54 protein-coding genes and 1 tRNA gene (2 of these 55 only partly in view) are annotated in these 56,192 nt (G+C 70.3%); 33 read left to right on the top strand and 22 right to left on the bottom strand.

Going from position 1 to position 56,192, the window contains the following annotated elements:
• From J2W45_RS12230 to J2W45_RS12210, 5 genes are all read left to right on the top strand, one after another.
• Positions 1 to 106 carry the 3' portion of an alpha/beta fold hydrolase gene (locus J2W45_RS12230; protein ID WP_310132236.1) on the top strand. Its footprint begins 728 nt before the window's first position, so only the last 106 of its 834 coding nucleotides appear in the window; the start codon falls outside the window, past its left edge; its stop codon occupies positions 104 to 106.
• Positions 103 to 888, top strand: coding sequence for a PGAP1-like alpha/beta domain-containing protein (locus tag J2W45_RS12225; protein ID WP_310132234.1), 786 nt, complete (start codon positions 103 to 105; stop codon positions 886 to 888). The genes J2W45_RS12230 and J2W45_RS12225 overlap by 4 nt, the downstream gene beginning before the upstream one ends.
• A 68-nt stretch (positions 889 to 956) precedes the next feature.
• Positions 957 to 1,340, top strand: a complete 384-nt coding sequence (locus J2W45_RS12220; RefSeq protein WP_310132232.1) for an META domain-containing protein — start codon at positions 957 to 959, stop codon at positions 1,338 to 1,340.
• A 141-nt stretch (positions 1,341 to 1,481) separates the two neighbouring features.
• Positions 1,482 to 2,915 (top strand): glutamate decarboxylase, encoded by a 1,434-nt coding sequence (locus J2W45_RS12215; RefSeq protein WP_310132230.1) that lies wholly within the window; start codon positions 1,482 to 1,484, stop codon positions 2,913 to 2,915.
• 53 nt (positions 2,916 to 2,968) lie between these two features.
• On the top strand, positions 2,969 to 4,621 hold the full coding sequence (locus tag J2W45_RS12210) for an amino acid permease (protein WP_310132229.1): 1,653 nt from the start codon (positions 2,969 to 2,971) through the stop codon (positions 4,619 to 4,621).
• A gap of 294 nt (positions 4,622 to 4,915) precedes the next feature.
• Here J2W45_RS12210 and J2W45_RS12205 read toward each other — a convergent pair whose 3' ends face one another.
• A complete protein-coding gene (locus J2W45_RS12205; RefSeq protein ID WP_310132227.1) occupies positions 4,916 to 5,182 on the bottom strand; it encodes a Rossmann-fold NAD(P)-binding domain-containing protein in 267 nt (88 codons plus the stop codon).
• 26 nt (positions 5,183 to 5,208) lie between these two features.
• On the opposite strand from J2W45_RS12205, the gene J2W45_RS12200 reads away from it, so the two are divergent.
• The 3 genes from J2W45_RS12200 to J2W45_RS12190 all read left to right on the top strand — a co-directional run bounded on the left by J2W45_RS12200 (position 5,209) and on the right by J2W45_RS12190 (position 7,719).
• Complete coding sequence (locus J2W45_RS12200; protein WP_310132225.1) at positions 5,209 to 5,613, top strand: acyl-CoA-like ligand-binding transcription factor; 405 nt, start codon at positions 5,209 to 5,211, stop codon at positions 5,611 to 5,613.
• Positions 5,614 to 5,930: 317 nt separating this feature from the next.
• Positions 5,931 to 6,557 (top strand): archaeosortase/exosortase family protein, encoded by a 627-nt coding sequence (locus tag J2W45_RS12195; RefSeq protein ID WP_310132223.1) that lies wholly within the window; start codon positions 5,931 to 5,933, stop codon positions 6,555 to 6,557.
• Positions 6,558 to 6,774: 217 nt separating this feature from the next.
• Positions 6,775 to 7,719, top strand: coding sequence for a PrsW family intramembrane metalloprotease (locus tag J2W45_RS12190; protein WP_310132221.1), 945 nt, complete (start codon positions 6,775 to 6,777; stop codon positions 7,717 to 7,719).
• Here J2W45_RS12190 and rimK read toward each other — a convergent pair.
• On the bottom strand, positions 7,706 to 8,905 hold the full coding sequence (gene rimK, locus J2W45_RS12185) for a 30S ribosomal protein S6--L-glutamate ligase (protein WP_310132219.1): 1,200 nt from the start codon (positions 8,903 to 8,905) through the stop codon (positions 7,706 to 7,708). The genes J2W45_RS12190 and rimK overlap by 14 nt on opposite strands.
• Positions 8,906 to 8,931: 26 nt before the next feature.
• Here rimK and J2W45_RS12180 point away from each other — a divergent pair, with 26 nt between their 5' ends.
• Positions 8,932 to 9,408, top strand: a complete 477-nt coding sequence (locus J2W45_RS12180) for an ATP-dependent zinc protease family protein (protein ID WP_310132217.1) — start codon at positions 8,932 to 8,934, stop codon at positions 9,406 to 9,408.
• A gap of 15 nt (positions 9,409 to 9,423) precedes the next feature.
• On the opposite strand, the gene J2W45_RS12175 is transcribed toward J2W45_RS12180, so the two are convergent.
• Complete coding sequence (locus tag J2W45_RS12175) at positions 9,424 to 10,311, bottom strand: hypothetical protein (protein WP_310132216.1); 888 nt, start codon at positions 10,309 to 10,311, stop codon at positions 9,424 to 9,426.
• A gap of 31 nt (positions 10,312 to 10,342) precedes the next feature.
• Here J2W45_RS12175 and J2W45_RS12170 point away from each other — a divergent pair, with 31 nt between their 5' ends.
• Positions 10,343 to 11,230, top strand: a complete 888-nt coding sequence (locus J2W45_RS12170) for a DNA-methyltransferase (RefSeq protein ID WP_310132214.1) — start codon at positions 10,343 to 10,345, stop codon at positions 11,228 to 11,230.
• Positions 11,231 to 11,330: 100 nt separating this feature from the next.
• A complete protein-coding gene (locus J2W45_RS12165; RefSeq protein ID WP_310132212.1) occupies positions 11,331 to 12,155 on the top strand; it encodes a phosphatase PAP2 family protein in 825 nt (274 codons plus the stop codon).
• Between the two features lie 19 nt (positions 12,156 to 12,174).
• Here the strand turns inward: J2W45_RS12165 and J2W45_RS12160 are convergent, their stop codons facing one another.
• The 3 genes from J2W45_RS12160 to J2W45_RS12150 all read right to left on the bottom strand — a co-directional run bounded on the left by J2W45_RS12160 (position 12,175) and on the right by J2W45_RS12150 (position 15,048).
• Positions 12,175 to 13,038, bottom strand: a complete 864-nt coding sequence (locus J2W45_RS12160) for an alpha/beta fold hydrolase (RefSeq protein WP_310132210.1) — start codon at positions 13,036 to 13,038, stop codon at positions 12,175 to 12,177.
• A gap of 8 nt (positions 13,039 to 13,046) precedes the next feature.
• Complete coding sequence (locus J2W45_RS12155) at positions 13,047 to 13,439, bottom strand: SRPBCC family protein (protein WP_310132208.1); 393 nt, start codon at positions 13,437 to 13,439, stop codon at positions 13,047 to 13,049.
• A 196-nt stretch (positions 13,440 to 13,635) separates the two neighbouring features.
• Positions 13,636 to 15,048, bottom strand: coding sequence for a hypothetical protein (locus J2W45_RS12150; RefSeq protein ID WP_310132206.1), 1,413 nt, complete (start codon positions 15,046 to 15,048; stop codon positions 13,636 to 13,638).
• Positions 15,049 to 15,093: 45 nt separating this feature from the next.
• On the opposite strand from J2W45_RS12150, the gene J2W45_RS12145 reads away from it, so the two are divergent.
• Positions 15,094 to 15,642, top strand: coding sequence for a CGNR zinc finger domain-containing protein (locus tag J2W45_RS12145; RefSeq protein WP_310132204.1), 549 nt, complete (start codon positions 15,094 to 15,096; stop codon positions 15,640 to 15,642).
• A gap of 288 nt (positions 15,643 to 15,930) precedes the next feature.
• Positions 15,931 to 17,145: an Ig-like domain-containing protein gene (locus J2W45_RS12140; protein ID WP_310132202.1), complete on the top strand. Its 1,215-nt coding sequence runs from the start codon at positions 15,931 to 15,933 to the stop codon at positions 17,143 to 17,145.
• A 154-nt stretch (positions 17,146 to 17,299) separates the two neighbouring features.
• On the opposite strand, the gene J2W45_RS12135 is transcribed toward J2W45_RS12140, so the two are convergent.
• The 5 genes from J2W45_RS12135 to J2W45_RS12115 form a co-directional block, all read right to left on the bottom strand.
• Positions 17,300 to 18,322, bottom strand: coding sequence for a LacI family DNA-binding transcriptional regulator (locus J2W45_RS12135; RefSeq protein ID WP_310132201.1), 1,023 nt, complete (start codon positions 18,320 to 18,322; stop codon positions 17,300 to 17,302).
• A gap of 35 nt (positions 18,323 to 18,357) precedes the next feature.
• Positions 18,358 to 19,830: a GH1 family beta-glucosidase gene (locus tag J2W45_RS12130; protein ID WP_310132199.1), complete on the bottom strand. Its 1,473-nt coding sequence runs from the start codon at positions 19,828 to 19,830 to the stop codon at positions 18,358 to 18,360.
• Positions 19,831 to 19,832: 2 nt separating this feature from the next.
• A complete protein-coding gene (locus J2W45_RS12125) occupies positions 19,833 to 20,699 on the bottom strand; it encodes a carbohydrate ABC transporter permease (protein WP_310132197.1) in 867 nt (288 codons plus the stop codon).
• A complete protein-coding gene (locus J2W45_RS12120) occupies positions 20,696 to 21,769 on the bottom strand; it encodes a carbohydrate ABC transporter permease (RefSeq protein ID WP_310132195.1) in 1,074 nt (357 codons plus the stop codon). The genes J2W45_RS12125 and J2W45_RS12120 overlap by 4 nt, the downstream gene beginning before the upstream one ends.
• A 64-nt stretch (positions 21,770 to 21,833) precedes the next feature.
• Entirely contained in the window at positions 21,834 to 23,159 is a 1,326-nt protein-coding gene (locus tag J2W45_RS12115; protein ID WP_310132192.1) for an ABC transporter substrate-binding protein, read from the bottom strand.
• A 307-nt stretch (positions 23,160 to 23,466) separates the two neighbouring features.
• Here J2W45_RS12115 and J2W45_RS12110 point away from each other — a divergent pair, with 307 nt between their 5' ends.
• From J2W45_RS12110 to J2W45_RS12100, 3 genes are read left to right on the top strand one after another with little or no spacing between them, the layout of a single operon-like run.
• Entirely contained in the window at positions 23,467 to 24,312 is an 846-nt protein-coding gene (locus tag J2W45_RS12110; protein WP_310132190.1) for a polyprenol monophosphomannose synthase, read from the top strand.
• Positions 24,309 to 26,000 (top strand): glycan biosynthesis hexose transferase WsfD, encoded by a 1,692-nt coding sequence (gene wsfD / locus J2W45_RS12105; RefSeq protein WP_310132188.1) that lies wholly within the window; start codon positions 24,309 to 24,311, stop codon positions 25,998 to 26,000. The genes J2W45_RS12110 and wsfD overlap by 4 nt, the downstream gene beginning before the upstream one ends.
• 24 nt (positions 26,001 to 26,024) lie before the next feature.
• Positions 26,025 to 26,513, top strand: a complete 489-nt coding sequence (locus tag J2W45_RS12100) for a GtrA family protein (protein WP_310135015.1) — start codon at positions 26,025 to 26,027, stop codon at positions 26,511 to 26,513.
• Between the two features lie 18 nt (positions 26,514 to 26,531).
• On the opposite strand, the gene J2W45_RS12095 is transcribed toward J2W45_RS12100, so the two are convergent.
• Positions 26,532 to 28,586 carry an MDR family MFS transporter gene (locus J2W45_RS12095; RefSeq protein WP_310132186.1) on the bottom strand — a complete coding sequence of 685 codons (2,055 nt, stop codon included), beginning with the start codon at positions 28,584 to 28,586 and terminating at the stop codon, positions 26,532 to 26,534.
• 319 nt (positions 28,587 to 28,905) lie between these two features.
• Between J2W45_RS12095 and J2W45_RS12090 the strand changes: the two genes are divergently transcribed.
• Both J2W45_RS12090 and J2W45_RS12085 read left to right on the top strand, forming a co-directional pair.
• Positions 28,906 to 29,802, top strand: a complete 897-nt coding sequence (locus tag J2W45_RS12090; protein WP_310132184.1) for a DUF1287 domain-containing protein — start codon at positions 28,906 to 28,908, stop codon at positions 29,800 to 29,802.
• A 49-nt stretch (positions 29,803 to 29,851) separates the two neighbouring features.
• A complete protein-coding gene (locus J2W45_RS12085; protein ID WP_310132182.1) occupies positions 29,852 to 30,706 on the top strand; it encodes a M15 family metallopeptidase in 855 nt (284 codons plus the stop codon).
• 167 nt (positions 30,707 to 30,873) lie between these two features.
• Here J2W45_RS12085 and pgm read toward each other — a convergent pair whose 3' ends face one another.
• Positions 30,874 to 32,493 (bottom strand): phosphoglucomutase (alpha-D-glucose-1,6-bisphosphate-dependent), encoded by a 1,620-nt coding sequence (gene pgm / locus J2W45_RS12080; protein ID WP_310132179.1) that lies wholly within the window; start codon positions 32,491 to 32,493, stop codon positions 30,874 to 30,876.
• 56 nt (positions 32,494 to 32,549) lie between these two features.
• On the opposite strand from pgm, the gene pheA reads away from it, so the two are divergent.
• The 8 genes from pheA (at position 32,550) to J2W45_RS12040 (ending at position 39,620) form a co-directional block, all read left to right on the top strand.
• On the top strand, positions 32,550 to 33,617 hold the full coding sequence (gene pheA, locus J2W45_RS12075; protein ID WP_310132177.1) for a prephenate dehydratase: 1,068 nt from the start codon (positions 32,550 to 32,552) through the stop codon (positions 33,615 to 33,617).
• 30 nt (positions 33,618 to 33,647) lie between these two features.
• A complete protein-coding gene (locus J2W45_RS12070; RefSeq protein ID WP_310132174.1) occupies positions 33,648 to 34,277 on the top strand; it encodes a hypothetical protein in 630 nt (209 codons plus the stop codon).
• Between the two features lie 157 nt (positions 34,278 to 34,434).
• On the top strand, positions 34,435 to 35,550 hold the full coding sequence (locus tag J2W45_RS12065; protein WP_310132172.1) for an SGNH/GDSL hydrolase family protein: 1,116 nt from the start codon (positions 34,435 to 34,437) through the stop codon (positions 35,548 to 35,550).
• 6 nt (positions 35,551 to 35,556) lie between these two features.
• Positions 35,557 to 35,913, top strand: coding sequence for a hypothetical protein (locus J2W45_RS12060; RefSeq protein WP_310132170.1), 357 nt, complete (start codon positions 35,557 to 35,559; stop codon positions 35,911 to 35,913).
• Between the two features lie 96 nt (positions 35,914 to 36,009).
• Entirely contained in the window at positions 36,010 to 37,275 is a 1,266-nt protein-coding gene (serS, locus tag J2W45_RS12055) for a serine--tRNA ligase (protein ID WP_310132167.1), read from the top strand.
• The gene (locus tag J2W45_RS12050) at positions 37,272 to 38,075 is read left to right on the top strand and encodes an HAD family hydrolase (RefSeq protein WP_310132164.1); all 804 of its coding nucleotides are present in this window, start codon (positions 37,272 to 37,274) and stop codon (positions 38,073 to 38,075) included. Before serS ends, J2W45_RS12050 begins: the two co-directional genes overlap by 4 nt.
• A gap of 112 nt (positions 38,076 to 38,187) precedes the next feature.
• Positions 38,188 to 39,498 (top strand): LCP family protein, encoded by a 1,311-nt coding sequence (locus J2W45_RS12045; RefSeq protein WP_310132160.1) that lies wholly within the window; start codon positions 38,188 to 38,190, stop codon positions 39,496 to 39,498.
• A gap of 37 nt (positions 39,499 to 39,535) precedes the next feature.
• Positions 39,536 to 39,620 (top strand) — tRNA-Ser (locus J2W45_RS12040).
• 62 nt (positions 39,621 to 39,682) lie between these two features.
• Here J2W45_RS12040 and J2W45_RS12035 read toward each other — a convergent pair.
• The 3 genes from J2W45_RS12035 to J2W45_RS12025 are packed head-to-tail and all read right to left on the bottom strand — an operon-like array spanning position 39,683 to position 41,747.
• The gene (locus J2W45_RS12035; protein ID WP_310132158.1) at positions 39,683 to 39,943 is read right to left on the bottom strand and encodes a DUF6457 domain-containing protein; all 261 of its coding nucleotides are present in this window, start codon (positions 39,941 to 39,943) and stop codon (positions 39,683 to 39,685) included.
• Positions 39,940 to 40,533: a molybdenum cofactor guanylyltransferase gene (mobA, locus tag J2W45_RS12030; protein ID WP_310132156.1), complete on the bottom strand. Its 594-nt coding sequence runs from the start codon at positions 40,531 to 40,533 to the stop codon at positions 39,940 to 39,942. Before mobA ends, J2W45_RS12035 begins: the two co-directional genes overlap by 4 nt.
• On the bottom strand, positions 40,530 to 41,747 hold the full coding sequence (locus tag J2W45_RS12025; protein ID WP_310132152.1) for a molybdopterin molybdotransferase MoeA: 1,218 nt from the start codon (positions 41,745 to 41,747) through the stop codon (positions 40,530 to 40,532). The genes mobA and J2W45_RS12025 overlap by 4 nt, the downstream gene beginning before the upstream one ends.
• 236 nt (positions 41,748 to 41,983) lie before the next feature.
• Here J2W45_RS12025 and J2W45_RS12020 point away from each other — a divergent pair, with 236 nt between their 5' ends.
• Genes J2W45_RS12020 through J2W45_RS12010 form a run of 3 tightly spaced genes read left to right on the top strand, consistent with a single transcriptional unit; the run spans position 41,984 to position 47,106 of the window.
• On the top strand, positions 41,984 to 43,408 hold the full coding sequence (locus tag J2W45_RS12020) for an MFS transporter (RefSeq protein WP_310132147.1): 1,425 nt from the start codon (positions 41,984 to 41,986) through the stop codon (positions 43,406 to 43,408).
• A 12-nt stretch (positions 43,409 to 43,420) separates the two neighbouring features.
• Entirely contained in the window at positions 43,421 to 45,532 is a 2,112-nt protein-coding gene (locus J2W45_RS12015; RefSeq protein ID WP_310132145.1) for a molybdopterin oxidoreductase family protein, read from the top strand.
• Positions 45,529 to 47,106: an FAD-dependent oxidoreductase gene (locus J2W45_RS12010; RefSeq protein WP_310132142.1), complete on the top strand. Its 1,578-nt coding sequence runs from the start codon at positions 45,529 to 45,531 to the stop codon at positions 47,104 to 47,106. Before J2W45_RS12015 ends, J2W45_RS12010 begins: the two co-directional genes overlap by 4 nt.
• Before the next feature lie 33 nt (positions 47,107 to 47,139).
• On the opposite strand, the gene J2W45_RS12005 is transcribed toward J2W45_RS12010, so the two are convergent.
• The 3 genes from J2W45_RS12005 to nirB are packed head-to-tail and all read right to left on the bottom strand — an operon-like array spanning position 47,140 to position 51,660.
• Positions 47,140 to 48,270, bottom strand: coding sequence for a uroporphyrinogen-III synthase (locus J2W45_RS12005; protein ID WP_310132140.1), 1,131 nt, complete (start codon positions 48,268 to 48,270; stop codon positions 47,140 to 47,142).
• 1 nt (position 48,271) lies between these two features.
• The gene (cobA, locus tag J2W45_RS12000) at positions 48,272 to 49,051 is read right to left on the bottom strand and encodes a uroporphyrinogen-III C-methyltransferase (protein WP_310132138.1); all 780 of its coding nucleotides are present in this window, start codon (positions 49,049 to 49,051) and stop codon (positions 48,272 to 48,274) included.
• Positions 49,048 to 51,660 (bottom strand): nitrite reductase large subunit NirB, encoded by a 2,613-nt coding sequence (gene nirB / locus J2W45_RS11995; protein WP_310132137.1) that lies wholly within the window; start codon positions 51,658 to 51,660, stop codon positions 49,048 to 49,050. The genes cobA and nirB overlap by 4 nt, the downstream gene beginning before the upstream one ends.
• Positions 51,661 to 51,879: 219 nt before the next feature.
• Here nirB and nirD point away from each other — a divergent pair, with 219 nt between their 5' ends.
• Positions 51,880 to 52,251 carry a nitrite reductase small subunit NirD gene (gene nirD, locus J2W45_RS11990; protein WP_310132133.1) on the top strand — a complete coding sequence of 124 codons (372 nt, stop codon included), beginning with the start codon at positions 51,880 to 51,882 and terminating at the stop codon, positions 52,249 to 52,251.
• On the top strand, positions 52,248 to 52,982 hold the full coding sequence (locus J2W45_RS11985) for a sirohydrochlorin chelatase (protein ID WP_310132131.1): 735 nt from the start codon (positions 52,248 to 52,250) through the stop codon (positions 52,980 to 52,982). Before nirD ends, J2W45_RS11985 begins: the two co-directional genes overlap by 4 nt.
• Here the strand turns inward: J2W45_RS11985 and J2W45_RS11980 are convergent.
• Positions 52,948 to 53,280: a hypothetical protein gene (locus J2W45_RS11980; RefSeq protein ID WP_310132129.1), complete on the bottom strand. Its 333-nt coding sequence runs from the start codon at positions 53,278 to 53,280 to the stop codon at positions 52,948 to 52,950. The genes J2W45_RS11985 and J2W45_RS11980 overlap by 35 nt on opposite strands.
• A gap of 35 nt (positions 53,281 to 53,315) precedes the next feature.
• Between J2W45_RS11980 and J2W45_RS11975 the strand changes: the two genes are divergently transcribed.
• Both J2W45_RS11975 and J2W45_RS11970 read left to right on the top strand, forming a co-directional pair.
• Positions 53,316 to 54,278: an NAD-dependent epimerase/dehydratase family protein gene (locus tag J2W45_RS11975; protein WP_310132127.1), complete on the top strand. Its 963-nt coding sequence runs from the start codon at positions 53,316 to 53,318 to the stop codon at positions 54,276 to 54,278.
• 34 nt (positions 54,279 to 54,312) lie between these two features.
• Positions 54,313 to 55,188 (top strand): serine hydrolase domain-containing protein, encoded by an 876-nt coding sequence (locus tag J2W45_RS11970; protein ID WP_310132126.1) that lies wholly within the window; start codon positions 54,313 to 54,315, stop codon positions 55,186 to 55,188.
• Positions 55,189 to 55,193: 5 nt separating this feature from the next.
• Here J2W45_RS11970 and J2W45_RS11965 read toward each other — a convergent pair whose 3' ends face one another.
• The gene (locus tag J2W45_RS11965) at positions 55,194 to 56,096 is read right to left on the bottom strand and encodes an NAD(P)-dependent oxidoreductase (protein WP_310132125.1); all 903 of its coding nucleotides are present in this window, start codon (positions 56,094 to 56,096) and stop codon (positions 55,194 to 55,196) included.
• A 62-nt stretch (positions 56,097 to 56,158) separates the two neighbouring features.
• Positions 56,159 to 56,192, bottom strand: the end of a protein-coding gene (locus J2W45_RS11960) for an alpha/beta fold hydrolase (protein ID WP_310132124.1). It continues 746 nt past the right edge of the window; the window shows 34 of its 780 coding nt (coding positions 747-780); its start codon lies off the right edge, out of view; the stop codon is at positions 56,159 to 56,161.

Genomic DNA, 56,192 nt, shown 5'->3' with positions numbered 1-56,192 from the left:
AGAGCTCATCGCGAGCCTGGTCGCGGCGCCCGGAAGCGACGCCTCGCAGCAAGCGGACGCGGCGCCGGGACGAGACGCGATGCCGGAACCGGACGCGACCCGATGAAACGCACCCTGCTGCGGCGCGCCGGCGTGGTGGTGCTCGACTACCTCTACGCCGGCCGCTACCAGCTGCGTGCCCTGCTCGACCGCAGCACGCCCGACGCGCTCGTCGCGGGCGCGGGGCACAAGGCCCCGGTGGTCCTGCTGCCCGGGATCTTCGAGACCTGGCGTTTCCTGCGCCCACTGACCCAGCACATCCACGCCGCCGGGCACCCGGTGCACGTCGTCACCGCGCTCGAGGACAACCGCATGTCCGTGCCCGAGGCGGCGGCACTCGTGAACCGTCACCTCGAACAGCACGACCTGAGCGACGTCGTCATCGTCGCCCACAGCAAGGGCGGGCTCGTCGCCAAGTACCTGATGGGGATGCCCGACTCCGGGCCGCGCATCCTCACCGCTGTCACCGTGGCCACCCCGTACGCCGGCTCGTCGCTCGCCCGTTTCATCCCGCTGCCCAGCGTGCGGGCCCTCATGCCCGACACCGCCGGCATCGTCCGCCTCGCGCTCAGCCGCGCCGTCAACGCGCAGATCGTGTCCGTCTGGGGCTGGTTCGACCCCCACGTCCCCGGCGGAAGCCGGCTGGACGGCGCCCGCAACATCGAACTGGACGTGGGCGGCCACTTCCGCATCCTCGCCCGGCCGGAGCTCCTCGCCATCGTGGACGAGGTGCTCGGCGACCGGCCGCCCTCCGACCGGCCGCCCGCGGACAGGCCGCCCGCGGACCAGCCGCCCGCGGACCTTCACGCCGAGGACCTCCCGGCCGAGGACCTCCCGCCCGCGGAGTGACGTCTGTCGCTCCGCCCGCGCCCGGCGCTACCCTTCGCGCAAAGACAGGGGATCAGCCGGGAGGCACCATGCTCCAGCACCACCGCATCACCACAGCCCGCACCGCGGCCGTCCTCGCCGCCACAGTCCTTCTACTCGCCGGATGCGCGGGCACCCCGAGCGGCGCCGCGGTCGTCGGCCGCTGGGGCTCGACGTCGTCCGGTCAGCCCAACCTCGACATCCAGAACGACGGCACGTTCGCCGGGAGCGACGGATGCAACCAGCTGAGCGGACAGGGTCAGATCGACGGCGACGAGATCACCTTCGGCGCGATCGCCTCCACGATGAAGCACTGCGAGGGCGTCGACACCTGGCTGAGCAAGGCCGCGACCGGCAACGTGAAGGGCGACACCATGACCGTCCTCGACACCGGCGGCAGCACCATCGGCACCCTCAAGCGCTCCGGATCCTGACACCGGGAACTGTCTTTCGCGGCCCCAACGGGCGTGATTAGCGTGTGCCGTGCCACGCCGGGCCAGGGCACGGCCGACGCGGTGGCGGACCGGGGGAACCTCGCGCGAGCCGGGAACGTGCCGCGAGGAGTGAACGAACCCATGACCATCGCAGAGCCTGGAGAGAAGTCCGCCGCAGCGTCGTCGCCCAGCACCGCCTTCACGGGCATCAACGACCGCACCCAGCTGAACCCGATCTTCGCCCGACCCGGTGAGGACACCGACCTGCCCGTCGACCGCATCCCGGACAGCGAGTCGCTGCCCGAGACGGCCTACCAGATCGTGCACGACGAGTCGATGCTCGACGGCAACGCACGCCTCAACCTGGCGACGTTCGTGGGCACCTGGATGGACGACCATGCCGCCCGGCTGTACGCCGAGTCCGCCGACAAGAACATGATCGACAAGGACGAGTACCCCCAGACGGCCGCGATCGAGACGCGATGCTGGAAGATCATCGCCGGCCTGTGGAACGCTCCCGACCCCGAGAAGGCGATCGGAACCTCCACCATCGGCTCGTCGGAGGCGTGCATGCTCGGCGGTCTCGCCCTGAAGCGCCGGTGGCAGCAGGCCCGGCGCGCCGCGGGCAAGCCGACCGACAAGCCGAACCTCATCATGTCGAGCGCCGTGCAGGTGTGCTGGGAGAAGTTCTGCAACTACTGGGACGTCGAGGCCCGCTACGTGCCGATCAGCGACGAGCACAAGGTGCTCGACGGGCACGACCTCGAGAAGTACGTCGACGAGAACACCATCGGCGTCGTCGCGATCATGGGCGTCACCTACACCGGGATGTACGAGCCGGTCGCGGAGATCTCGAAGGCGCTCGACCGCATCCAGGCCGACACGGGACTCGACATCAAGATCCACGTCGACGGCGCCTCCGGCGGGATGATCGCGCCGTTCCTGCAGAAGGACCTCGAGTGGGACTTCCGGGTCGACCGGGTCGTGTCGATCAGCACCTCCGCCCACAAGTACGGCCTGGTGTACCCCGGGCTCGGCTGGGTGGTCTGGCGCACGGTCGACGACCTGCCCTCCGACCTGGTGTTCGACGTGACGTACCTCGGCGGCCACATGCCGACCTTCGCGCTGAACTTCTCGCGCCCGGGCGCACAGGTGCTACTGCAGTACTACCTGTTCCTCCGGCTCGGGTGGGACGGCTACTACCGCGTCCAGAAGGCGTCGCAGGATGTCGCCCTCTACCTCTCCAGCGAGATCGCCAAGATGCCGGCGTTCGAGCTGTGGAACGACGGCTCCGACATCCCCGTCTTCGCCTGGCAGCTGAAGAAGGGCCACACCGACAAGTGGAACCTCTACCACCTGTCCGAGCGGCTCCGCCTGAAGGGATGGCTCATCCCGGCCTACCCGATGCCGGACGACATCGCCGACCTGACGGTGCAGCGCATCGTCGTCCGCAACGGGCTCAGCCGCAACCTGGCCGAGTCGCTGGTGGTCGACATCCGCGAGGCCGCCGACTACCTGGACCGCCTCGAGGCTCCGATGCCGGTCGAGGGCCAGGTCCAGTCCTTCACGCACTGAGTCATCCACTGAGCCACATCCACGGACCTTCATCGACGAGCGGGGAGCGAATCATGACGGCAACGAGCGAGCCCGGCAAGGCCGCGGCTCGGCAGACACGGGCCGACGGAACGTCGGCGCCTTCCCCCGACCACGTGAAGCCGCATCCCTTCGACGCGGTTCCGCACAAGCCGGCCATCGGTGCCCCGGGCACCACCGCGACCAAGTTCATGAGCCTGACGCAGCTGGCGATGCTGACGGTGGTGGCCGTCGCCTCGCTGCGCAGCCTCCCCGCCATGGCCGGCTTCGGCCTCGGCTCGGTGACGCTGTTCATCATCCCGGCGATCTTCTTCCTGATCCCGGTGGCGCTGGTGGCCGCGGAACTGGCGACCGGCTGGAAGGGCGGCGTCTTCACCTGGGTGCGGATGGCGTTCGGCGAGAAGTGGGGATTCCAGGCGATCTGGCTTCAGTGGGTGCAGAACGTGGTCTGGTATCCCACGCAGATCGCCTTCATCGCGGCGTCGCTGGCGTTCGTGTTCCTCGACCCGAACCTGGCGAACTCCGGCTTCTACACGGCGGTCGTCATCCTGGTCATCTACTGGTTCTCGACCTACATCACCCTCCGCGGCGGCAACCTGTTCGCGAAGGTCGGGTCGTGGTCGGGGCTGGCGGGAACGATCTTCCCGGGCGTGCTGCTCATCCTGTTCGGGATCATCTGGCTCGGGACCGGCCACCCGAGCGAGACGCCGCTGACCGCCTCCGCGATCATCCCGCCCTTCACCGGCATCGCCTCGATCGTGCTCATCGTCTCCAATGTGCTCGCCTACGCGGGCATGGAGGTGAACGCCGTGCACGCGAACGACCTGAAGAACCCGGGCAGCGGGTACCCGAAGACGGTGCTGATCTCGTCGATCCTCATCCTGGGCATCTTCATCTTCCCGACCATCGCGATCTCGGTCGCGGTGCCGTCGTCGGAGCTCGGGCTGACCACCGGCATCAACCTCGCGTTCAAGACGTACTTCGACGCCTGGGGGATGGGCTGGGCCGTCCCGCTGATCTCGCTGCTGATCGCCCTCGGCGCCTTCGCGTCCGTCGTGACGTGGATCGCCGGACCGTCCCGCGGCCTCCTCGCCGCGGCCCGCTCCGGCTACCTGCCGGTGTTCCTGCAGCGCCGGAACAAGGCGGGCGTGCAGGTCGGCATCCTGAACGTGCAGGGCATCGTGGTGACGCTGCTCGCGGCGCTGTTCATCTTCGTGCCGAACATCAACACCGCGTTCATCCTGCTGGTGGACATGGCCGCGGCGCTCTACCTGATCATGTACATGCTCATGTTCGCGGCGGCCATGCGGCTGCGGCGGACGCATCCGCAGGTCGTCCGCACGTACCGCACCCCGGCGATGGGCCTGATCGCGACGATCGGGTTCCTCGCCTGCTTCGCCGCATTCGCGCTCGGCTTCGTGCCGCCCGCGGGCTTCGCGGCCGGGGCTCCAGGATGGGCGTATCCGCTGCTGGTGGCGGTCGTCGTCATCATCCTGGGCGTGCCGCCGCTGATCTTCTACGCGATCCGGCACCCCTCCTGGGATCAGCGGACCCCCGAGGAGAAGGCGACCTTCGACGACGTGCTGGTGAACCCCGGCCAGACCGCCGCCCCGCCCGGCGCGTCGGCCGCGCCGCCGGCTACGCCGCCGGCGCCGCCGCGCACCGGCCCGGCCGCCGGCCCGGTCTGAGCGCCTCGGCGCCGAGTGGTGACTACATGTCGCCACTCGGCGCCGATTCGCGCATCCACTCACGACTCGCCGGCGCGTGTCGCGCGGGGCGCGCCGCGTCGGTCCCGCGATTCGTGCCGAATGTCGCTTCTGTCGCATCCCACGCCGCCATTCGTGACGAATGTCCCGCTCCCTGTGACGTGAGCCCGCGCTTCCCCAGAGATTTGTGCCAAATCGCGGTTATGGCGCTTCCAATACCGCGATTTGTGCCAAATCTCGCCCGCCGGTGCCAGGCGGCCGGCCGCGCGCCGGCGCTCAGCGCGCCGCTGCGGCCGCCCGCGCGAAGTAGGAGGGCGTCGCGAGGTCCTCGAGGAGGGTCGGGCCGACGGGCTCCCAGCCCAGCCGCTGCCGCGTGAGCGCGCTCGATGCGGGGATGTCGAGCCCGAAGAAGGCGCCGATCCAGCCGAAGTGCGACTCGACCTCCGCCGGGTGGATGGACGCGACGGGTACGTCGGCACCATGTCCGATCGCCTCGGCGATGGCGCGCGACGGGACGCCCTCCTCCGCCACCGCGTGCACCACCCCGCTACTTCGCCGACAAGCGCGAGGTGCTGTTCGCCGGGTCCGACCTCTTCAAGGAGGCCGTGCTGACCGCGATCGCCGTCGCTCCGCCCGGTGCTTCCGCGCTGGATGCGGCCGCCGCCGGCTTCGAGGCGGCCGCCGGCTTCATCCAGAACCAGCCTGACCCCGACTTCCCCCGTCGCCGCGCCGCCGTGATCGCGGCCAACCCCAGCCTCCAGGAGCGCGAGCTGCTGAAGCTGTCGACGGTCGGGTCCGCCGCAGCCCGGGCCCTGCAGGACCGCGGCGTCGACCCGGTGGAGGCGTCGATCGCCGCGCAGGCCGCGCTGGCCGCCTTCCACCTGGCCTTCGAGCGCTGGGTGTCGTCCGACGAGCCACTCGACCTGCCCGCCCTCGTGCGCGACGGCATCGCCCGCATCCGCGCGCTGCGCTGACCGCTCGTCGGGGCACCTCCTCCCGACCACGATTTGCGCCAAATCTCGCTTTCGAGCCTCCCTAAACCGCGATTTGGCACAAATCTGAGTTGTGACGCTCCCAAACCGCGTTTTGGCACAAATCTTGGTTCCGACGATCCCAAAACCACGATTTGGCACAAATCTCCGACGCCCACGCGCGCGACCCCCGGCCCGTACCTGTCAGTTGCCTGGCCCCGCTTTCCCCGCCGTCATGGCGTCCCCGCCCCTCTCGTCTCTGTAGTTGATCCGGTTGCGCGCCGTGCCGGACGAACACGCACACGTGGAGGTCGCCGCCCATGGCTTCAGCAGTTCTCGCTCGCACCCGTTCCCCCGAAACGCCCGAAGGCGTGAAGCCGCTGTCCCCCGGCCGACGAATCGTCCGTGCCGCCGCCGGCGCAGCGCTGATTGCGCTGAGCGTCCTGCTCGTCATCGGACAGCAGGCGTTCCGCATCGGCGAGGCGACGGTGATGACAGCTCTGGTCAAGCCGTTCCTCGGAGACGGGGTGTTCGCGTTCCGCGACCAGGTCGTGATCCGTCAGACCCCCAGCCACTACCTCGGGCTCCAGATCACCGCCGAGTGCACCGCACTGATGGTGCTGATCCCGGTCCTCGTCCTGAGCGCGACCCTGATCACCGTTCTCGCGCGCCTCCAGTGGAGCCGCTGGCTGATCGGCGTGGCCGTCGCCGCCGGGATGATCCTGGTCATCAACTTCGCTCGCATCGGGATGATCACCGCGGCGACCATCACCTGGGGCCAGGCCGGGTTCGACTGGACACACGCCGTCTTCGGGACCGTCTTCATGCTCTCGGGCAGCGTGGCGACACTGTTCGTGATGTTCCGCATCATGATCGGCCCGTTCAAGCGGAAGGCGCGCACGGCGGTCGCGGAGGAGACGCCCGGGGCGCTCACCGACGAAGACTGATCGAACGAGACGAGCCCGCCGATGCGTCATCGGCGGGCTCCGTCACGCTCCCGCTCATGGCGGACCGTGACCCGAGAGGCGATCCCAGAAGCCGACCCAGCACCCCTCACCGATGAAGACGGGTCGTCCCGGCGACGATGACGCGATTCTCTCGTGAACCATGCCACACGGTGGGAGGATGTCCGACACACCTCCGCCACCGACCGAGGGGATCACGATGGCTGCTGACATCACCGTGGACACGCCCGCCGTGGCGCCGCACCCGCACCACCACCATGGCTGGTGGTGGAAGACCCTGCTGACCGGCTTCGCGCTCTGGGTGCTGACGATCGTCGTCACCGCGACCACCGGCAACACCAACCTGGTGCCCACGCTCATCCTGATCGGCAGCTTCCTGGTCCCGTTCTGCGTGGTCCTGTTCGCGATCGAGCGGGTGACCGGCAGCATCAGCGCGCTCCAGCTCGTGCTCGCGTTCTTCGTCGGCGGCATCTTCGGCGTGCTCGGCGCATCCCTGCTGGAGGTGAACCTGCACCAGTCGTGGGGCATGTACCTGCTCGTCGGGCTGATCGAGGAGTTCGTGAAGGCGGTGCTCCTGATCATCATCGGGTGGCGCGTCGTGCCGAAGACGGCGACCCAGGGCGCCCTGCTCGGCGCGACCGTCGGCGCCGGTTTCGCGGCGTTCGAGTCGGCAGGCTACGCGTTCAACGCGGCGATCACCGCGCAGGGCATCGATCTCGTCTCGCTGCTGCAGACCGAGGTGCTGCGCGCCATCCTCGCGCCGGTGGGGCACGTGCTGTGGACCGCGGTGCTCGGCGCCGTGCTGTTCGGTGCTGCGCGCGGACGCGACCGGTTCCGGTTCTCGATCTGGATCGTGGTGACCTACGTCGGTGTGGCAGTGCTGCACGGGCTGTGGGACTCGGCGAGCGACCTGGCAGCCGTGATCGCGCTGATCGCCAACGGCCGCGCCCTGGCGGAGCTGACCACCGCGGGCGGCCTCACCACGCAGACGGCGTCCGCCGTGACGGCGCTCGCGGGCATCCTGTACATCGTGGTGCTGGCCGTGGCGGCCGCCGGCGGCATCCTGACGCTGTGGCTGATCCTCCGCCACTACCACCGCGCCGACCGACTGCGCGCCGAGCGGCCGGGGCTCACTCCTCAGTGAGCGCCTCCTGAGCCTCCTTCGGCAACTTGCGCACCTTGGCTCGCCGCTTGCGGCGGTCCGGGATCATCGACCGCATCTCCTCCAGGCGGCCGAAGCACAGCAGCCGGTCGCCCGACTCCAGCACCACGCCGCTGCGCGGGTTCGGGATGACGGACGTGCCGCGGTGCAGGGTGAGCACCGAGATGTCGCGGTCGCCGAGGCCGGAGTCGCGGAGCGACTTGCCGACGAGGTCCGCGTTGGAGTGCACGAGCAGCTCGGCCACCCCGTAGCCGGTCGAGACGCTGAGCCGCTGACGCACGTCGATCTCGGGGAAGGCGACCTGATTGTCGATGAAGTCGATGATCGCGCCCGCCACATCCAGCCCGGTCGCCCGCTCGATGCCTTCGAGGCCCGGTGAGGAGTTGACCTCCATCACCAGCGGGCCGTCCTTGCCCTCCAGCATGTCGACGCCCGCGACGCGGAGGCCCATGATCTGCGCCGAGCGGACCGCGGCCTCCTCGAACTCGGGCGTCAGCGCGACCTTCTCGACCGTGCCCCCGCGGTGCACGTTGGAGCGGAACTCGTCCCCGCTCGCCACGCGACGCATCGCGGCGACGACCCGGTCGCCGACGACCAGCGCCCGGATGTCACGGCCGCGGCTCTCCGCGATGAAGCTCTGGATGAGGACGTTCTGCTTGGTCGAGTGCAGCGTCTCGATGATCGACTCGGCGATCTTCGCCTCCGGCGCGAGAATCACGCCGATGCCCTGGGTGCCCTCGAGCAGCTTGATCACGACCGGCGCCCCGCCGACCCGCTCGATCGCCATGCGCACATCCGCGCGGCTGTTCACGAACGCCGTGCGCGGCATCCCGATGTTGTGGCGGGACAGGATCTGCGTCGCCCGCAGCTTGTCCCGCGAGTTCGTGATGCCGTTGGCCGTGTTCGGCGTGTACACATCCATCTGCTCGAACTGCCGCACCACGGCCGTGCCGTAGTACGTGATCGAGTTGCCGATGCGCGGCAGGATGGCGTCGTAGTCGGAGAGCAGCCGCCCCCGGTACTGCAGGTCGGGCTCGTCGCCGGAGAGGTCGATCGCGAACCGCAGCGTGTTGAGCACCTTCACCGCGTGGCCGCGGCTCTCGGCCGCCGAACGCAGCCGCTGCGTCGAGTACGCGTGCGGGGCGCGCGAGAGGATGGCGAGTTTCACGGGTGGGCTCCTGCGAAGATGGGGGAATGGCCGACCTCCATCCAACCACCGACACGGTCGGCTGGCGTGAGTGGGTGAGCCTGCCCGGCATCGGGGTGTCGTGGATCAAGGTGAAGGTCGACACCGGGGCACGCAGTTCGTCCCTCCACGCCTTCGACATCGAGGAGCTGCCGGGCGACCGAGTGCGGTTCCGGGTGCAGCCGTGGCAGGACTCCGACCGGGATGCGGTGACCGCCGAGTGCGCGGTGCACGACCGGCGCGTGGTGCGCAGCTCGTCCGGCCACACCGAGGAGCGGATCGTCGTGCTGCTCGACCTCGTGATCGCGGGACGCTCGGTGCGCGCCGAGACGACCCTCACCAACCGCGACCAGATGGGCTTCCGGATGCTGGTGGGCCGCGAGGCGCTGCGCCAGGGCTTCGTAGTGGACCCGGCGCGCTCCTTCCTCGGCGGACGCGCTCCGCGCGAGGTGCGCCGCCGCAACCGCGGTCGCGAGCTGGGCTGAGGCGAGGGCCGGGCGTCAGACCGCCGCGTCGAGCCCCAGCTCGCGCCGCCAGTGCGCCAGGAACTCCGCTCCCGCGTCGTCGTGCACCGCGTCGCCGATGGTGATGACCTCGTACGGCCGGTCGAGCACGCCGTCGGCGGGCCGCACATCCACGTGGGCGACCTCGTAGCCGGCGTCGTGCACGAAGTCGGCCATCTTGTAGTCGCTGCGGGAGTCGCCGATCGACCGCCAGCGCCGCGGCAGCGGACCCCGTGCGGCGAAGTAGTCGAACGCCCGCTGCGCACCGCGATCCTTGTCGAGGAGCACCGACTCGATGTCCGTGGAGATGATGGTCGGGTCGATGCGGAACGGCACGGCGCCGTCCGCGTCGGGCGAGACCCGCGAACCGTAGCGCAGGCCGATCCCGAGCCCGGTCAGCAGGCCGAATGCCGCGTCCTCGAAGCGCCCTTGCGCCTCGCGGTAGGTGTCCGCGTCCACGTCGGTCCGCTGCTCGACCGAGATCATCGCGCGCTTCGTCTCGTCGAAGAACATCGTGTCGGCGAAACGGTCGCGCACCAGCCGGCGCACGCCGTCCACCGCCTCGTCCGGGAATGCGACGCTCTCGTCCACCGTGACCTCGCCCATCCCCTCGCCCGTGATCGGGGCCCAGGCGCCGCCCTTCTCGAAGACGCCGAACATGCGCGCGCCGTGCTGGTCGAGGGCGTCGCCGAGCCCCGCGTCGCAGAGCGGCGCGACCACCTGGTGACGGATGAAGTCGCCCGACCGCCCGGTGATGAAGGCGATCGGCACACCGGCAGCCGCCATCGCGACCAGGTCGGTGACGATGCTGCGGATGGCGATGGTACGGGTGACGGGGCTCGCGAGGGGGCCGTCGACGTCGAAGAGCAGACCGAGATTGTGCACAGTCCATTCTCTCCGCTGCGAGAATGGACGCATGTCGCAGCCCGTCCCGTCAGCTAGGCCGCTGTGGCATCCGGATGCGCCGAGCACCGTCGCCCACGCCGACAACCTCGACGTTCTGGCCGGCCTGCCCGACGCGTCCTTCCGCCTCATCTATCTCGACCCTCCCTTCAACACGGGCCGGCCGCAGGCGCGGCAGACGCTCACGTCGGTGCGGTCGGAGGGCGGCGCGGGCAGCGTCATCGGCTTCAAGGGCCGCAGCTACGAGCGGATCAAGGGCGACCTCCTCAGCTACGACGACCGGTTCGAGGACTACTGGGGCTTCCTCGAGCCGCGCCTGATCGAGGCCTGGCGGGTGCTCGCCGACGACGGGACGCTGTACCTCCACCTCGACTACCGCGAGGCGCACTACGCGAAGGTGCTGTTGGATGCTTTGTTCGGCCGCGAGTCGTTCCTCAACGAGATCATCTGGGCCTACGACTATGGGGCGAAGCCGAAGAACCGGTGGCCGGCCAAGCACGACACGATCCTGGTCTACGTGAAGGACCCGGCGGCGTACCACTTCGACTCGGCGGCGGTCGAGCGCGAGCCGTACATGGCTCCCGGCCTGGTGACGCCCGAGAAGGCGCAGCTCGGCAAGCTCCCGACGGACGTCTGGTGGCACACCATCGTGTCGCCGACCGGACGCGAGAAGACCGGGTATCCGACCCAGAAGCCGGAGGGCGTGCTGCGCCGGATCGTGCAGGCGTCGAGCCGCGAGGGGGACTGGGTGCTCGACTTCTTCGCGGGTAGCGGCACGACTGGTGCGGTCGCCTCCGCGCTCGGACGCCGGTTCCTGCTGGTGGACAGCAACCCGGCGGCGGTCGCGGTCATGCGGGAGCGGCTCGCCGGGTGCGAGCCCGCGGTGCGCTTCATCGACTGATCGCGCGTTTCTGCTCACAGGCTGCGGACGCGACGCGTTCTCCCCATCCTCGGTGTTCGTCCGGAAATCTCAGAGTCGCGTGTGGAAGGGTGGATGCACTATGCGATCGAGCCTGCGCGCCCTCCCCTTCCTCTGGGGTGCACTCGTCTCCGCCGCGCTGTTCGTGGCCGTCTACCTCGTGTTCGTGCGCAGCTACATCGGGCAGGTGATCGACGAGCGCGCGTTCGCCGGTGCGGACGTGTGGAAGGGTGGCGTGATCGAGTTCGCGCACACGTTCCTCAACGCCCTCCCGGTCGCCTCGGTGGTCATCGGCGCGATCGTCGCGGTGGTGATCGTGCTCGTGCGCCGCAACTGGCTGGTGTTCGCGGTCGCCGTCGGGGCGGCCGTCGGCGCCAACGTCAGCACGCAGGTGCTGAAGTACACCATCCTGTCGCGGCCCGAGAAGGGGGTAGATGCGGGACTCGCCAACTCCCTGCCCTCCGGTCACACGGCGGTCGCTGCCTCCGCGGCGCTCGTCGTCTTCCTCCTGGCGTCTCCGCGGTTCCGTCCGCTCGCGGCGGTCGTCGGCTCGATCTTCGCGATCGCGGCGGGAGCATCCACCCTGGTCGAGCAGTGGCACCGGCCGAGCGACGTCGTCGCGGGGATGCTGGTCGTGGCGTTCTGGGGGTGCATCGCCGGTATCGTGCTCGCCTGGCTGCGCCTCCCCGGCGCGGAGCCGCCGGTGCGGAGCAAGCTCTGGCCGCTGATCTGGGTCGGCGTCGTCTGCCTGGTCGGCTCGGTCGTGGCGCTGCTGGTCACCTACTTCTCGACCCAGAGCGGCACCGAGCACCTGTTCATCGCGTATGCGGGCGGGGTCGCCGCGATCGTGGCGACCGGGTTCGTGCTCGCCGCGCTCGGCAACCGGTTGTACCGCCGGCTGGCGTGAGCGCGCGCTCGACGCTGTCTCAGTCCTCCAGGAAGAAAGCGCCGAGCGCATCCACCAGCGGTCCGGGTGCCTCCTCGGCCACGTGGTGCCCGGAGTCGATGCCGGCGCCGCGCACATCCACCGCCCAGTCCTGCCAGATCGCCAGCGGGTCGCCGAACAGCTCCTCGAGGTCGTCGCGCAGCGACCACAGCGCGAGGAGCGGCACGGTCACCCGGCGACCGGCCGCCCGGTCGGCCTCCTCGTCGGCGCGATCGACCGTGAGCCCGGCGCGGTAGTCCTCCAGCATGGCGTGCACCACCTCGGGGCGGTGGATGGCCTCCCGCCGCTCGTCGAAGTTCTCGCGGCCCATGGCGTCCGGGTCGCCGTGGTACCAGGCGTCCGGGTCGGCCGTGATCACGCGCTCGGGCGTCTCGGGCTGGGCGAAGAAGAACCAGTGGTACCAGGCGGTGGCGAACTCCGGCGTGATCCGGTCGAGGTGCTCCACGATCGGGATGCAGTCGAGGACTGCCGCGCGCCGCACCGCCTCGGGGTGGTCCATCGCCAGCCGGAACGCGACGTAGCTGCCCCGGTCGTGCCCCACCACGTCGAACCGCTCATGGCCGAGGCTGCGCATGAGCGCGAGAACGTCCCCCGCCATCGCCCGCTTCGACGCCTGCGCGTGGTCGGGCTGTGGCGGCGGCGCGGTCGAGCGTCCGTACCCGCGCAGGTCGGGGACGACCACGCGGAAGCCGCGCTCCACGAGCAGCGGGGCCACGCGGTGCCAGGTCGCGCCCGTGCGCGGATGGCCGTGCAGCAGCACGATCGGGCGCCCCTCGCCGCCCTGCCGGACGCGGAGGCGCACGGCGCCGACGTCGACGTCCGCGGTCTCGAAGCCGTCGAACACGGCCGGGGTCAGGCCTTGGCGCGCAGGTTCTCCGCGATCTTCGCGAGAGATCCGTCGAGCGCCTGCTGCATCCCGTCGAAGTCCTGCGTCGTGTGGATCGTCAGCTCCACTCCGTCATCGGTCAGCTTGAGCGACCCGTGGTAGTCGTGCGGACCGGGGGCGGACCACGTGATCTCCCGGGCGGCGCGGTCGACGTCGAACGCGGCCTCCGAGGTGACGGTCTCGTCGCTGCCGTCCTGGTCGGCGTCGACGTGCGCGGTGGTCTCCACCTTGCCGTCCGGCAGCTCGTGCGCCTCCGTCACGCGCGGGAAGTAGGCGGGCAGGTTCTCCGGATCGGCGATGTAGTCGAAGTACTCGTCGGCGTCGCCCTCGAGCGGGCGTGTTGCGGTATAGGTCGGCATGCCGCGACGGTACGCCCGGGGGCCTGGTCCGCAAGCGCCTGGCCCGCCCGGATTCGCGAGTCGTGAGTCGTTGCTGCTTCGGGACGCGAGTGGCGACATCAACTCACCACTCGTGTCGGGTTCGGCGCCCTCCCGCGACTGCCTGCGCCCGAGTGGTGAGTGGATGCTGTTTGAGGACGCGAGTGGCCACATCAAGTCACCACTCGTCAGGCTCGGCGCGGTCCCGCGGGCGTCGTTCGACTCGTGAGCCGTTGCTGCTTTCCAGCGCGGATAGCGACGTCAAGTCACCACTCGCCGGCGGCTCGTCAGCGCCCTGAGCGTGCCGGGGATCGAGCCGTGAGTTGTTGCTGCTTTCCCGCGCGGATTGCGACACCAAGTCACCACTCGCGCGCGACGAGACGCCGTCGCGCGCCCGCCGACGCCCGAGCGCCGCATCCGTCACGACGATCACCAGCGTCACGGCGCACACCGCGGCCGCGCACACGATCAGCACCCCCGGCCCGAGCGGCGCGACGAGCCCCGCGGCCGCCACCCCGAGCGCACTGCCTCCGACCTTCACCCCGGCGACGGATGCGAACACGCGGGCCGCCGCGCCGGGCGGCGAGTACTCGGTGCGCGCGGCGAGCGTCGCCGCGAACAGCGCCGAACTCGCGGCCCCGACCGCGGCGAACGCGACGCCCCCGAACACCGCTCCCGCCGTCGGGAACGGCAGCGCCAGCAGCGGCAGGAGCAGCGCCACCCCGGCGACCGCCACTCCCACACGTACCAACCGCTCCGGATCCCCTCTGAGCGGCCGCGCGATGAGCACCAGCGAGGCGACCAGCCCGCCCGCGCCGTACAACGACATGAGGACGGCGGCCGTCGACGGGTCCGCGCCCCGCTGCGCGGCCAGGGCTGCAGCGATCACCGGCGCCGCCGCGAGCGCGGTCGCGGAGCCGACGGTCGCGACCGTCGTGCGGCGCAGCGGCGCCGAGGTCACGAGCAACCGGAGAACGCCGCCACTCGCCGCGCGCACGGCCGAACCGGTTGCGTGCGGCAGCCAGAGCACGACGACCGCCGCCACGACGAGCAGCCCGGCCGTCGCGGCAAGCGCCCCCGTCGGTGTCAGGATGCGCGCGGCCACCGCGACCGCGGCGGGCCCGACGGTGCCGGACACACCGTACGTCAGCGCGTCGAGCGCCTGCCCCCGCCGCTGCTTCCGGCCGGATGCGTCCACCGCTGCCGCCTCGCGCTCCGCGAGCATCGGCGCCAGCCGGCTGCTCAATCCGCCCGTGACGAGCGGCCCCGCGCATCCCGCCGCCGCCAGGGCCAGCGCCGCCGCGGGGATGCTCACCCCGAGCAACCCCGCCGCGACCACCACGAACACCGCGTACCAGGCGAAGGCCCTGCTCAGCACGAGCCCCGGTCGGCGCCGTCCGTCCAGTACCCGCCCGGCCAGCGGTCCGATCAGATGCGGCACGGTCAGCGCCGCCGCGAGGAGACCGCCCGCGGCCGGACCCCCGACCGCCGTGCCCGCCAGCACGGCGGCGACGATGGCTCCCGCGTCGGCCGACCGCGCCGTCACCGCCGCGGCCAGGTACACCGTGAGACCGCCCCTGCGTGCGCTCATGCACGACACCTTGCTCGCGAATGCGTCACCTGTCAAGATAGTGACGTGAGTTTCGAGTTCGTCGCGGGAAACCTCGCGCTCGACTTCGTCGCGACGGTCGCCGAACGCCGCACGACGGCCGTCGAGCGCATACCGACGCCCTCCGACCTGGCGCAGTGGCTGGCCGATGCGGGGGTCGTCGATGCGCCTCCCGCGGTCGGCGCGGAGAGTTACGCCCGCGCGATCGCCCTCCGCGAGCTGATCTGGGCGCTGCTGACGACCGACGACTCCCGCCCACTCCCCGCCGACGCCGTGGAGGCGCTCAACGCCGGCGCCGCCGGGCCGGCCCCGACGGCTGCCCTCTCCCCCGACCGCTCCGTGGCCACGACCGCCGACCTGGACGCCTGCCTCACCGCGATCGCCCGCGCCGCCGTCGACGTCTTCCGCCCGGCCAACCGCGTCCGCCTCACCTGGTGCGAGGGCACCGACTGCACCCGCGCCTTCCTGGACGCGTCCCGCGCTCACAACCGCCGCTGGTGCGGCATGGCCGGCTGCGGCGACCGCGCGAAAGCCGCCGCGTACCGCGCCCGCCGCCGCGCGCGTGCTTCGCGCTGAGTCCCGGCTCTGCTGACCTAATTCGCTACAGGACCTCGCCGTAGCCGCGCTGCTCTTGGCGGTTCCTAGGCGCTTTGGCAAGCCAGCGTCCCGGCGGCAGCTATATATGTGCATTTCCTGAAAGAGGGCCTCCGGCGTCACCACCCGGGCTCAAACGCGTCCCTTAACGATGCACGCACCAATCAAACAGTGCCATCTCGACTTCCGGGAACCGAACCCCTTCCCGGCCACCCGTCAGCACCGCACCACCTCGTCCCGCTGACACAACCCTCCCCGAAAGGAACCACCATGGGCATCCGACCCACCCGACGCAAGCTCCTCGGAGCTGGCGCCGCCACCCTCGCTACAGCCGCGCTCACGTTCGGCGTCGCGACCTCTGCCAGCGCGGCGAATGTCGGCTCGATCAACGCTGGTGTAACGGCGCTTAGCATTACTCCACAAGCGCCGGCCCAGTCCTTTGCAACGCCGGGCACGACTGGTGTTGTGTCGTTCAACAACGGTGATGGACGCGGGCCCAGCTTGTCGAACTTCCACCTTGACCCGGGCCAGACTAGCTACTACACGGTGACACTGCCGACGGGGCTGAAGTTTGCCGCTAACGCATGCGCTGCCTACCCTAAATACGATTGGCAGTACTTCCCCGCCACCTGCCAGGTGACGTCTGACCAGACCCTGATCCAGACGGTGAACGCGCCGATCGGTGCTGACGGTCCCGGATTCGTTCCCGGAAACTACGCAAGCTCGTTCTCGGTCGTCTCCACGGGGCCGATCGTGGGTAACGTCACCGTCACCTTCACTCCGTTTGCCGGCACCACCACTGCCGCGCCTTCCGCAAGCATCTCGCAAGCCAGCATTCCAGGCGCGGGCACCATCCAGCAGGTCTCCAACGTGGGCAAGACCGGCCCCAACGGTAGCAACCGGTACACGCTGATCGGCAAGGGCGTTGCCGGTGCCTATGTGACGATCAAAGACGCGGCCGGGAATCCGATCGTCACCAATGTCCTGGTCGACGGGACTGGTGCATGGAGCACCCTCCTTCCCGCGACCTTCACTGGCCCGCTGAGCATTACGCAGGCCATGAATGGTGTCACGTCCACTCCGTACAGCTACGCCATCTCTCCCGCTACCCCGGCAGGCCCGAAGGGCCCGGTCGTCATCTCGGGCGTCACTGGCCCGGACGGCACCGGCCAGTACACGATGACCGGCACCGGCGATGCCGGCGCGCTAGTGACGGTCAAGGACGCCGACGGAAACCCGGTTGGAACCAACACTGTGGGCGCCGACAACACGTGGAGCATCACTCTCCCCGCGAACGTCAAGGCCCCGCTGACCGTCATCCAGACGCTGAACGGCATCGACTCCCCTCCGACCACCTGGGCCACCCTGCCCCTGCCGATCATGAACCCGGGCATCGCGCTCGGCGCGCTCGCCCTGGCGGGCGCCGCGATCGGCGGCACCGTCCTGGTTCGCCGCCGCCAGGCGGCAACCGCCCCGGTCGCCTGACACGCACCACCCCACAACGGCCGCCCCGCGATCCTCGCGGGGCGGCCGTCCGCGTCTCAACGCCCATCGAGTCCTCACAAAGTGCCCGCGACACGCCGCAAGAGCGTGCACTAAGTGAGGACTCGATGGAGGGGCGAAAGGCGGGCGGAGCCCCCTACGAGCTCTGCCGCACCACCAGCTCGGTCGGCAGCAGCGTCACCCGGTCGACCGGCTCGCCCGCGAGCAGCCGCACCAGCACCCGCGCCATCGCCTCGCCGAGGCCGATCGACGGCTGGTGCACCGTGGTCAGCGGCGGGGACGACATGAGACCGAAGTTGTCGTCGTCGTAGCCGACCACCGCGATGTCGCCCGGGATGCTGAGTCCCGCCTCGTGGATGGCCGAGTACGCCCCGGCCGCCATCTGGTCGTTCGCGGCGAACAGTCCGTCGATGCGGCGGCCGTCGGCGAGCAGCCGGCGCATCGCGTCCGAGCCGGAGGCCGGGGAGAAGTCGCCGTACGCGACCAGCGACGTGTCGAGTCCCGCCTGCGACATCGCCTGCTTCCACCCTGTGTACCGGTCGAGGCCGGCGGGCATGTCCTGCGGTCCCGTGATCAGCGCGATGTCGCGGCGCCCCCGGTCGATGAGGTGCTGGGTGGCCACCTGCGCGCCCGCAACGTTGTCCACATCCACGTAGTACGACGAGTGCTCGCTCTCGCTCACCGGGCGTCCGCCGAAGACCAGCGGGAGGGATGCGCCGAGCTGCGCGTACGAGTGGTCGCCCGAGTGGTGGGACACGACCAGCGCGCCGTCGACGTTGCCGCCCATCAGGTAACGCCTGGTCTTGTCGGGGTTCGTCTCCGACGAGATGACCATGTTGAGCGTGTACTCGGTGTCGGCCAGGGCCAGGGCGACGCCCTGCACGATGGAGGCGAAGAACGGGTCCGCGAAGACCTTCGCCGTCGACTCCGGAAGCACCAGCGCGATCACCTGCGTGCGCCGGGAAGCCAGCGAACGGGCCGCGCGATTGGGGACGTAATTGAGGTCGGCGATCGCGCGTTCCACCGCGGCCACCACCTCGGCGGTGACCTTGGGCGAGCCGTTGACCACGCGTGAGACCGTGGCGCGGGAGACGCCGGCGCGCGCGGCGACGGCCTCCAGGGTGGGAACCACCCGGCCGGGCATCTGCTCCGTGGTCATCCGGTCTCCTCGTCGCTTTGGTCCATGCTAGACGGCTAGACGCGCGAGGCGGCGGCCTCCCCCACGGCATCCACGACCTCACCGGCCGGGGCGCCGGCCCGCGCTGCGGCGATGATCCGCGCGAACGCGAGACCCGAGTCCTTCACGGTCCGCTCCTGAGTCTCGTAGTCGACCCGGACGATGCCGAAGCGCTTCGCGTACCCCCACGCCCACTCGAAGTTGTCGAGCAGCGACCACACGAAGTAGCCGCGCACGTCCGCACCGTCGTCGATGGCCCGCCCGACGGCGTCGATGTGGGCGAGGATGTACGCCTCGCGCTCGCGGTCGTGCACCTGCCCGTCCTCCGAGACGACGTCGTCGTAGGCGGCGCCGTTCTCGGTGATGTACAGCGGCGGCAGCGCCGGGTAGTCCCGGGTGAGCCGCACGAGCAGGGCATGGAGGCCATTCGGGTTGACCTCCCAGCCCATCGCCGTGGTCGGCAGGTGACGCGACGGGAACGTGACGAACTCGCTGCCCACGAACGGTGACGAGGTCGGCCGGCCGGTCGGCACGACGGGCGCAGGCTGGTCCGGGCCCAGCGGATGGCCGCTCACGTTGTCGTCGTGGTAGTGGTTCACGCCGAGGAAATCGAGCGGGGCCGCGATCACGTCCAGGTCGCCGTCGTGCACCAGCTCTTCGAAGCGGTGCTCGCGCACATCCTCGAGCACATCGGACGGGTAGGCGCCGAGCAGCAGCGGCTCCAGGTACATGCGGTTCCACAGCCCGTCGATGCGGCGGGCGGCGTCGAGGTCGAGCTCGTCCGCCGGGTCGTTCGGGACCGCCGTGGTGAGGTTCAGCGTGATGCCCAGCCGCAGGTCGGCGGAACGCCCGCCCCCCGACGCAAGTGAACGGATGGCCGCAGCGGCGAGCCCGTGGCCGAGGTGCTGGTGGTGCAGGGCCGCCAGCGCCGCCCGGGGCTCCTGCCGCCCGGGTGCGTGCTCACCGCCCGCGTACCCGATCAGCGACGAGCACAGGGGCTCGTTGAACGTGGTCCAGTGGTCCACCCGGTCGCCCAGCGCCTCGTACACGGCGACCGCGTAGTCGCGGAAACGGTACGCGGTGTCCCGGTTCGCCCATCCGCCCTTCTCTTCCAGCGCCTGCGGCAGATCCCAGTGATACAGCGTCAGCCACGGCAGGATGCCGGCGCCGAGCAGCTCGTCGACCAGCCGGTCGTAGAACGCCAGACCCGCCGGGTTCACGGCCCGGTCGCCCGGCTTCACGCGCGCCCAGGATGTGGAGAACCGGTACGACTGGAGGCCGAGGGACGCCATGAGCGCCACATCCTGCGGCATCCGGTGGTAGTGGTCGACCGCCGTCTCGGGGGTGTCGCCGCCCGCGATCGCGCCGGGGACACGCGCGAACGCATCCCAGATCGAGTCCTCCTTGCCGTCCTCGTGGGCGGCGCCCTCGATCTGCGCGGCGGCGGTGGCCGACCCCCAGAGAAAGCCGTCGGGCCAGGTGCGGTTCATTCTCAACCTTTCACCGCGCCGGCCATGATGCCGGAGACCAGCTGCCGGCCGGCGAGCACGAAGAGGATCAGCAGGGGGATGGTGGCGAGCACGGCTCCGGCGAGCACGATCGAGTAGTCGACGTACTTCGCCGACTGCAGCTGGCTCAGTGCCACCTGCAGCGTCGGGTTCTGGGGCGCGACGAGCAGCGGCCAGAGGTAGTCCGTCCACGCGGTCATGAAGGTGAACAGGCCGAGGATCGCCATGGCCGGTCGCGCGGCGGGGACACCGACGTGCCAGAACGTGCGGATCATGCTGGCGCCGTCGACGCGAGCCGCCTCGATCAGCTCGTCGGGGATGACGTCCACGAGGTACTGCCGCATGAAGAAGACGCCGAACGCCGTGACCAGGGTCGGGACGATGACCGCGCCGAGGGTCCCCGTCCACCCGAACTGCTTCATCACCATGAAGAGCGGGATGATGCCGAGCTGGGTCGGGACGGCGAGCGTCGCGACGACGAAGACCATCAGCCCCTCGCGTCCGCGGAACCGAAGCTTCGCGAAGGCGTAGCCGGCGAGCGTCGAGAACGCGACGACGGATGCGGTGATCACGGTCGAGACGATGATCGAGTTGCCGAGCGCCTGCCAGAACGGCACGGTGTCGAGGACCTGACCGATGTTCGTCCAGAACTGCCCGCCCGGCAGCAGCGGCGGCCACGTCGAGGTGAGCACGGTGCTGTTGCTGGATCCGGCGACGAACGACCACCAGAGCGGGTAGGCGCCGCCGAGGAAGATCGCGAGCAGGATGCCGTAGGTCAGGAAGCCGGGGCGGCGGTCGATGCCGAGCGCGCGGCGCTTCGGCGGGCGGATGTCGCGGGCCGTGGCGGTCACAGGTTCTTCTCCTCGCTCGCTGCGGCCAGGATGCGCGAGGCCTGCAGTCGTCTGGCTGTCCGTCTGCGATGCAGCCGGGTCTCGGTGGAGGCGATCCGCCGCGAGATCAGGAAGTTGATGACTCCGAAGATCACGATCAGCAGGAAGAGCAGCCACGCGATCGCGGACGCCTTTCCGAAGTTCTGGCGGTTGAACGCCATGTCCCAGAGGTAGAGCACGGTCGTCTGGTACTGCCGCTGCGGGCCGCCTGGGACTGCGCTCGACGGGTTGAACAGCTTGGGCTCGGTGAAGATCTGGAGTCCGCCGATCGTCGCCGTGATGATGACGAAGATCATGGTCGGCCGGATGCTCGGCAGCGTGATCGAGAAGAAGCGGCGGAACGAGCCGGCCCCGTCGAGCGCGGCGGACTCGTGGATGTCGCGGGGGACCGCCTGCATCGCGGCGAGGAGGATGAGGGCGTTGTAGCCCGTCCACCGCCAGTTGACCATCGAGGCGATGGCGACGTGCGACGGGAAGGTCTCGGTCTTCCACATCACCGGGTCGAGCCCGAGCGCCTGGATGATGTTGTTGATCAGGCCGTACTTCTCGTCGAACGCGCTCGAGAAGATCAGGGTCACCGCGACCGGGGTGACGACGTAGGGGAGCAGCACGCTCATCCGCCAGAAGGTCTTGGCGCGCAGGTTCTGGTCGAGGATCGCGGCGATGAAGACGGCGGCGACCAGCTGCGGGATGGCGGAGAGCAGGAAGATGCTGATCGTGTTGAAGAGGGAGTTCCAGAAGAACGGATCCGTCAGCTCGGCCGCGTAGTTCTTGAAGCCGACCCACTCGCCCGGGCCGGTGAGCAGGTTCCAGTTGTTCAGCGAGACGACGAACGTGTAGATGAGCGGGAAGAGGCCGACGAGCCCGAAGAGGATGAAGAACGGCGCCACGTAGAAGTAGGGCGACGCCTTCACGTCGAAGCGGCTGAGCCGCTGCTTGGCGGTCAGGTCGCCGCGTCCGGCGCGCCGGGGCGGCGACGCGGGCGCGGTGGTCGCGGCGTCGTCGCGCGCGGTGGTGGCGGTGGTGGTCATGGCGGTTCTCCCCGTGGTGCGGGCCCCCGCCGCCATCAGCGGCGGGGGCCCGGGTGCGGATTCGTTACTTGTTGACGACCAGCTGGTCGAGCAGCTTCATGGCGTTGTCCCACGCCTGGTCGCCGTTCGCCTTGCCGGAGTCGAGCTGCTGAACGGACGGGCCGAACACCTGCGACTGGATGACCGAGTCGTCCGGTCCCTTGTACTGGGCGACGACTCCCTTCGCGCGCTCGCCGAGGATCTGGCCGACGGGGGCGTTGTTGAAGAACTTCGTCAGGTCGCTCTCACCGGTCACACCGGCGTCGGTCTGCGCTGCGGTCACCGACGGGAACGTACCGGCGGCCTGGAAGGTCTGGACCTGCGACTTGGCGGTGGTCAGCCAGGCGGCGAGAGCCGCAGCCTCCTTCGGGTGCTTCGACTGGGTCGGGACCGTCAGGAACGATCCGCCCCAGTTGGCCGCGCCGCCCGGGAAGACGTTGGCGAAGTCCCAGCCGGTGGCGGCGTCGCCGCCGCCTGCCTTGACCTGCCCCTGCACGACGCCGAGCATCCAGCCCGGGCAGACGAACGTGGCGAAGGATCCGTCGGTGAACGCCTTGCCCTTGCCCCAGTCCCACTGGGCCTGGTTGGAGGAGAGGCCGGCAGCCGCCCCGTCGGCGAGCTTGGACCACAGGGCCTTGAGGTCGCTGTTGTCCTTGATGTTGAGCTTGCCGTCCTTGGTGTAGTAGCCCTCGTCCTGCTGGTTCACCATGGCGTTCCAGATGAAGCCGGACTGGTCGTACCAGGGCTTGCCGGTGGCGGCGTGGTACTGCTCGCCGACCTTGAAGAAGTCGTCCCAGCTGGCGTTCTCGCCGCCGAACAGCTTGGCGACGGACTCGCGGTCGCTCGGCAGGCCGGCCGCGGCGAAGAGCTTGCCGTTGTAGCAGAGGCCCTCCGGTCCGATGTCGGTGCCGTAGCCGATGATGCGGCCGTTCTTGTCGGTGGCCTGCTTGAGCTTCCAGTCGACCCAGCGGTCCTTGATGTCGTTCGCGCCGTAGGACTTCAGGTCGGTGAACTGGTCGGAGACCTGCATGACCTTGCTGAGCCAGCCCTCCTCGACCGCCTGGACGTCGGGGAGGCCGCTTCCGGCCGCCTGCTTCGTCTGCCAGTCGGTGAGCGCGTTGTCGCCCGTGTCGATGTTGGTGGCCTTGATGGTGATGTTCGGGTGCTCTTTCTCGTACTGCGAGTAGAGCTTGTCGAAGCCCATCGTGCCGAACGTCGTGACGGTCAGCGTGATCGGGTCCGAGCTGGATCCGCCGCCGCTGCCGCTCGACGAGCATCCGGCTGCGATGAGGGCGAAAGATGCTGCGCCGGCGACGGCCGCAGCGATCCTGGTGCGTCGTGAAAGCTTCACGGGTCACTCCTTTGTGCGTGGTGTCTTGTGTGCGCCTGAGCGGTGAGAGCGCTCTCAGTGCAGAAGCGTGAGAGCGCTCTCACGCGTTTGAGGAGAATGTAGAACGCGGCAGCGGGTGTTGTCAAGACATTTGTGGTCGCGCTCTCATCATTGTCTTTCCGGGAATCGAGCGAAGCGATGTCCCTCAGCCGCGAGCGTGCTGGGCGTTCTGCACCGCGGGCCACGTCGAATCATCGGCGTCATGTTGACGTAGAAAGCGTGGTCTCTGTTACAGAAGGCCGACCCAGGCCGCAGGAAGGAACCGGTGATGGAACGCCACCAAGCAACGAAGGGCAACGAGGTCGAGCGGACGCTCGTCGTCATCCCCACGTACAACGAGCGCGACAATCTTGCCACGGTCGTCGCTCGCGTGCGCCGATCGGTGCCCGGCATCGGGATTCTCGTGGTCGACGACGGCTCTCCCGACGGGACGGGCGATATCGCCGACGCGCTTGCGGCAGCTGATGATCGCATCCACGTGCTTCACCGTCGTTCGAAGGAGGGGCTGGGGGCCGCCTACCGGGCGGGAATGCGTTTTGCGCTGGACGCAGGATACGAGGCGGTCGTCGAGATGGATGCCGACGGCTCCCATCGGCCGGAGGAACTCGGCACGCTGCTCGCGGCGCTCCGCCGGCCGTCGTCACCTGACGGCGCAGATCTCGTCCTCGGCTCCCGCTGGGTTCCAGGAGGTGGCACGGTGAATTGGCCCCTGCGGAGGCGCATGCTCTCGCGCGGCGGCAGCGCATACGCGCGGATCGCGTTGGGCGTGCCCGCGCGTGACATCACCGGTGGCTACCGCGCGTTCACGGCCGAGGCGTTGCGACGGATCCGCATCGAGGAGGTGCAGAGCCAGGGGTACTGCTTCCAGATCGACATGGCGCGCCGTGCCTTCGATGAGGGGCTGCGCATCGTCGAAGTGCCCATCACGTTCGTGGAGCGCGAGCTCGGTGCCTCCAAGATGACGGGTGGCATCGTGCTCGAGGCTATGGCCCGGGTCACCCGTTGGGGGATCGAGCGGCGAACCGGGGTCCGGGGGACGAGCACCCGGCCTCTGCGAGAGAGTGTCGCCCAGCCGGTGGCCGCCCTCCACGCCCGAGAGCGGGCACTCGCGTGAGCGGCAACGTGGGGGAGAGGCCCCCGTTTCGCGCCCGGCTCGCGGCGGGCAGGTTCCGTTGGGTCACCGCGATTCTTCTGGCGGTGCTCGCAACCGGTGGAATGCTGGTGCGGCTTTTCTGGCCGGGACCGGTTGGAATGGCCGATAACGGCGATGGCGTGCGCCTCATGTGCCAGTCGGGCCTCTCACCTCGGGAGACCTCCCACGGCGACCTGTACAACAACTGGGCGATCCTCGACTACTTCCGCTCGCCGGAGGCGTCGAAGAATTGCATCGCCTACCCGAGCACGACGCGATTGCTCATGCAGCTCTGGGCGGCACTGAGCCGTTTCTTCGGCACGGCGGCCGACATCGATCTCCGCGTGGCGCTCGTCGCGTTTGCGGTCTTCGTCGGCCTTCTGGTTCTCGCGCTCTGTCTTCTCTTCCGTTCGCCCGTGCGGCAGGGCGCCGCGGCGCTGATCCTGGTGCTCATCCTGGGTGACGCCGCCTTCGCGGACTATCTTGGATCGCCGTTCACCGAGACTGCCGGGCTCATCGGGATCATGGGTATCGCCGTCACCGGCGTCTATGTCAGTGCGTTCCGTTCACGTCCGGTGATGACGTGGATCGCGCTCGCCGCGTTCCTGGGATTCGCCTACTTGCTCGTGAACGCGAAGACCCAGACCATCACCACGCTCGTGCCCATCGTGGTCTTCCTGCTCTGGCATGTCATCCGCATGACCGTCTCCGCGGTGCGGCGTCGCTCGGCGCTCGCCGGACTCGCCGCCGCAGCGGCACTCGTGATCGCTGTGACCGGAACCGCGGGACTCGGCGTCTCGGCGCTGAAGACCTACGACAGCAATCCCAAGGAGTTCGCCGTGATCAACCCCACGGAGGTCATTTTCGTGGGGATCCTCGGCCCGAGTGAGGATCCTGCGGCCGATCTGGCTGAGATGGGACTGCCGAAGAGCATGGCGGCCCACGCGGGCCAGAGCTGGTGGGCCGGTGACAACGCGCCCCAAGCCGATCCGCTCTTCGACTCCGTCAGAGACAAGATGACCTATGGGACGGTGGCGAAGTTCCTGATGGCCCATCCCGAACGCGCGGTCGGAATCGCCAACACCGCCGCGAAGGACTTCTTCGCGGGCCGTCCGGATTACCTCGGCAACTTCACGAAGGACAGCGGCGCGTCGGCCGCTCAGCTCGACACCCGCTTCGCGATCCCGTCCGCCGTCATGAAACCGCTCGTGGGCGGGGGTCTCGGTGCCTTCGTGATCCTTTCGCTGCTCCTGTGCATCGGAGCGATCGTCGTCCTGCGGCTGCGCGGGCCCTCGGGCTCCCGGTGGGAGGGGATCGGGCGGATCCGCACCGGTTTCGCGGCCGTCTCACTCCTGCTCGGCACGATCGCGTGGGTGCAGCTGCTGACCTGTGCGTACGGCGAGTCGATCGAGAATACGAAGCACCTCGTGCTCGGAATCCTCGCCGGAATGCTCTCCGTCGCCACGTTGATCTTCGCCCTGATGGCTGAGCGTGAACCGCAGCCGGGTCTGCGTAGTAGTTCGGCCGGCGGCGAGGACGAAGCGGAGGACGCTGAGCCTGGCGGAGGCGACTCCGCCGAGGCCCTGCACGACGAGGGAGCCGGCGAGCCCGAGCAGGCGGAAGCCGAGCGGGAGAACGCCGCCGTTGGGACGGGAGGACTCGATGCCTGACGCGATTGCTCTGCAGCCGAAGGCATCGGCCTCGGCCTCGCCCTCCGCGGTTCCATCGCCCGTGCTGCTGCAACTGCTCCGCTCGGCGCGGTCGGAGCAGTCGGCGTCGTGGTGAACCTGCTCGTCTTCAACGGTCTGATGCTGATCCCGGGCGTCGAGCTGGCCGGCAAGTCCCTCTACGCGGTGGCGCTGGCGACGCTCGCCGCGATCGGCGTCAACTGGGTCGGCAACCGGTACTGGGCGTTCTCGGCGAACCGCAGCGATGATGCGGCGCGGGAGGGCATCCAGTTCCTCGTCGTCAGCCTGGCGGGGATGCTCATCCCGGTCGGCTGCGTGTGGTTCTCCCAGACGGTACTGGGGCTCCACGGGCTGGTCGCCGACAACGTCGCGGGCAACGTGGTCGGGCTGGCGCTCGGGACGCTGTTCCGCTTCGTCCTCTACCGAGTCTGGGTGTTCGCCCCGCGCGCGCGGAGCGGCGAGGAAACGCGAAGGGCCGCCACCCTCGTCGGGTGACGGCCCTCGCGGTTCGCGTCAGTCGGTCGCGGGCCGGGGGCGCTGGGCCCGCGTTGACGCGGTGTCCGCGCCCGGCTCGACCAGCGCTCCGAACTCGCTCGCAGCACGGTTGGCGAGCACGCCCACGTCGTACTCCTCGTCGTCGTCCTCCGACAGCGAGACGTAGGCGCCGACGGGCTCGCGCTCGGCCGTGGCCTTCGCCTCCGCGTCGGCCTTGTCGTCCGCGGCCTCCTGCAGTGCCGACTTCGCCCGCAGCGGCGGGGTCTTGAAGAACAGCGACAGGATGAACGCGATCAGCACCACGATCATGGCCACCCAGTACACCGTCACCGCCGAGGCGTTGAAGGCCACCAGGAACGGCTTCGACAGGCGCTTGTCGGCGTCGTTCAGGAACGACGTGTCGTTAACGTCCGCACTGCTCGAGCCGCTGTCCGCCGACTTGAGCTTGTCGGACACCGTCGGCACGACGGCGTCGACGACCTGCTTGCGCTGGTCGGCGTTCGAGAAGTCGATCGGCTCGGCCGGGACCTTCTGCTCGGCGACGGCCTGCGGGACGCCCTGAGCGACCGCCTGCTGCACGCCGGCCTGGTGCGCCTGCGCCTGCGCCTGCTTCTCGATGGGGTCGACGATCTTGTTGTAGATCTGGTCCATGATCTGCTTGTTCTCGGGCGCGCTGGCGACCGAGGGGGTGAGAGCGGCATCCAGAGCGCTGGTCAGCGTCGGGGTGTCCGTCAGCGCCGTCTTGATGTTCGTCGGGAACACCGTGAACAGCAGCGACAGCAGCACGGCCGTGCCGAGCGTTCCACCGATCTGGCGGAAGAACGTGGACGCGCTGGTCGCGACGCCCATGTCCCGCAGGCCCACCGAGTTCTGGCTGGCGATGGTCAGCGTCTGCATCAGCTGGCCGAGGCCGAGACCGATCAGCAGCATGGCGCCGGCGATGAACCAGTAGGAGTCGTCGTACTTGATGAACGTCAGGTAGAAGAATCCACCCGCCAGCATCGCGGTTCCGATGATCGGGAACTGCCGGTAGCGGCCGGTGCGGGCGATGATCTGACCCGAGACGATCGACGAGACCATGAGGCCGAGGATCATCGGCAGCAGCTGCAGCCCCGACTCGGTCGGGGTCGAACCGAGCACCAGCTGAAGGTACAGCGGGAGGGTCAGCATGGCGCCGAACATCCCGAAACCGACGAAGACGCCGATGATGGTCGCCATCGAGAACGTGCTCGAGCGGAACAGCTTGATCGGGATGAGCGCGTCGTCCTTCATCGCGATCTCGATGAGGATGAAGGCGATGATGCCCAGACCGCCGATGACGTAGCAGGCGATGGCCGCGGGGCTGTCCCAGCCCCACGTGCGGCCCTGCTCCGCGACGAGCAGCAGCGGAACGAGTCCGACGATGACGCCCGCGGCGCCCCACCAGTCGATGCGGGCGGAGCCGCGCTCGCGCTTCGGCAGGTGCAGGAAGCGGAGCACCATCGCGAGCGCGATCAGGCCGATCGGCACGTTGATGAGGAACACCCAGCGCCAGCCGGTGATCCAGAGGATCTGGTCCGCACCGGCGAACAGGCCGCCGATCAGCGGGCCGATGAGGCTGGAGATGCCGAAGACGGCGAGGAAGTAGCCCTGGTACTTGGCGCGCTCGCGCGGCGCCAGCATGTCGCCCATGATCGCGAGCGGCATCGACATCAGACCGCCGGCGCCGAGGCCCTGGATGGCACGGAACGCGGCGAGCTCGACCATCGACGTCGAGAACGACGCCAGGACCGAACCGACGATGAAGATGAGGATGGCGATGACGAACAGCGGACGCCGGCCGAAGATGTCGGAGAGCTTGCCGTAGATCGGCGTCGAGATCGTCGAGACGATCAGGTAGCCGGTGGTGACCCAGGCCTGCTCGCTCAGACCGTGGAGGTCGTCGCCGATGGTGCGGATGGCCGTACCGACGATGGTCTGGTCGAGGGCGGAGAGGAACATGCCGGCCATGAGGCCGAAGATCACGAGAAGGATCTCGCGATGCGACATGATCGGTTTGGGAGCGGCTGTCGCCGCGCTGGTCTGACTGGACATCTGTCTCCGTGTCGAGAGTTCGGGTGTAGGGACGCCCGGCACGCGGAGCGTCACGACGATGTGGGGCAAAGAGAATTTTGCGGAGACTGCAAAGTTACACCCCCTGCCACCCTCGCCACAACGCAGGAAGGAACGGCGCTGCGGCCGCGTTCGCCAGCGGCGAACGGCCTCGTGACAGACCGCGCTCGTCGGGCCATTGTGTGGGCTGGTAGCGCGGAAAACGAACGACACTGGCCCCTCTTCAGGTGACGCAAAACTTGTGCGCGTAGCGTGGAACCGCAGCCCCCCGACCATCCTCCGAATCCGCCCGTAAGGTCGTATGAGTTCTCTCAGCCCCCGCCGCATCCTCGCCCTCACCGCCGTGGTCGCGACCGCGGCGCTCGCGTTCACCGCGTGCGCCGGAGAGCCGTCGCCGGTCACGAAGGCCGTCGCCCAGGCCGCCGCACCGTCGCCGTCGCCGACCTCGTCGGTCGTGTCGTCCATCCAGCCGGCTGCGGGCAGCGTCTCCGGAGGCACGGTCACGCTGACCGGGACGAACCTCGAGAAGGTCGCGGCCGTGCAGATCGGTGGTCAGCCGGCCGCAGTGACCCAGGCCACGGATGACAAGGTCGTCGTGAGCGTCCCTGCCGCCGCCAACTTCCAGGCGGGCAGCGTCCCGGTGACCGTGACCGACAAGAGCGGCAAGCCGGTGACGACGTCGGCGTCGACGTACGACTACCAGGTGCAGACGCCGGTGGACAAGCAGCTCGCCTACGCGCTCACGTACTGGAAGAACTACAACACGGCCCAGTACGGCGACCTGAACCCGGTCGGCGGCGACTGCGCCAACTTCGTCAGCCAGACGCTGATCGCGCGCGGCTGGCAGATGAACAGCGAGTGGTACAACCACGACGCGGCCGCCCAGTGGAGCCCGGCGTGGGGCTACGTGCCGGCCATGGACAACTACTTCCGCGAGAACGCTGCACAGCTCGGGCTCACCGAGTACTCGTTCGACCAGCGTGACAAGATCAAGGTCGGCGACATCGTGATGTTCGACTGGAACGACAACAACTCGCTCGACCACGTGCAGATCGTCTCGGCCGTGCAGAACGTCAACGGCCAGATCAAGATCAAGATGGTGGGCCACAACGAGGACAGCGACTACCGCGACCTCGACGAGGCGATCACGGTCGACCACCCGGGCGGAATCGGGCACTTCTGGAGCCTCTCCAAGTAAAGCCGACCGCTTTCCCCGGGGCGGCATCCCCGTGGGCTAGGCTCATCGCGTGGATCTGGGGGGTGCCCGCGCACGGCGGGCTCGGTCGACGCGCGCCGTCGTCGTGGGAGCGGCGCTGCTCGCCGCCCTGGTGCTGACGGGATGCGCGAGCGGTCCGGTCGCCGCGGCGCCCGCGAGCCACCGCCCGACGCCGCACCGCTCGGCCACCCCGCGGCCCCCGCGCCCGACGCCAACCGTCACGCCGACGCTCACTCCGGTGCCCACGGTTCCTCCGGCGCCGCCGTTCGTGGCCTTCGACAAGACCGCCCGGTCGGTCGACGACCCGGCCAGCCCGTGGGTCGTGGTGAACAAGCCGCGCGCGCTGAATCCCATCAGCTTCGTGCCGCAGGACCTGACGTACCCGGACGTCGCCTACGTCAACCACCAGCCGATGCGCCAGGAGACCGCGGCGGCCCTGGTCGCGATGTTCCAGGCGGGGAAGGCCGAGGCCGGGCTGGAGTTCTCGGTCCAGAGCGCCTACCGCTCGTTCGAGTCGCAGACCCGCGTCTACGACGACGACGTCGCGCACAACGGCCAGGCCTACGCCGACACGGACACCGCGCGCCCGGGCCACAGCGAGCACCAGACCGGGCTCGCCGTCGACATCAGCGCCCTGCCGGCGAAGTGCTCGCTCGACGCCTGCTTCGGGGAGACACCGCAGGGCCGCTGGCTGGCGGCCAACGCCTGGCGTTTCGGCTTCATCCTGCGCTACCCGGCCGACAAGGTCGCCGTCACCGGCTTCACCTACGAGCCGTGGCACTTCCGCTACGTCGGGACGCCGCTCGCGACCCAGCTCCACGCGACGGGCGTGACCACGCTCGAGGAGTTCTTCAACGTGCCCGGAGGCACGAGCTACCTGGGCTGAGCGCGCACGCCGATCCTCGGAGATCCGTCGGCGTGTGTCGGAGATTCGAGGCCGCGCGTCGGAGATCCGGCGCGATCCCGCCCCGAACTCCTGCCGCAGCGCTCTGCGTCGGAGATTTGGGACCGGTTTTCCGACGATAGAACCGCGCGGCTAGCCGAACCGACCGCTCAACTCCCGAGCGCGTCGCCCACGATCCGCTTGGCCTCGTCCTGCACCTCGCGCAGGTCGTCCTCGCCGACGAACGACTCGGCGTAGATCTTGTAGACGTTCTCCGTGCCCGAGGGCCGCGCCGCGAACCACGCCTTCTCCGTCTGCACCTTCACGCCGCCGAGCGGAGCGTCGTTGCCCGGCGCGCGGCTCAGCTTCGCCGTGATCGGCTCACCCGCCAGCTCGGTCGCCGCGATCGCGTCGCCGTCGAGCTTCGAGAGCGCCGCCTTCTGCTCGGGCGAGGCGGGCGCATCCACCCGCTGGTAGACCGGGTCGCCGAAGCGCTCGGTCAGCTCCCGGTACAGCTCCGACGGCGACTTGCCCGTCACCGCGCGGATCTCGCTGGCGAGCAGGGCGAGCAGGATGCCGTCCTTGTCCGTCGTCCACGCCGTCCCGTCGAACCGCAAGAAGGAAGCGCCCGCGCTCTCCTCACCGCCGAAGCCGACGGTGCCGTCGATCAGCCCGGGGACGAACCACTTGAAGCCGACCGGCACCTCCCAGAGACGTTGGCCCAGCGAGTCGGCCACGCGGTCGATGATCGACGACGAGACCAGCGTCTTGCCGACCGCCGCATCCTTCCGCCACTCCGTGCGGGTGCGGAACAGGTAGTCGATCGCGACCGCGAGGTAGTGGTTGGGGTTCATCAGACCGCCGTCGGGCGTGACGATGCCGTGGCGGTCCGCGTCCGCGTCGTTGCCGGTGAGGATGTCGAAGTCCGCCCGGCGCGCCACCACCGACGCCATCGCCGAGGGGCTCGACGGGTCCATGCGGATCTTGCCGTCCCAGTCGAGCGTCATGAAGCTCCAGGTCGGGTCGACGTCCGGATTCACGACGGTCAGGTCGAGACCGTAGCGCTCGGCGATGGCCTCCCAGTAGTGCACGCTGGCGCCGCCCAGAGGGTCCGCGCCGATCCGGATGCCGCTGTCCTTGATCGCCTTCACGTCGATGATGTTCTCGAGGTCGTCGACGTAGTGCCCGCGGAAGTCGTAGGTCTCAACGCCGGACGGCTCCGCCATCCGCACCTCGGTCATCCCGTTCGCGATGATCTCGTTGGCGCGCTTCGCGATCCAGCTGGTCGCATCCGTGTCGGCAGGTCCGCCGTGCGGCGGGTTGTACTTGAAGCCGCCGTCGGACGGCGGGTTGTGGCTCGGGGTGACGACGATGCCGTCCGCCTGGTCGTCGTGGCCGGCACGGTTGTAGCGGATGATCGCGTGCGAGACCGCGGGCGTGGGCACCCAGTCGTCGAACTCGTCGACGAGCACGCGCACCTCGTTGCCGACCAGCACCGCGAGGGCGGTGGTGGTGGCGAACTCGCTGAGCAGGTGGGTGTCGGCGCCGATGAAGAGCGGACCGGTGATGCCCTGGCTGTTGCGGTACTCGACGATCGCCTGCGTGGTCGCGGCGATGTGGTCCTCGTTGAACGCTGTGTTCAGCGACGACCCCCGGTGGCCGGAGGTGCCGAACACCACGCGCTGCTCCGGGATGCTGACATCCGGCTTCAGCTCGTAGTACGCGCGGCGCAGGGCGTCGACGTCGATCAGGTCGGAAGGCTGGGCGGGGGTGCCGGCTCGTTCGTCCATGTCCCTACTCTTCCACGGCGGAGGGGCTGGGCCAACGGCTCGGTAAGCTGAGCGGCATGTCCACCGCCCCCGACGGAAGCGCCGCAGCCAGCACTGACGGCGGCGCTGACGGAAGCACCGACGGCGCCACGGCCGAGCTGCCCGCCTCCCTCGACGACGTCTACAGCTTCCTCGGGCCGTCGGGCACCTTTACGGAGGCCGCGCTCAAGCAGGTGCCGGAGGCGCGGGGCAAGCACTGGCGGGCGGTGAACAACCTCGGCGAGGCGCTCGCCGACGTGGTGGAGGGCCGCAGCGTGGCCGCCATGATCGCGATCGAGAACTCGATCGATGGAGGGGTGTCGGTCGCTCAGGATGCGCTGGCCACCATCCCCGGTCTGCGCATCATCGGCGAGTACCTGGTTCCGGTCAACTTCGTGCTCGTGGCCCGGCCCGGCACGACGCTCGCCGACGTGCGCACCGTGAACGCGCATCCCGTCGCCTACGCCCAGTGCCACCAGTGGCTGGACCGCCACCTTCCCGACCACGGGCACCTCCCGGCGTCGAGCAACGTGGCCGCCGCGGCGTCGCTGTTCGAGGGCAGCGCGGCGGACGCGGCCGTGGCGCCGCCCGGGATCGTCGACCACCACGACGTGGTCGTGCTCGCCGAGAACATCGGCGACAACGCGAACGCGGTGACCCGGTTCGTGCTGGTCAGCACCACCCGAAGCGTCCCGGAGCCGACCGGCGCCGACAAGACCAGCCTGATCGCCGAGCTGCCCGACGACCGGCCGGGAAGCCTCCTCGACCTCCTCGAGCAGTTCTCGACGCGCGGCGTCAACCTCAGTCTCATCGAGTCGCGGCCTGTCGGGGATGCGCTTGGCCGGTACCGCTTCGTGATCGACGCCGACGGGCACATCCGGGACGAGCGGGTGGCCGACGCGCTTCTCGGTCTCCGCCGGTTCAGCCCGTCGGTGATGTTCCTCGGTTCGTACCCGCGGGCGGACGGCGCGCCGGTCGAGTACGACCAGCGCTACCGCGACGAGGTGTTCACGGAGGCGCGCGAGTGGCTGGCGTCTCTGACCGACGAGACGGCCGCCGCGACCGCCGCGGAGCGGACGGGCCAGAACCCGGGTGGCGCGGCGTAGGCTGCGGAAGCAGGACGTCGGGAGGTCATCATGGTCGCCGAGGAGCGTGACGGCAGCGGTCGCGACAGCGGATTCGATCCGCGCTACGACCCCTCTTTCCAGCGCGGCTACCAGCCCCAGCCAGGCGAGCGGCCGCAGGTGCGGGTGCGGGCCGACGCGCCGCAGTCCGCCTACCGCCGGCCGACGTCGGTGCTCGGCTCCGAGAGCGCGCCGGCCGAGACGGCGTGGCCGGAACGCGAGGCCGAGCCGGCGTATCTGCCGGACAGCATCCCCGGCTCGCTCACTCCAGCTCCTCTCACCGTCGCCTCACAGTCGGGCGCCGTCGAGCCGTCGATCGTGGTCGCGTCTTCGGGCGTGCTCGCGGGGCTCGAACTGAATCCGCGCCGCAACCCCTACATGCTGGCGCTATGGATCGTCGGCGCCGGATTCGTCGTGCTCGGGATCGTGCTCTACGCGATCTCGGTGACCTCGTCGTACAACGGACCGACCCCGACCAGCGACGTCGGCTCGCTCGTCTTCGCGCAGATCGGGTGGATGCTCGCCGGCCCGCTCATCACGGTGGGCCTGCTGACCCTGGTGGCGCTCCTGTTCCTGACCGCGCTCGGCGCGCGGCGCACCCGCACCCGCGAGCGCGAGCTGCTGGAGGACGACGAACTGTAGGCGTGCGGGGGCCGCCAGAGGTACGTTTGCCCTCTTTGCGAAGTGGGCGTCACGATGCCGGGCGCAGACCCATCTGTCTAGGTAGAAGCATCACCGAGACAGTAGGGAGTCGTCGATGCGCGAACACAAGAGGTCCAGAGAACCAGGCAGGCTCCGGGTGGACCGGATCGGCACAGGGATGGGCCTGGCGATGGCCGTGGCCGCGGCGGCAGCCGTTTTGGCGCCGGTTCCGGCATCCGCCGTCGCCGGTCAGCAGTCGTATGTGGCTCTGGGTGATTCGTACGCCGCTGGCCAGGAGATCGGCGGTTCCGGCGGCGGAGCGGCGGGCTGCCTGCAATCCGCGCAGAACTACCCGCGGTCCGCTGCGGCGCGCGCCGGACTGCAGCTCACCGACGTGAGCTGCAGTGGAGCGACGATCGCCGACCTGTTCACCCCCGCCAATGGGCGTCCGGCCCAGGTGGATGCCCTGAGCGCCTCGACGGCCGTCGTCACGCTCACGATCGGCGGTAACGACCTCGGCTTCAGGTCCGTGCTTTCGGCATGCATCGCCAGTGGCCCGCAGGGCCCGCTGCTCTTCCGTTTCAAGACATCATGTCGCGACGACTTCGTGACCGGAGGCGTGGACACCCTCGCGAAGAAGGCGGCGGAGCAGGTGGCGCCCTCGCTGGGCACGGCCGTGTCCAAGATCCGAGCGAAAGCGCCCAACGCCCGTGTGGTCGTCGTCGGCTATCCGGCCCTGATGCCGGACTCCGCCCACATCCCGCCGACCGGGTGCTTCTCGCCCTTCGATGCCGACGGCGGACCGAGCGTGCCTTTCACCGCCATCGACCTGAACTACATCAACAGCGTCCAGGCGGTGCTCGACGCCCAGTCGCAGAAGGCCGTCGAAGCCGTCGGCGGCGAGTACGTGTCTCTTCTGGCCAACACCTTCGACCATGCGGTGTGCGGTTCCGACCCGTACATCAACCCGCTGCAGTTCACCGAAAGCGGTCTGAGCCCGAGCGCGATGCACCCGAATCAGAAGGGGCTCGCTTTCGAGGGCGCCGCGGTCGGGAACGTCCTGGCCGCGCCGCGAGCTTTCCAGGGCGTGACCGGCGCGCTCGCCCCGCTCGGCGGCGACCAGTACGAGCTGCGGATCACCGTGCCGACCGCGACGCTGTTCAGCACGCCTGAGGTCACCGCAGAACGCAATGGCTCGTATCTCGCCCACGTCGCGGGAGAGCACGGCTGGTACGTCGGAGTCCGCAGCGCTGCCGACAGCCGCGTGTACTAGCAGGCCGTGACCGTCAAGCCAGGGGATGTCGTGCGGTTGCGCACTGCGTCCGGGGCGGTCCAGGTGCTGACCGGATCGACCTTCAAGGGCGTCACCGGTGCCCTGGTCGCCCGAGGCGGCCGCCAGTACGAGCTGCAGATCCGCGTGCCGATCGCCACGCTGTACAGCACCCCCGAGGTCACGGCGCGGCTCAACGGCTCCTACCTCGGGCATGTCGCCGGCGAGTTCGCCTGGTATCTGTCTGTACGCGTCGAGGGGGACCAGCGCGTGTACTCGCGGATCATCACCGTCGATCCGGGCGACACGGTCGACCTCCGCACCGCGGCGGGCGAGACGTCGATGCTCCGCGTTCCGGCGAGCTGATCGCGGCGAGTCCGGCGGCGGACGACAACGACTCGGCCGCCGCCGGCAGGCTCCGCAGCACACTCCCCGCGCGGCATCGGTCGATAAGCTGGTCGGGTGATCGATCCCGTGCTCCTCCGCGAGAACCCAGACGTCGTACGCCGCTCGCAGGAGGCGCGCGGCGACTCCGTGCAGCTGGTCGACGAGGCCATCCAGGCGGACATCGAGCGCCGCGCCGCCATCACGGCGTTCGAGGAGCTGCGGGCGGAGCAGAACGCGTTCGGCAAGACCGTCGCGAAGGCTCCGAAGGAGCAGAAGAAGGAGCTGGTCGCGCAGGCCCAGCAGCTGGCCGGCCGCGTCAAGGAGGCGCAGCAGGCCGCCAACGACGCGGACGCACGCTTCACTCAGCTCATCCGCAGCATCGGCAACCCGATCGTGGACGGCGTCCCGGCCGGTGGCGAGGACGACTTCGTCGTGCTCAAGACGGTGGGAGACATCCCCGAGTTCGACTTCGAGGCGCGCGACCACCTGGAGCTCGGCGAGCTCCTCGGTGCCATCGACATGGCCCGCGGTGCGAAGGTCGCCGGAGCCCGCTTCTCGTACCTGCGCGGCATCGGCGCCCGTCTCGAGCTCGCCCTGATGAACATGGCGCTCGACAAGGCGATCCAGAACGACTTCATCCCGATGATCACGCCGACGCTCGTGAAGCCAGAGATCATGCAGGGCACGGGCTTCCTCGGCGCGCACGCCGACGAGGTCTACCACCTCGAGAACGACGACCTCTACCTGACCGGTACGAGCGAAGTCGCGCTGGCCGGGTACCACGCCGACGAGATCATCGAGGTGGATGCGCCGCTCCGCTACGCCGGATGGTCGACCTGCTACCGGCGCGAGGCCGGGTCCGCAGGCAAGGACACGCGCGGCATCATCCGCGTGCACCAGTTCGACAAGCTCGAGATGTTCGTCTACACCCGGCCCGAGGAGGCCGAGGCCGAGCACGAGCGGCTGCTCGGTTGGCAGGAGGAGATGATGCAGTCGCTGGGACTCAGCTACCGCGTCATCGACACCGCCGCGGGCGACCTCGGGTCGAGCGCCGCGCGCAAGTACGACGTCGAGGCGTGGATCCCCACCCAGGGTCGCTACCGCGAGCTCACCTCGACCTCCAACTGCACCACCTTCCAGGCCCGCCGGCTCGACATCCGCTACCGCACCGAGAGCGGCAAGACCGCGCCGGTGGCGACGCTGAACGGCACGCTCGCGACCACCCGCTGGCTGGTCGCGATCCTGGAGACGCACCAGCAGGAGGACGGGTCGGTGCGCGTGCCCGAGGCGCTGCGTCCCTACCTCGGCGGCCTGGAACTGCTGGAGCCGATCGCCCGGTGAGCGACGCATCCCGGCTGCTGATCGCGCTCGACGTCGACGGCACCCTGATCCACGAGGACGAGACCGTCGGCGACGCCGTGCGGGATGCGGTCGCGCGCGTGCGCGACGCCGGTCACGAGGTCATGCTCGCCACCGGGCGCAGCTGGGAGACGGCGCGCCCGATCCACGAGGAGTTCGGCCTGACCAGCCAGTTCGTGGTCTGCGCCAACGGCGCGCTGACGATGAAGCGCGACGGCACCTTGCCGGGCGGATACCGCCGGGAGTTCATCGAGATGTTCGACCCGACCGACGTGCTCGAGACGATCCGCCCGCACCTGCCGGGCGGCAGCTTCATGGTCGAAGACCCGAGCGGCTTCCGGCGGTACACCGAGGGCATGACCGACTGGGAGCTCGTCAACGCCGAGCAGGTGTCGTTCGAGGAGCTGCTCCAGCATCCCGCAACGCGTGTGGTCGTCGTCTCGCCCGAGCATGACACCGAGGAGTTCCTCGCGATCGTCGACCGGATGGGACTCCAGCGCGTCAGCTACTCGATCGGCTGGACGGCGTGGCTCGACATCTCCCCGGACGGCGTCAGCAAGGCCACCGCGATGGAGCGGGTGCGGCACGCCCTCGACATCCCGCGCTCCAACGTCGTCGCCGTCGGCGACGGGCGCAACGACCTCGAACTGCTCCAGTGGGCGGGCGCGGAAGGCCTCAGCGTGGCGATGGGACAGGCGCCGGACGAGGTGAAGGCGGCGGCCACACGCACCACCGGTCCGGTCGTCGAGGACGGCCTCGCCGAGGTACTCGCCGCGCTCTGAACACCCCCCTTTGAGAGCATTGCCAGCCTCCCGTGGCATGCTCTACGGTGGCGTGCGCCCGTTTTCGGTGCGCGCCTGTGAACGTGAACACGTCCCAGCCGGAAGGAAGTGAATGAGCGAGATGCACACCCGCGCGCAAGCGCGAGCGCAGGAGAAGGCGGCAGGACCAGCGGTCCGCCACGGTCGACTGAAGCAGCACCATCCGCTCAAGGCACTCCTCAAGATCGTCGTCGCGGTCATCGCCGTCGTCGGCGTCACCGGCGTCTCGCTCGCGGCGTACGCGGCGGTGGATGTGGTGTCCAGCGTCAAGAAGTCGGTCAAGCTGGTCGACGCCAAGGGCAACGAGGTGACGCCCAGCGTCGGTGCCATGAACGGCGCATTCAACGTGCTGCTCGCCGGCAGCGACTCGGGTGGTGGCAACACCGCCTACGGCGACCGCGACGAGAACCTCAACGACGTCACGATGCTGCTGCACGTATCCGCGGACCACAAGAACGCGACGGTCGTCAGCTTCCCCCGCGACATGTACGTGTCCATCCCGTCGTGCCCCGACCCCAAGGGCGGCAGCTTCGACGCGATGAGCCGGCAGAAGATCAACAACTCGCTGAGCTACGGCGGGCTCGCGTGCACCGTCCTGACGGTCGAGAAGCTGACCGGCCTCGACATCCCGTACGCCGGTGTGATCCAGTTCGACGGCGTGATCGAGATGTCGAACGCGGTCGGCGGCGTGCCCGTCTGCGTCGCGGGCGACATCGAGGACCCGTACACGGGCCTGAACGTGAAGGCCGGCCAGAACACGCTGCAGGGCTCGCAGGCGCTCGCCTTCCTGCGCACGCGTCACGGCGTCGGAGACGGCTCCGACCTCGGCCGCATCAGCAACCAGCAGGTGTTCCTGTCCTCGCTGGTCCGCACGATCAAGAGCGCCGACGTGCTGAGCAACCCCGTCAAGCTGTACGGCATCGCCAAGGCGGCCACAAGCAACATCACGCTGTCGGACAGCCTCAACAACCCGACCACCATCGTGTCGATGGCCATGGCGCTGAAGAACATCGACATCAGCAAGGTCGTCTTCGTGCAGTACCCCAACCACTATGACGTCGACGGGGTCTCCCCGACGAAGGATGCCGCCGACCAGCTGATGGGCGCCCTGCAGAACGACCAGTCCGTCTCCCTCACCGGCGACACGGGCGTCGGCTCCGAGGCGGACCCGAATGCTCCGGCCCCGCAGGCTCCCGCGGCGCAGCCCCCGGCCACGCAGGCTCCGGCGACGCAGGCGCCCGCCACGCAGGCCCCGGCCACTCAGGCGCCCGCGACCGGCGACGGCGCATCCACACCGGCCGCGGATGGTTCGGTGCAGCTGCCGTCGGACGTCCACGGGCAGACCGCCGCCCAGTACACCTGCTCGAAGCCCTTCCAGGACTGACGTTAGAATCGGGCGACGCCGGGTTCGCCCGGCGCCGGGAGGGCTGTCCGAGCGGCCGATGGAGCCAGTCTTGAAAACTGGTGGGCAGAAATGTCTCGTGGGTTCGAATCCCACGCCCTCCGCAGAAGTCGAGGTACGACTCGGCGTCGCGCTTCGTCTGGAAGCGGTGCTTCGCCGTTGTTCATCACCCACCGATCGGGACCTCCCCGTTCGCGAGTCCTGCCGCCCGGTCGATCAAGGCGAGGACCGTCGCCGGGTCGAACCGGCCTGGGACGGTCCGTCCCGCTGCATAGCCCACCACGAACGCGGTCAGGGGCGCTGCGGGACGCGCGACGGCATGGGCGGCGTCGCGAGCGAGGTCGAGGAGGGGTGCCACGATCTCCGGCGGCACGTCCGTGCCGAGGGCGTCGTCCAGGCGGGCGAGCCAGTGCTCGAGGCTCGTCATCCTGTCGCCTCGCTGATTGCGGCGGCCAGGTCTGCGGGGGTGTCGATATCGAAGCTGAGGCCGGCCGCATCGTCCAGCATCCGCAACGCGAGGCCTTCGCACAGCGTGCTGACGCGAGCCGAGTCGAGCGATGATGTGGAGCGCAGCCGGGCGACCGCGTCCCGGATCGGGTCGAGGAGGTAGAGCCCGCAGAGCCACTGCGGGCGGCCGCAGTCGCTCAGGACGACGGCGTCGGGGTGCGTGTGCGCTGCCTCCAGCAGCAGCCCTAGCGCCCCGACGGGGTATGCCAGATCGCAGGAGAGGATGAGGGCGGTGTCGGCGCCGATCCGGCGGCGATCCAGTTCGTCGACGCCGGCGGCGATGGCGGCGACCGGGCCGGAATACGCAGGCCGCTCGCGCGTCAGCGACGCCTGTGGGTGGCGGGAGACGGCAGCGCCGAGTTCCAGCGGCCCGACCACCACGCTGGGGAAGGGGGCTACCGCGTCGAGGACACGCTCGACCAACGTGCGGCCGCCGAGCGAGACGGAGTGCTTCGGCACACCCATCCGGCGCGACCGGCCGCCGGCCAGGATGATCGCCGCCGGCCTCATGCCGGCTCGATCACGCGCACGAGCTGCCCCGGCCGGACGTCGGCCGTCTCGGCGCCGAGCATCGCAATGAGGGGCGCGCGGAACATGGCGGACAGCGAGTGCGACGCATGGCTCGGCGGGCCGAACGGAGAGACGGAGACCGACTCCGCGTCTCCTCCGACCGAGAGCGGGACGAATCGAACCGCGCCGGGGCGGCTCTCCCATCCGACGGAGACGGTCTCGGCCGCGGTGCCGGAATGCTCCGCGCCGCCTCCGAGCCGGCCGAGGACGGGGCGAACGAACGCCTCGAACGAGACGAAGGCGGCGGTCGGGTTGCCGGGGAGGGCGAGCCACGGGGTGCCGCGCCACGTCGCGTGCGCCTGCGGTCGCCCCGGCCGCATGGCGACCGTGGCGAGCGTGCCGCCGGGCGCCTCTGCCGCGAGTCGGCCGGCGAGGTCGTGCGTGCCCGGGCCGACACCTCCCGTCGATACGATCAGGTCGGCGTCGCGGGCGGCAGTGTCGAGCGCCTCCCGCAGGGCGGCGACGTCGTCGCGGGCGACCAGCGTCGACGCGATGTCGGCGCCGACGGAGGCGATCGCAGCGCGCAGGTAGACCGAGTTGGAGTCCGGGATGCCGCCGTCGGGAAGAGAGCTGGACAGCTCGTCGCCCGTCGCGACGATCGCGACGCGCGCCTTCCGGTGCACGAGCACGCCGTCGTGCCCGGTCGCCGCGAGCAGGGCCAGGTCTCGGGGGCCGAGCGTCGCCCCGCGCGGGATGACGAGCGCGCCCGCGGCGATGTCCTCCCCTCTGCGGCGGATGTTCGCCCTGCCGGAGGGCCACACCTCCACGGTCGCGCTGTCGTCGAAGCGGCCGCTCGCCGTGGACTCGACCGGGATCACGAGGTCGGCGCCCGGTGGCACGGGAGCGCCGGTCATGACGGGCCGCGCCTCTCCGGCGTGCAGCGCTTGCGGGAGGGATGAGCCGGCCCTGACGTACGAGAGGCGCGTGAGCGTCGCCGGGCGGTCGCGGTCCGCGTTCGCGACATCGTGTGAGCGCACGGCGTAGCCGTCCATGGCTGCGTTGTCGAAGGCTGGCACGGGGAGCCGCGCGGTCACCGCTTCCGCCGTCGAGCGGCCCAGTGCTTGATCGAGGGCGATGTGCTCGGGCGGCAGAGCGTTCACCAGACGCAGCACGGCGTCCCGGTAGCTCTCGACCGTGTGGGGCTGCGGTTCCATGCGGCACTCCTCCCTCGGGGCCGGCCATCGGCCGGCGGGATGCTCACGACGCTAGAGGTCGACGATGACGTGCTGGTTGCGCCGGGATCACGGTGGGTTTCGTGCGCCTCACAGACGCGGGAGGCGGACGAGAGCTGTTCGTTACGCCGACTTCACGTCACGCGCGGAAGCCGGAAACACGTCGTTCCTAGCGTGGAGTCACCGTCCATCCGGCACCACCCTCAGGAGGTCCATCGATGACCAGCACCGTCCCCGCCCCCGCCGAGGCGTCGACCGATCCGGCTGCCACGTCTCCCGCCACCGCGACCGCTTCCGTGCTCACGTTCCGTTCCGGGCGCTGGATCGACGGGTGGGACGCCGAGGACCCGTCCCAGTGGCAGCAGCAGGGCGCCGCGATCGCACAGCGCAACCTGCGCTGGTCGATCTTCGCCGAGTTCCTCGGCTTCGTCGTCTGGCAGCTCTGGTCGATCGTGGTGGTCTCGCTGCCCGCCGCCGGTTTCGCGTTCGACACCACCCAGACCTTCTGGCTCATCTCGATGCCGAGCCTCGTCGGGGCGACGCTGCGCTTCCCGTACACGTTCATGGTGCCGAAGTTCGGCGGACGCAACTGGACGATGATCTCCGCGGCCCTGCTGCTCGTTCCCGCGATCGGGTTGGCGGTGTGCGTGGCGAATCCCAATACGCCGTTCGGGGTGATGCTGCTCGTAGCGGCGCTCGCCGGGTTCGGCGGAGGAAACTTCGCCAGCTCGATGGCGAACATCACGTTCTTCTATCCTCAGCGGAAGAAGGGATGGGCACTCGGCCTGAACGCCGCCGGCGGCAATCTGGGTGCTGCGGTCGCGCAGTTCGCCGTGCCGATCGTGATCACCATCGGCGCCGGCGCGTCGCTTCAGCTCCCCCTCGCGGGACTGATCTGGGTGCCGTTGATCGTGGTGGCGATCGTCGGCGCATGGCTGCGGATGGACAACCTCGGCAACGCGCGTTCCGACCTGAAGGCGTCGTTCGCGGCTCTGCGGGTGCCGGAACTGTGGCTGATGGCGCTGCTCTACATCGGGACGTTCGGGTCGTTCATCGGGTTCTCGGGAGTGTTCCCGAAACTCATCGCCGACCAATTCCCGGCGTTCAGCGCGTTGCCGATCGGTGGGGCCACGCTGTCGCTCGCCTTCCTCGGGGCACTGGTCGGCTCGCTTGCGCGGCCCTTCGGCGGACGGCTCGCCGACCGTTTCGGCGGGAGCGTCATCACGATCGCGGCGTTCGTGGTCATGGCGTTGGGTGCACTCGCCGTCGTGCTCACCATGCCGCTCGACAACTTCTGGCTGTTCCTCTCCTTCTTCCTGGTGCTCTTCGTGGCCAGCGGTGCGGGCAACGGCGCGACCTACCGGATGATCCCGACCCTGTTCGCGCTGCGCTTCGGCGCGGCCGACGGGCACAGCACTGCCGGCGATGTCTCCGCTCAGCGCACCGCCGCCGCGGCCCTCGGGATCGTGTCCGCGTTCGGTGCGTACGGCGGTTTCGTGATCCCGCAGGTGCTCGGGTTCTCCAAGACGTCGACCGGAGGCTATGAGGCCGGCCTGCTCTGGTTCGTCGCCGCGTACGTGGTGTTCCTGGCCATCACGGTCGGCGTCGCGCTGCGCGGCCGCCGCCGCGGGGTGCGGATCTAGCGAGGCCGGGACATGCCCGCCGACACGCACTGCCCGTACTGCGCCCTGCAGTGCGCGATGAGCCTGACCCCGGTGAAGGGGAGGGACGTGGGGACCGGCGCCCCTGTCACCGTGGCGGGCCGCGCCTTCCCCACCAACCGCGGAGGATTGTGCAAGAAGGGCTGGACCTCCGCTGACCTGCTCGCGACCCCTGACCGGCTGACGACCCCGCTGATCCGTCGCGCCGGCCGGTTGCAGGCGGCGACTTGGGAGGACGCGCTCGAGTTCGTCGCCGAGCGGCTGCGCACCATCCGGAAGGGGCACGGCGCGGACGCGGTCGGGGTGTTCGGCGGCGGCGGGTTGACGAACGAGAAGGCCTATCTGCTCGGCAAGTTCGCCCGGCTCGCGCTCGGCACCTCGCGCATCGACTACAACGGCCGCTTCTGCATGGCATCCGCGGCTGCGGCGGGGAACCGCGCCTTCGGGATCGACCGGGGGATGCCGTTCCCGGTCACCGATCTGGATGACGCCGACACCATCCTGCTGCTCGGTTCGAACGTGGGCGCGACGATGCCGCCGTTCATCGGCCACCTCGCCGGCGCCCGGACCGCGGGCGGCCTTGTCGTGGTGGACCCGCGGCGCTCGCAGACCGCGCAGCTCACGGCGGACGACGGCGGCATCCACCTGCAGCCGGCCCCGGGGACAGACCTGGCGCTGCTCCTCGGCCTCACGCATGTCGTGCTGGCGGAAGGACTCGCCGACGTGTCGTACCTGGCGGAGCGGACGACGGGCATCGACGCGCTCCGGCGCAGCGTCGCCCCGTGGTGGCCCGAGCGGGTGCAGGAGCACACGGGCGTGCCGGCCCGGCTGGTGCGCGAGGTCGCGCGGCGGCTGGCCCGCGGGCGCGGCACGTACATCCTCACCGGCCGCGGGGTGGAGCAGCACGTCGACGGCACGGACACCGCAACGGCGGCGATCAACCTCGCGCTGGTGCTCGGGCTGGTCGGTCGCCCCGGCTCGGGGTACGGCACCCTCACCGGACAGGGCAACGGCCAGGGCGGCCGGGAGCACGGACAGAAGTGCGATCAGCTGCCCGGATACCGCAAGATCACGGATCCGGCGGCCCGCGCAGCGGTCGCCGCCGTCTGGGGAGTCGAGCCAGACCGCATCCCCGGGCCCGGCGTCCCCGCGGTGGAGCTGCTCAGGATGCTGGGCCGACCGGGCGGCGTGCGGGCGCTGCTCGTCCACGGATCGAACGTCGTGGTGTCCGGCCCGGACGCGGGCGCGATCCGCCGCGGGCTGCAGAGCCTCGACCTCCTCGTGGTGTGCGATTTCGTGCTGTCGGAAACGGCTGAGCTCGCCGACGTCGTGCTCCCGGTCACGCAGTGGGCAGAGGAGGAGGGCACCATGACGAATCTGGAGGGCCGCGTGCTGCGGCGGCGGAAGGCGCTCGACCCTCCGGCCGGGGTGCGCAGCGAACTGGTCGTCCTCGCCGACCTCGCCCGCAGGCTGGGCGCCCCTTCGGCCTGGCCGACCGACCCCGCCGCGGTGTTCGACGAGCTGGCCCGGGCGTCGGCGGGCGGCATCGCCGACTACTCCGGGCTGAGCCATGCGCTCCTCGACGCGCAGTCCGAGACCGGGGAGGCGGCGCACTGGCCGTACCCGGCCGACTCGTCCGGGACTCCGCGGCTGTTCCTCGACCGCTTCGCCACGGACGACGGGCGAGCCCGGCTCGTGGCGGTGCGGCCGCGAGACCTGGAGACGGGAAGGCTGCCCGGCGAACTGACCCTCATCACCGGCCGCCTGCTCGAGCACTACCAATCCGGGGCGCAGACCCGGCGGGTGCCCGAGCTCTCGGCGGCGCAGCCGGAGGTGCGCGCGGAACTCCACCCTGCCACGGCGGCCCGCCTCGGCATCGCGGACGGGGACGCGGTGATCGTCCGCAACGTCCGCGGCGAGGTCGTCGCACGCGCGCTCCTCACCGCGGCCATGCGTGTCGACACGGTGTTCCTCCCGTTCCACTTCGCCGGCCGCCAGTGCGCGAACCTCCTCACCGAGGCGGCCGTCGACCCGACGTCGGCGATGCCCGAGTTCAAGCGGACCGCCGTCACCGTTCATCGGGCGGACTCGGAGGCGGCGGCATGACCGCGCGTCCGCTCCGGGTGGTCCTCGTCGGCTACGGCCCGGTCGGCGCCCGCTTCGTGGAGGAGCTGCTCCCCGCGGTGGCGGCTGGCGAAGCGAGTCTGACGGTGGTCGGCGCCGAGCGCGAGGACGCCTACAACCGGGTGCTGGTGGCCGAGTACGCGGTCGGGGCGGCGACTCGCGAGCGGCTGGAGGTCACCGACACCGCGGCGGCCGAGTTGGCGGGAGCCGACATCCGTCTCGGCGATGTCGCCGTGGCGATCGACCGGCCCCGCCAGCGGGTCCTGCTCGCGAGCGGCGACGAGCTGCCCTACGACCGGTTGGTGCTGGCGACCGGCGCCCGCGCCAACATCCCGACGCTCGACGGTCTGGAGCACGCCCGGCGCGACCGTTCGGCCGCGCCGGCACACGCGCTCGACCAGGGCCTCAAGCCGCTTCCCACGGGGGTGGTCGCGCTGCGCGACCTCGCCGACGCGGAGGCCGTCGCTCCGGTCGTGGCCGGCGGCGGCACCATCGTGGTGCTGGGCGCGGGGGTGCTCGGGATGGAGTTCGCGCTGCTCGCCGCCGAGCACGGCGCGCACGTCGTGATCGTGCATCACGGGCCCGTCCCGATGGCCCGCAACCTCGACGAGGCAGGCGGCCGGATGCTCGCCCGCGCGACGCGAGCGCTCGGAGTCGGCATGGCCGCGCACGCGCGAGCCGAGACGATCGGCTTCCGGGACGACCGCGCCGGGCGGGTCTTCGACGGGGTGGGGTGCGCGGACGGCACCTACATCCCGGGCGACCTCCTCGTGCTGTCCTGCGGTGTCGCCGCCCGGACGGAGCTGGCGCTCGCAGCAGGTCTGGCCTGTTCGAGCGGCATCCTGGTCGACGAGGAGCTGCGGAGCTGGAGCGACCCGGACGTGTTCGCGATCGGGGACTGCGCGCAGGTCGCCTCCCCGGACGCCACCGGCGCGGACGGCCGCGTGCCCGGTGCGCCGAGCGGGCTGATCGGGCCGGGCTGGCGGCAGGCCGCGGCGCTCGCCGGCAGGTTCCGGGCGGAGGCGTCCGGGGGAGTGGCCGGCCCTGACGCCGCGGTACCGCGGCGGGAGCGTCCGATCGCTGTCATGCTCAAGGCGACCGGCATCGACGTCGTCTCCGGCGGCGACTACGCCGCCGAGCCGTGGGAGCTCGATGCGGAGGTGAGCGTGTGGCTCGATCCCGCGCGCACCGCCTATCTGAAGACCGTGGTCCGGGACGGGGTGCTCGCCGGCTTCGTCTCGGTGGGGCTTCCGCGCGCGGGCGCCGAATTGACGCTGCTCTTCGAGCGTGCGGGTACGCTGCCCGCGGAACCGTCGACGTTCCTGCGGCTGGATGCTCCAGACGCGGGTCAAGCCCCGGTCGAGGATCCGCTGGGTCCCGACGCCACCGTGTGCTGGTGCAACGGCGTGACGGCCGGGCGGATCGGCGAGGCGGTCGCGGGCGGGTGCGGAACGGTCGAGGCCGTCGGCCGGGAGACCCGCGCGGGAACCGGCTGCGGAGGCTGCAAGGGGCGCATCGCGAGCCTTCTCGCTGCGGCGCAGGCGGTGCCGAACTGAGCGGCGCAGGAGGGTGGGCCGCAGCGTCCCCGCTCAGACGTCGAGGCGGTATCCCCGCTTGACCACCGTCGAGACCAGGCCCGGGCGCCCGAGGACCTGTCGTAGCCGGCTCAGAGAGACCTCCATCGCGTGCTCGTCCCCTCCGCCGTCCAGCGCGATCGAGAGCTCTCTGCGCGAGACCACGGCTCCATTCGCCGCGACGAGGGCACGGAACAGCGAGAGCGAAGCCGGGGTGAGGCGCACCGGCGTGCCGTCGACGATCGCCAGGCTGCCGCGCAGCTCGACATCGCCGTGCCGGGTCGAGACGCGCCGTGTCGAACGCGCCTCGAGGTGCTCGCAGACGAGGCGGATGAGCGCGCCCATCCGGAAGCGATCCGGTTGCAGGGGCTCGATCCCGGCGGCGACCAGCGGGCCGGTGGTCACGGGGCCCACGCCGGCGGCGACCACATCCGTGCGCAGCGCCTCCACCACCTCGGCGTGCCGGCCGCGGGCGAGGGCGGCGATGAAGAGACCGTCGACCGCCGGCGCGCTGGTGAAGGTGACGCAGTCGAGGTGGCGTCCCGCGATCGCATCGATGAGGCGGGTGGCGCGTTCGTCATCGTCCGTGGCGACGGACCAGGAGTAGGGCGCGACCGTGATGACGTCATCCCCGGCGTCGCGGAGGCGCTGCAGCTGGTCCTCGTCGGTGGAGCCGTGCAGTTGCACCGCCACGGTGATGCCGGAGGGGAACTCGGCGATCACCTTTCCCACCAGCGAGGCGGTGGTCTCTTCGTCGCTCATCCCCGCGTCATCCAGGCCTGCCGCCCGCACCGCACCGCGCGCCTTCGGGCCGCGGACGAGGATCGTGGAGCCGGCGAGCACCTCCTGCAGATCCTCCCCGAGACCAGCGGAGTCGGACACCTCGAACCAGCGGCGCATGCCGTAGCTCGTGGTCGCGAGCAGCACGTCCGGTCTCGCCGCGATGATCCGTTCGGTGTCGGCGATCACGGGAGCGTCGTCGTCCGCGTGCCTCATATGCACGGTCGGGGCGTGCAGCACGCTGGCCCCGCGTCGCTCGAAAGCGTCGATCAGGTCGGCTGAGCGACGATCGCTGGTCACTCCGATCCGGAAGCCGGCGAGCTGGTCGGGGCGGAAGGCGGCGACTCCCGGTCGCTCGTCCGTCACGTCACGGTCCCGTCGCCGCTGCAGCGTCGGCGAGGGCCGCGGCCGCGTGGGCGTCGCCGTCGCGCGCCAGCCGGACGACCTCACCGATGACCACGACGGCCGGAGAGCCGACGCCGGCCCGAGCCGATTCCGTGAGGATCGTGGAGAGCCGGCCGAACGTGGTCCTCTGTCGGGCGGAGTAGCCCTGCTCCACGACAGCGACCGGCATCTGCGGATCCATCCCGAAGCGGGCGAGGCCGGCGGTGATCGAGGGGAGGTTCATGATGCCCATGAGGATGACGATGGTGCCGCCGAGCCCGGCCAGGTGCTCCAGCTCGCCGGGGGAGAGCGGGGCGTGGCCGGACACGACCGTGAACAGACGGGACATGCTCCGGTGCGTCACCGGGATGCCTGCCGCCGCCGGCACCGAGATCGCGCTGGTGACACCGGGGATGACCCGCACGGGGATGCCCGCGAGCCTGCATGCCTCCACCTCCTCGCCGCCGCGACCGAAGACGAAGGGGTCGCCGCCCTTCAACCGCACGACCGCGGAGCCATTCCGGGCGTGGGCGACGAGAAGGCGTTCGATCTCGTCCTGCGGGATCGGATGGTGGCCGGGACGCTTGCCGACATCGATCAGCTCCGCGCGCGGCGCGAGCGCAGTCAGCGTCTCGTGGGGCGCCAAGCGGTCGTAGAGCACCACATCCGCCGCCTCCAGCGCGCGCACCGCGGCGACGGTCAGCAGGTCGGGATCGCCGGGGCCGCCGCCGACGAGGGTGACGTTCCCTGTGCGGGAGATCATCGGACGTGTGTCCACGGGGTGCCTCCCTCCGTCGCCGCCCCGGACCGGACCGGGATGGTCGGTCCGGCGACGAGCACAGCGCCCGCCGCCTTCTCCTCAGCCGTGGCGGGGCGCAGCTGGCCGCGCTCCTCCACCCGGGCGATCGACGGGTCGGGGGTCGCCGGCGCGTTCACGAACGAGCGGAACCGGCGCAGCCGCTCCGGGTCGCGCAGGGTCGCTGCCCACTCGTCCTCGTACGTGTCGACGTGGACCGCCATGGCGGCCTCCAGCTCTGCGCCGAGGCCGAGGGAGTCCTCGACGACCACCTCGCGGACATGATCGACGCCGCCGTCGAGCTCCTCCATCCACCGGGCCGTGCGCTGGAGCCGGTCGGCGGTGCGGATGTAGTACATGAGGTAGCGGTCGATGTAGCGGATCAACGTCTCGTCGTCGAGGTCGGAGGCGAGCAGCTGGGCGTGTGCCGGCTGGAAGCCGCCGTTCCCGCCGACATAGAGGTTCCAGCCCTTGTCGGTGGCGATCACGCCGACGTCCTTGCCACGCGCCTCAGCGCACTCCCGCGCGCATCCCGAGACGCCGAATTTGAACTTGTGCGGCGCGCGGAGGCCGCGGTAACGCAGCTCGAGGTCGACGGCCATCCGCACCGAGTCCTGCACGCCGTAGCGGCACCAGGTGGAGCCGACGCAGCTCTTCACATTCCGCAGCGCCTTGCCGTACGCCTGCCCGGACTCGAAGCCCGCGTCCACGAGGATCCGCCAGATCTCGGGCAGCTGCTCCAACCGGGCGCCGAACATGTCGATGCGCTGCCCGCCGGTGATCTTCGTGTACAGGCCGAAGTCGGTGGCGACCTGCGCGATCACCGCCAGCTTCTGCGGGGTGATCTCGCCGCCGGGGATGCGCGGGACCACCGAGTACGTGCCGTCCTTCTGCATGTTGGCGAGGGCACGATCGTTGGTGTCCTGCAGCTGGCCTCGGCCGCCGTCGAGCGGGTATTGGCTGTGCTGGCTGGCGAGGATGGAGCCGACGACCGGCTTGCAGATGTCGCAGCCACGGCCGGAGCCGAGACGGGTGACGGTCTCGTCCCAGCTGGTCAGGCCAAGGACCCGGATGGATTCGAACAGCTCCTGCCGCGACAGTTCGAAGTGCTCGCACAGCGCGTGGGAGACGGTGGCGCCGGAGCGGGTGAGCTCGGCCTCCAGGATCTTCTTGACCAGCGGCACGCACGAACCGCACTGCGTGCCGGCCCGGGTGCAGGCCTTCAGCTCGCCGAGATCGTGGCAGCCTTCTTCGACCGCGGCACGGACGGAGCCGGAGGTGACGTTGTTGCACGAGCACACCAGCGCGTCGTCGGGCAGTGCGCCACCCGTGGGCGGCTCGGCTCCGGCAGCCGACAGGTAGGCAGCCGGTTCCGCGTCGAGCGCGCGGCCGAGCAGCGGCCGCAAGCCGGCGTACGGGGAGGCGTCGCCCACGAAGACGCCGCCGAGCAGCGTCTTGGCGTCGTCGCTCACCACGAGCTTCTGGTAGAGGCCTCGTGCGGGGTCGGCGTATACGATCTCCAGCGCGCCCGGCTCACGGGCGAAGGCGTCACCGAAGCTCGCGACGTCGACGCCGGAGAGCTTCAGCTTGGTCGCGTCGTCGACCGTCGTGAACGTCGCGTCGCCGCCGAGCAGCCGGTCGGCCACGGTCTCGGCCATGGCATTCGCGGGCGCGACCAGGCCGACGGTGCGGCCGTCGATGGCGGCGACCTCGCCGATCGCCCAGATTGCGGGGTCGGAGGTGCGGCACGCCTCATCGACGACGATGCCGCCCCGCTCCGCGGTCGCGAGCCCGGCCTGCCGGGCCAGTTCATCTCGGGCACGGATCCCGATGGCGAAGACGACGACGTCCGCCGGAATGGTGCGGCCGTCGGTGCACCGCACGGCGGTGGGACGGCCCTCGCCGTCGAGGTGGATCTCGCGCGGCCGCGTCCCGAGGTGGAGGTCGATGCCGCGCGCCGATATCAGCCGGCCCAGCGCCTGCCCGGCTCCCTCATCGAGCTGCGCCGACATCAGCCACCCGCCGGAGTGGATGATGACGGCCTCGGCTCCCAGCGCGGCGGCGCCGCCGGCGGCCTCGAGGCCGAGCAGCCCGCCTCCGGCGACCGCGACCCGTGGAGGACGGCCGAGCACGCGCCGCAGGTCGGCGATCTCGGCGACCAGGGCATCCACATCGTCGATGGTGCGATAGACGCGGGAGGCCCCCGCTCCGGGGATGTCGGGGACGGGCGCCGAGGAACCGGTCGCGAGCACCAATTCGTCGTACGCGAGGACGGCGCCCGTCGAGGTCGAGACGGTCCGGGCGGCGCGGTCGATAGCGGTCGCGGTCTCGCCGACCCGGAGCTCGACCGCGGCATCCTCCCAGTGGGATGCCGGCTCGAGGGTGAGGTCGACGCTTCCGTCGGCCAGGCGCTTGCTCAGCTGCACACGGTCATAGGGGAGGTACGGTTCCTCGGCGAGGACGACGATCGAGCGGTCGCCGCCTCCGCGCGAGACCAGTGCATCCACGAGGCGGTGAGCGGCTGGGCCGCCCCCCACGATCACCGTTCGTCCGCTGCCTGTACGTCCGGTCGTCATGCGGCCCCCTCGGTTTCCAGCGGCTGCCGCCGCACCGGCGGGGATGTGCCCCGCCTGTGCCATCCGAGCGTACGGGTGCGTGGTTTCCTGTGAATTTCGCGGTTGTAACCGCGCGTTAACACGCGCCGCACACCTTCGCGCGAGTGCTGTGAGAACCGGTTCACGGAGACGTTACAGAGGCCGACGTCGCCCGAAACACGGTCTCCATAGGCTCGGGGCATGACGATCACGCAGAGCCCCCGTCGTCCGCAGTCCCGGCAGGACGACTGGATCCGCGCCTGTCGCGTCGGCGACCTCGAGCCGTCCTGGGGGGAGGCGGTGCTGCTGCGGATGCGGCAGATCGCGCTCTTCCTCCTCGGTCCGCGCGAGGTCTACGCTGTCGCCCACGAGGACCCGGATGGCGGCGCTCCCGTGATGGCGCGCGGCATCGTCGGGTCGCGGGGCGACCGCCCGACCATCGCCTCCCCGCTGCACAAACAGGTCTACGATCTCGGAACCGGCGAGTGCTTCACCGATCCGGCACTGACGCTGCAGACCTTCCGCACCCGCATCGTCGGCGGTTTCATCGAGATCGAAGTGGAGGAGGCGTGACGACCGCCGTGATCGCCGCCTCCCACGGCACCTCTTCGCCGGCGGGTCAGGCCGCCGTCCGCCGCCTGGTGGAGGCGGTGGACGCGGCCGTCGCGTCGCCGGTGCTCGGCTGCCACGTGGACGTCGAGCAGCCGGACGTTCCGTCCGCCCTCTCGGCGGCCGCCGGTCTCGCAGACCGGGCCACGATCGTGCCGCTGCTGCTCTCCGCCGGCTACCACGTCTTCGTCGACCTGGCCGAGAGCGCAGCGGCGGCGGCCCTGCCGACAACGGTCACCGGGGCACTCGGCCCGGACGACCGGCTCGTGGAGGTGCTGCTACGTCGGCTCCAGGAGGCCGGCCTGCGCGACACGGACGCGGTCGTGCTCGCCGCGGCAGGATCGTCCGACGCCCGGGCGGTGACCGACTGCCGGACCATGGCAAGGCTGCTCGCCTCCCGCATCGGTCGGCCGGTGACCGCGGGCTTCATCTCGGCGGCCGCGCCCGACCTGTCGACGGCGGTGTCGATGGCACGGGCTGGGAATCCCGGCGCCCGTGTGGTGGTGGCTACGTATTTGCTGGCGCCTGGCTACTTCGCATCCCTCGCTCGGACGGCGGGCGCCGACATGGTGACGGAACCGCTGGTGACGGCGGAGTCGACACCTGCGGAGCTGGTGGAGGTGGTGGTGGATCGGCTGCTGACCGGGCTCAGCGGGGCCGTTACGGGTTCAGCTGGTCGTCGATCGCGTCCTTGAAGGCGCGTAGTTCGAGGGTGTCGCCTTCGTAGACCTTGCCCTGGTCGCTCCAGCTGAGCGCCAACGTGCCGATCTCGTCGTCACCGGTCACCTCTGCGCCCTGGAAGCGGATGTGATCGATGATGTCGTCGTGGCTCCCGCCGCCCTGCTCGTCGTCGAAGAAGTAGATCCTGTCCGCCGTGAGAACGAGACGGCCCTCGTGCCGGCCGTCCTCATCCAATCGGTCCACAGTCACTTGCGCGATCGCCTGCTCGCCCGCGGGGAGCCTGTCCGGGTGGCCTTTTCCGTGTTCAACCATGACGGCACCATAGACCATGCGGGTTTACTGGACGCATGCGAAGCGTCCTCGTTCTCGGTGGAACCGGCTGGCTCGGGCGCGCGATCGTCCGCGAACTGCTCGCAGAGGGCGCCGAGGTGACGTGCCTGGCGCGCGGCGAGTCCGGGTCGGTGCCGGACGGGGCGCGGCTGGTGCGCGCCGACCGGCGGTCGCCCGGCGCCTACGACGAGGTGCTGCGCGACTGGGAGGAGGTGATCGAGCTGGCCTGGGAGCCGGGCCTCGTCACGTCGGCCGTGGAGGCGCTCGCCGACCGCGCCGCCCACTGGACCCTGGTCTCCACCGTGTCCGTCTACGCCCGCAACGACCAGCCCGGCGGCGACGAGTCCGCGGCGCTGGTTGAACCCGCCGACCTGTCGCAGTATCCCGACGCGAAGGTCGCCGCGGAACGCGCGACGGCCGCTCGCCTCGACTCGCGCCTCCTGATCGCACGGCCGGGACTGATCGTCGGGCCGGGCGACCCGAGCGACCGGTTCGGGTACTGGCCGGCGCGCTTCAGCCGTACCGGACCGGCCCTCGTTCCGACGACTGAAGGCCGCTTCGTGCAGGTGATCGACGTGGCCGACCTGGCGGGCTGGATCCAACGGGCGGGAAAGGCGGGGCACGTCGGCGTTGTGGACGCCGTCGGTGCAGCCATCCCGATGCAGGAGTTCTTCGAGGCGGCGGTCGATGTCAGCGGGTACGACGGAGACTCGGTGACCGTCGACGACGATGCGCTCCTCGCCGCCGACGTGCACTATTGGGCCGGCCCGCGGTCGCTTCCGCTGTGGCTGCCGCTGTCCGACTCGGGGTTCGCGCAGCGCTCTGGCCGCGCGTACCTGGATGCGGGCGGGACGCTGCGACCGTTGCGGGACACACTGGCGGACGTTCTCGCCGACGAACAGGCGCGCGGCGTCGACCGTCCGCGGCGATCCGGGCTCACCGCAGCCGAGGAGGCCGCGATCGTGTCGGGCGTGACGTAGAAGCGCGTGCTCCGGACGAGATAAGAATAGGGACATGACCGCCGCCGATGCCCTCCTGACCCGTTTCGTCCGAACCGTCGACCGGGAGGGGCTGGGCGTCTACGGCGCCCACGCGCTCGTCGGCGACGAGGAGGCACAGCACCGCTGGCGCAGCGACGACCGGGTCAACCTGTACTCGGTGTCCAAGGGCGTGAGCGCCCTGGCCGCCGGGATCGCCGTGGACGAGGGCATCCTGTCCCTCGACACGACCGTCGCCGAGGCCCTCCCGCAGCTGGAGCTCGGCGAGGGGGTCGAGCGGGTGACGCTCCGCCACCTGCTGACCATGACGAGCGGCATCCCGTTCCAGTGGTTCGGCGACCAGCCGGTGCCCGGAGCGGATCTCGCGCAGGAGATGCTCCGGCACCCCACCCGCGGCCCCGGCGAGCACTTCCTCTACACCGACTCCAGCCCCTACGTCGCGATGCGGATGCTCGGCGTCGCCGTCGGCGACGTGCGCGACTGGCTGCTCCCGCGGCTCTTCGAACCCCTCGGCATCGACAACCCGCAGTGGATGCGCTGCCCGCTCGGCTGGATCGTCGCGGGCACCGGGCTCGAACTCCGCACCGAGGAGCTGGCCCGCATTGGCCGGGCGCTGCGCGACCGTGGCGAGTGGAACGACACGCACATCGTCAGCGCCGCGTGGATCGACGGGATGCACACCGACTGGACGGAGACCGGCGAGACCGGTTCGTCGGCGCACTACGGGATCGGGACGTGGGAGGGCCCCTCGGGCCTGTGGCGCTTCGACGGACGCTACGGCCAGTACGTCGTCGTGGATGACTCCCACGGCGCCGTCCTCACGGTCACGGCGCACGAGGAGTTCCGGACGGGCCGCCTGCTGGAGGTCGCGCACGAGGCGCTGCTCGGCTGAGGCGGCTACCGCAGGTCGCGCCGGGCGAGTTCCTCCAGCATCCGCACGCCGAGGAGCTCGCCGGGCGCCGGGCCGAAACGGGCGAGCGCCTCCCGGTGGAGGTCCGCGGATGCGTCGAGCACCGGCGACGGGGTCGCGCTCGCACGCGCCAGCGCCGCGACGGCATCCAGCTCCTCCACGACCCGGTCGACGCCGAACGTCTCCAGGTAGTCGCCGTGGAACACCTCCGGCACATGACGGCTGAGGGCGATGCTGCTGCCCGCGCTTTGCGCCAGGAGCGCCTGCAGATGCTGGGGCGCGAGGCCGTGGGCCTCGCCGATGAGCAGGGCTTCGCCGGCCGCGACCGCGTTCGCGAACCACAGCGCGTTCGCCAGCAGTTTCACGATGTGCCCGTCACGTGGATGCGGGCCGCAGACGCGCATCCCGTCGCCCGCTGCGAGCCTGCTCAGGATGGGCAGGGCCCGGTCGACCGCGTCCGGTGCGCCGCCGATGTAGAACGTGAGCGTGCCGGCGGCGGCGTCGTCCGGGCCGCCTCCCATCGGCGCCGCAACCGCATCGATGCCTCGTTCGGCTGCTTCGTCGGCCAGGGCGGACGCTCGGGCCGGGTCGCCGGAGGTGAGGTCGAGCCAGAGCGCTCCCTCGGGTAGAGCGGGGAGCGCCTGGCGCATGGCCGCATCCAGTTCGTCCGGTCCGGGCAGCACGGTCACGAGCACGTCGCTCGATACGGCGAGGGCCGTCACCGAGTCCATCCAGGCCGCACCGCTGGCCTCCACGGCCTCGCGACGGGAGGCGTCGAGGTCGGAGGCGGCCGCGCCGAGGGGTGCGAGCCGGGCGAGCACTCCCGAGCCCATCCGGCCGACACCGACGACACCGATACGGACGCGGGGCGCGGAAGACGAGGGAGGCACCCATTCACACTGGCACAGCGGATCGTCGCGATCCAGGCGCTCGGGGCGTCAGGAAGACCCGGTCAGTTCAACCGCGCCAGGAAAGGGTCGATGACG

The sequence above is a fragment of the Leifsonia shinshuensis genome, from assembly GCF_031456835.1.
GTDB lineage: Bacteria > Actinomycetota > Actinomycetes > Actinomycetales > Microbacteriaceae > Leifsonia > Leifsonia shinshuensis_C.
This window is presented reverse-complemented; position numbering and strand designations above follow the sequence as displayed.

Excerpts from the sequence above, each read along its gene's own strand:
- J2W45_RS12170 (WP_310132214.1), top strand. The coding sequence starts at position 10,343 with ATGTCGCAGCCCGTCCCGTCAGCTAGGCCGCTGTGGCATCCGGATGCG.
- J2W45_RS11970 (WP_310132126.1), top strand. The coding sequence starts at position 54,313 with ATGACCGCCGCCGATGCCCTCCTGACCCGTTTCGTCCGAACCGTCGAC.
- J2W45_RS12190 (WP_310132221.1), top strand. The coding sequence starts at position 6,775 with ATGGCTGCTGACATCACCGTGGACACGCCCGCCGTGGCGCCGCACCCG.
- J2W45_RS12020 (WP_310132147.1), top strand. The coding sequence starts at position 41,984 with ATGACCAGCACCGTCCCCGCCCCCGCCGAGGCGTCGACCGATCCGGCT.
- J2W45_RS11980 (WP_310132129.1), bottom strand. The coding sequence starts at position 53,280 with ATGGTTGAACACGGAAAAGGCCACCCGGACAGGCTCCCCGCGGGCGAG.
- J2W45_RS12195 (WP_310132223.1), top strand. The coding sequence starts at position 5,931 with ATGGCTTCAGCAGTTCTCGCTCGCACCCGTTCCCCCGAAACGCCCGAA.
- J2W45_RS12130 (WP_310132199.1), bottom strand. The coding sequence starts at position 19,830 with ATGAACCGCACCTGGCCCGACGGCTTTCTCTGGGGGTCGGCCACCGCC.
- J2W45_RS12110 (WP_310132190.1), top strand. The coding sequence starts at position 23,467 with ATGGAACGCCACCAAGCAACGAAGGGCAACGAGGTCGAGCGGACGCTC.
- pgm (WP_310132179.1), bottom strand. The coding sequence starts at position 32,493 with ATGGACGAACGAGCCGGCACCCCCGCCCAGCCTTCCGACCTGATCGAC.
- J2W45_RS12010 (WP_310132142.1), top strand. The coding sequence starts at position 45,529 with ATGACCGCGCGTCCGCTCCGGGTGGTCCTCGTCGGCTACGGCCCGGTC.
- J2W45_RS12220 (WP_310132232.1), top strand. The coding sequence starts at position 957 with ATGCTCCAGCACCACCGCATCACCACAGCCCGCACCGCGGCCGTCCTC.
- J2W45_RS12210 (WP_310132229.1), top strand. The coding sequence starts at position 2,969 with ATGACGGCAACGAGCGAGCCCGGCAAGGCCGCGGCTCGGCAGACACGG.
- J2W45_RS12095 (WP_310132186.1), bottom strand. The coding sequence starts at position 28,586 with ATGTCCAGTCAGACCAGCGCGGCGACAGCCGCTCCCAAACCGATCATG.
- J2W45_RS12025 (WP_310132152.1), bottom strand. The coding sequence starts at position 41,747 with ATGGAACCGCAGCCCCACACGGTCGAGAGCTACCGGGACGCCGTGCTG.
- J2W45_RS12070 (WP_310132174.1), top strand. The coding sequence starts at position 33,648 with ATGGTCGCCGAGGAGCGTGACGGCAGCGGTCGCGACAGCGGATTCGAT.
- J2W45_RS11975 (WP_310132127.1), top strand. The coding sequence starts at position 53,316 with ATGCGAAGCGTCCTCGTTCTCGGTGGAACCGGCTGGCTCGGGCGCGCG.
- J2W45_RS12140 (WP_310132202.1), top strand. The coding sequence starts at position 15,931 with ATGGGCATCCGACCCACCCGACGCAAGCTCCTCGGAGCTGGCGCCGCC.
- nirB (WP_310132137.1), bottom strand. The coding sequence starts at position 51,660 with ATGACGACCGGACGTACAGGCAGCGGACGAACGGTGATCGTGGGGGGC.
- J2W45_RS12120 (WP_310132195.1), bottom strand. The coding sequence starts at position 21,769 with ATGACCACCACCGCCACCACCGCGCGCGACGACGCCGCGACCACCGCG.
- J2W45_RS12165 (WP_310132212.1), top strand. The coding sequence starts at position 11,331 with ATGCGATCGAGCCTGCGCGCCCTCCCCTTCCTCTGGGGTGCACTCGTC.
- J2W45_RS12035 (WP_310132158.1), bottom strand. The coding sequence starts at position 39,943 with ATGACGAGCCTCGAGCACTGGCTCGCCCGCCTGGACGACGCCCTCGGC.
- J2W45_RS12015 (WP_310132145.1), top strand. The coding sequence starts at position 43,421 with ATGCCCGCCGACACGCACTGCCCGTACTGCGCCCTGCAGTGCGCGATG.
- J2W45_RS12225 (WP_310132234.1), top strand. The coding sequence starts at position 103 with ATGAAACGCACCCTGCTGCGGCGCGCCGGCGTGGTGGTGCTCGACTAC.
- cobA (WP_310132138.1), bottom strand. The coding sequence starts at position 49,051 with ATGATCTCCCGCACAGGGAACGTCACCCTCGTCGGCGGCGGCCCCGGC.
- J2W45_RS12155 (WP_310132208.1), bottom strand. The coding sequence starts at position 13,439 with ATGCCGACCTATACCGCAACACGCCCGCTCGAGGGCGACGCCGACGAG.
- J2W45_RS12045 (WP_310132160.1), top strand. The coding sequence starts at position 38,188 with ATGAGCGAGATGCACACCCGCGCGCAAGCGCGAGCGCAGGAGAAGGCG.
- J2W45_RS12215 (WP_310132230.1), top strand. The coding sequence starts at position 1,482 with ATGACCATCGCAGAGCCTGGAGAGAAGTCCGCCGCAGCGTCGTCGCCC.
- J2W45_RS12090 (WP_310132184.1), top strand. The coding sequence starts at position 28,906 with ATGAGTTCTCTCAGCCCCCGCCGCATCCTCGCCCTCACCGCCGTGGTC.
- J2W45_RS12180 (WP_310132217.1), top strand. The coding sequence starts at position 8,932 with ATGGCCGACCTCCATCCAACCACCGACACGGTCGGCTGGCGTGAGTGG.
- pheA (WP_310132177.1), top strand. The coding sequence starts at position 32,550 with ATGTCCACCGCCCCCGACGGAAGCGCCGCAGCCAGCACTGACGGCGGC.
- J2W45_RS12135 (WP_310132201.1), bottom strand. The coding sequence starts at position 18,322 with ATGACCACGGAGCAGATGCCCGGCCGGGTGGTTCCCACCCTGGAGGCC.
- mobA (WP_310132156.1), bottom strand. The coding sequence starts at position 40,533 with ATGAGGCCGGCGGCGATCATCCTGGCCGGCGGCCGGTCGCGCCGGATG.
- nirD (WP_310132133.1), top strand. The coding sequence starts at position 51,880 with ATGACGATCACGCAGAGCCCCCGTCGTCCGCAGTCCCGGCAGGACGAC.
- J2W45_RS12150 (WP_310132206.1), bottom strand. The coding sequence starts at position 15,048 with ATGAGCGCACGCAGGGGCGGTCTCACGGTGTACCTGGCCGCGGCGGTG.